The organism is Flavobacterium sp. GNP008, assembly GCF_056428965.1.
This window is the reverse complement of the sequence record NZ_JBWJVL010000001.1, coordinates 863775-921445: the sequence shown is the minus strand read 5'-3', so window position 1 is coordinate 921445 and position 57671 is coordinate 863775. Positions and strand designations below refer to the sequence as shown.

Genomic DNA, 57671 nt, shown 5'->3' with positions numbered 1-57671 from the left:
AATGATAAATTTCCCCTCTAGATCGGAGCGTGTAAATTGGTACAAAACAGAGTCTACCGGAGTTAATAAAGCAACAACTGAATTGCAAATGGGTTTTTTTTCGATTCCAGCGGTTAAAATTCCTGAAAGTTTGTTTTTTTGAGAAAACGCAGAAAGGGAGAAAATCAATACAATTGCAATTGTTACCGTAATTTTTGACATAAATAGCTCGATGTTTTTTGTTAATGGAATATTTCAAAGTATTTCCAAAAAGTTGCACTAACAAATAAACAGTTATATTTGGTATTTACTTCAAGGTCTAAGCTGAACATATCAAATCCAAAAATAGTATTTTTCTCACTATATATTTATGCGTTTCTGTTATTAAAGTGTTAAAATTAGCATTATATGAAAATTATTTCCGCAATAAAAAACAAATAATACAATACGGGATTTAAAATTTATTTCTTGAGTGCCTTAACAATTGCATCAACAGCAATCGTGCGCATGGCATCTTCATAACCTGCAACTTTTTTATTTCCATACACCGAAGTGGGCAATTTTGGAAACTGATTCCTATCCGAAAACAAAGCATTTTCTAAAGGTTGATTAAACGGTGAAAATCCCGCATATGGATGCGTAGCGCCCCAAAGCGTAATGACTTTTACACCCAACATTGCCGCAATATGCGCATTCCCGGAATCCATGGAAAGCATCACATCCAGATTACTAATGAGCTGTAATTCCTGCGGAAATTTGATTTTTCCCGCCATATTGATGACATTTTCTTTGTTGGAAGTAAACACATCCAGAATTTCGATTTCCTTTTTTCCACCGCCAAAAAGCAAAATAGTATGACTTGTATCCAAAGCTAATTTATCAATCACTTCCTGCATTAAATCCAACGGATACACCTTAGAATCGTATTGTGCAAAAGGAGCAATTCCTATTAGTTTGTGATTTTTATCTCCAATTAACCCTATAATTTCTGGGCTCAAAATTGCTTTTTGAGGAAAAACTGCATGCGATAAATCAACAGTAAAACCAAGTTGTTCAAATACTTTGACGTGTCTTTCAAACATCGTTGGCAGTTGCTGGAACACTTTGTTTTCGGACTTCGTCAATTCTTTTTTTTCTGCTCTTCCTTTATCTACCGAAGCTACTTTTTTTCCGCTTAAAGCAAAAAGGTTTCGGATGATTTTAGAGCGCAAAACGTTGTGTAAATCCGCAAAAGCGTCAATGTTTAAACGTTTTAAATCTTGGAACAATCGCAACAATCCTAAAAATCCTTTGTGTCGTTCTTTTTCATCGAAAGCAAAAAAAGCAATAGTAGGAATTCCTTCAAAAAAAGGTTTGAAAAAAGGTCTGGAAATGACCGTGATTTTAACTTGTGGATGCTGGTTTACAAAAGCACGTAAAACAGGAACCGTCATGGCGACATCTCCCATTGCGGAAAGTCTCATGACGGCTATATGTTTAATGGTAGTTGACAATACTGGATTTGTCAAAAATTACTTCTTGTTTTGGTACAAAACAGGATTCAAATCATCATCATTGTACATTTTCATTTGTTTGTACACTTTCATGAATTTATCTCCGTTTTCAATATCTGTCAATAAATCATCAATCGCCAAAGACAAATCTGTTCTTTGTTCCAATAAAATATTCAATTTTACCTGACATTTATCTCTATGTTCTTGTGAAGCCTCTTTACGAGTGGCTTCTTCGTTCATGTGATAAATCTTCAAGGCTAAAATTGACAATCGGTCAAATGCCCAAGCAGGACTTTCTGAGTTGATTTTTGCATTGTCTTTTACTTTTACATGACTGTATTTTTGAAGAAAATAACTGTCTATATATTCCACCATATCCGTGCGTTCTTGATTAGAAGCATCGATTCTCCTTTTCAATGTCACAGCAGCTACAGGATCAATATTTGGATCACGAATGATATCTTCAAAATGCCATTGAACCGTATCAATCCAGTTTTTGTGATACAATAAATGTTCAAATTTATCTTTTGGAAAAGGATTGTTAATGGGTTGGTCAACATTATCAAATTGATGATAATCTTTAATACTTTGTTCGAATACGGAGTACGCTAATTTTGAAAACATATCTTAATATTTTAAAGGACAAAGATACTTTTTTATACTTTTATAGATTAATAAAATTAAGTATAAGTTTAATTACAAAATATAAATATGCAAATTCATTATTTATCAGAAAACAATAGCATCCTAAATCATTTTTTAGGCCAAATTCGGAATGTAAATGTCCATAATGACAGCATGCGTTTCCGACGAAATATTGAACGTATTGGCGAAATAATGGCCTATGAATTGAGTAAAGAATTGCAGTATAAGATTGTAGAGATCCAAACACCATTAGGCATAAAAAAAACTACTGAAATTAAGGATCAATTGGTTTTATGTTCCATTTTACGTGCAGGACTGCCCTTACACATCGGTTTTCTGAATTATTTTGACTATGCAGAGAATGGTTTCGTGTCTGCTTTTAGGCACCACCCTAACAATGACGATTATTTTGATATAGTAGTGCAATACCAAGCCATTGCCGATATGAATAACAAAAACCTCCTTTTAGTAGATCCCATGCTGGCCACCGGACAGTCTATCGTAGCAGTGTTTAACAAACTAATGGAAAGTGGAAACCCTAAAGAAATTCACATTGCCGTTGTGATTGCCGCGCCTGAAGGAATTGCCTATCTGGAGCAACACTTACCTCAAAATTGCCATCTTTGGGTAGCATCATTAGACGAAAAATTAAATGAACACAGTTACATCGTTCCTGGATTGGGAGATGCCGGTGATTTAGCGTACGGTAAAAAATTATAATTGAGAGAAAAAAGCAAACAGACTACACGTAATAAGTACAAATAGAACCATATCCTGCTTCAACCTAAGCTGAGGCATTTCGATATGACTTGTGGCCATTATTGCTAAAGGGGCAAACGTAAACACTAACAAATCATTACTTTTATTAGCCGATATCACATAAATAAGAATTCCAATAAAAAAAGAAGCTATAACTTTTTTAAAGGAAGTGTGCAACAATTGTGGCCTATTTGATAAAGTAGCAAACATAGAAACCACAAAAAACAATGCAATTGTAGCATAAATTGATAAAGCACCATTTTGATAATTATTAGTGAAATAATTAATTTCAAAATTTACTTCTATACTTTTAACAATGTATTCAATGACGTTTAAATTAAAAATTGTTGCGTAAAGCAGGAACATAATTCCCGCAACAAAAAAAGCAATAAAGGGTAATATCCAGTTCCTGTAATCTCTGGAAACATGGAAAATTATAGATATAAAAACCAATACAATAAAGACTATACTCCAGAAATGAAATAGTGCCGCCAGAAAAATCCATAAGGAAGCATCAAATATTTTTTCTTTCGAGGCTTTCAAGGATTGTAACGAAATCAATCGGCGAAGGGCTAGTAAAATAAAAAAATTAGAGACAATGAGATTCGTATTATCTAATACCGAAGGAAAGAAAAGTAAGAACAAAACGTAAAAAAAAACCGTGTAGGTACTGTCTTTACTAAGTCCGTTTTTCTTGGCCACAAAACTTGTAATAAAAATAGATGCCAGTAAAATGCACAACAAACTTCCCTTTTTAAGAATTAAAAAAAAGGACTTTATCCAGGATAAATCTTGAAATTGGAATATTAAAAAGAAAAAAAGCATTAAAATTACGACTAAAGAAAAATTTAATGGTGTAGATTTTCTAAAAACACTTGTTATCATACGGATATTTTATACTTTTGTGTTTGTAAATATAATACTTGTTTAAAAAGTAAACCCTGCAAGTTGAAAAAGATTCTTAGCAAGAAGAACTTTTAATATCCCGAGTTACTCCAAACAATTAATACAATTAATTTTATACATTATGAAAGCATTTTTCGAAGGAATTCAATACTTATTTGTAAATATCTTTTTTGCACCGCTAGATTTTTTACGCTCCCTAGAGCTTACTTCTTGGTTTGCTGCCAACACAATAAACTGGATTTTCATGATCATTTGTGCTTCGGCTATGGTATACTGGATCAAACAATTGAAAATTTTTGAAGATGCAGGTACAGAAAATCAAGATACTACCGCTCACTCTTTCTTAAAGTAACAATTAAAAAAAGTGAACGATAATTGGAAACTATTTTAAATCGTTTCCGATATCTTTTCTAAAATACATCTTATCAAAATTTAGCTTAGCTATGTTTTGGTAAGATTTTTTTATGGCCTCTTCGAAATTATTTCCATACGACGTTACAGTTAAAACCCTTCCTCCATTAGACACTACGTTGCCATTTTCTAGTTTAGTCCCAGCGTGAAAAACAATAGAATCTTCAATGTGCTCTAATCCTGAAATTACTTTTCCTTTTTCAAAATCCTCTGGATATCCGCCAGAAACGAGCATAATAGTAGTCGCACTTCTTTCGTCAACTTCTAGTGTAATTTCATCTAGTTTTTCATTGGCTACAGCCAAAAACAACGCCACTAAATCCGTTTTGAGTCTCGGAATCACTACTTCGGTTTCCGGATCACCCATTCTCACATTGTATTCTATTACTATTGGCTCGTTATTCACATTAATCAGTCCAATAAAAACAAACCCTTTGTATGGAATTCCGTCTTTCTGAAAACCATCAATTGTAGGTTTTACAATACGTGTTTCAATTTTTTCCATCAAAACCGCATCAACATAAGGAACGGGAGAAACAGCACCCATACCACCCGTATTTAATCCGGTATCACCTTCGCCAATGCGTTTATAATCTTTGGCGGTCGGCAGAATTTTATAATTTTTTCCATCGGTAAGAACAAAACAGCTTAACTCAATACCGTCAAGAAATTCTTCAATCACCACTTTTGAACTAGCAACACCAAATTTTTGATGCACCAGCATGTTTCTTAATTCTTCTTTGGCTTCTGCCAAATCCTGAATAATCAAAACACCTTTTCCGGCAGCCAGCCCATCTGCTTTCAAAACATACGGCGGTTGCAGTGTTTCTAGGAATTCACATCCTTTTTCCACCGTTTCAGCAGTAAAACTGTCGTAAGCAGCTGTTGGAATGTTATGTCTGATTAGAAATTCTTTTGCAAATTCTTTACTTCCTTCCAACTGTGCACCCATTTTTGAAGGGCCAATCACTGGAATATACTTTAAGTCCGCATCGTTTAAAAAGAAATCATATATTCCTTTTACTAAAGGATCTTCGGGACCAACTACAACCATTGCTACTTTTTCCTGAATAACAAACGATTTTATAGCTTCAAAATCCGTTGGACTGATAGCAACATTGATAGCTATAGAAGCAGTTCCTGCATTTCCTGGCGCTACAAAAAGTGTGTCACAAAGCGGGCTTTGAATCATTTTCCACGCAAAAGCATGTTCTCTTCCGCCCGAACCCAGTAGTAAAATTGTCATGTGTGTTGTGTTTAGTTGTGTTGCAAAAATAATTGCTTTTAAACTTAAAAAATAATTATTTTTTAAAAAGTTGTTGGTTCTCCTTCATTAGTTGGTGGTAAATATTATTTTTGATGAAATATACCTTTAAAATGGTTCCTCTATTCGACTTATCCTTACGGCTAAATGGCTTTCCTATGAAGGAGGCTAAAGCCGAATTGCACAAAATTGTAGCATTTTCTGAAAAAGAATATGCCTTTTTTATTGAAAATAAAAAGCTAGAGATTGTCAATTTTCATTTGCAAAACAATACTTTTTACAGCGATTTAGCTCGAATGAAAACTTTTACAAACTGGGAAGATTTACCTGTTTTGAATAAGAAAAGCTTACAAAAACCATTACTGAAAAGGCTTTCGAAAGGTTACTCTCTTAAAAACAGTTACATTAATAAAACGTCCGGTTCCAGTGGAACCCCGTTTATTTTTGCCAAAGACAAATATTGCCATGCGTTGACATGGGCTTCAAATATGCTCCGTTTTGGTTGGTACGGCATAGATTTTAATACATCCTTCCAAGCGCGTTTTTATGGCATTCCAATGGATTATATTGGATATAAAAAAGAAAGGTTTAAAGATTTTTTGAGCAATCGGTTTCGCTTCACTATTTTTGATTTATCGGATGACGTTTTAGAAAAGATTCTTAAAAAATTTCAAAACACGAAATTTGATTATATAAACGGTTACACGAGTTCAATTGTTTTGTTTGCCAAATTTTTACAAAAGAAAAACATAATATTAAAAGATATTTGTCCAACTTTAAAAGTAGCCGTGGTGACGTCTGAAATGCTTTTTGAAGAAGACAAATTTCTTTTAGAAAAACAATTCGGAATCCCTATTATCAATGAATACGGTGCTTCGGAACTGGATTTGATTGCCTTCCAGAATCCAAATCAAGAGTGGCAAGTCAATTCTGAAACATTGTTTGTGGAGATCTTAGACGAAAACAACCAACCGGTTCCAAACGGTACTTCAGGCCGAATTGTAATAACTTCCTTGTTCAATAAAGCACATCCTTTTATTCGATATGACATTGGCGATGTTGGAATTCTAGACGATAAAAGTACATTACAGAAACCGATTCTCAAAAAATTAATAGGTCGAACCAATGATGTCGCTCTTTTGCCAAGTGGAAAAAAATCACCTGGATTGACATTTTATTACGTCACAAAAAGCATAATTGAAGACGAGGGTAATGTAAAAGAATTTGTGATAAAACAAACCAAAATAGATACTTTTGAAATTGAATATGTCAGCGAAACGGAATTAAATTTAGCACAAATAAAAAAAATCGAAAAAGCGATCGCTTTATATCTTGAACCAGATTTGAAATTTAGCTTTACCCGAAAAAAAGTACTAGAAAGAAGCAATCGTGGCAAATTAAAGCAATTTAAATCGATGCTTTAATGGTCTTGGAATAATGTGGCTTTAAGATTAACTGGGTACATAAAAAACCAACCATACAAAGCATAGAAACAACTAAATTCAACCGATGAAACGTTCTGTATACGGCAAAATTGTGTTTTAACAACTCATATTTAGAAGCAGATATTGAATTTTCTCTAATTCTATAATAAGCCAAACTTTCAGGAATAGGTTGTGCGGTTCTTATTTTTTTTAGAATGGTAAGCCATAGCATCCAATCCTGTCGTTTTCGAATAGCCGAAATGGGTATTTTGCCAAAGTATTTCACCTCATAGATTCCAGTTAGATTGCCAACGTAATTACAAAAAAATAACTGCCGGAAAGAAAGATTTAAAGGCGCTTCAATTCTTTTGTTAAGCGATTGTCCGGCTTCATTAATACATTCGTAAAAAGAGAACGTAAAAGGAAGATTGTATTGTTTCAGAAATTCCATTTGTCGTTCTAATTTCTGAGGTTTCCACAAATCGTCTGCGTCTAAAAAGGAAATATATTTACCCGTTGCTTTGTCCAGCGCAGTGTTTCTGGCAATTCCAGTTCCAGAGTTTGTCTCGAGTTGAAAAAGTTTTATCCTATTATCTTGCTTAGAAATTTCTTTTATTATGGAAACCGTTTGATCCGTAGAGCAATCGTCTACAATAATCATTTCCCAATTTTTATAGGTTTGATTCAGAATGGATTTCATTGTTTCCAGAATGAATTTTTCAGAATTAAAAGAGGGCGTAATTATCGATACAAGTGGTTTTTCCATTTTTAATACGCTTTTTCTTCTCCCTTAAAAATATTGATAACTGTTTGAGTAATTATTTTTAAATCTAAAATTAAAGACCAATTTTCAATATAGAAAACATCAAATTTTATCCTATTAATCATATCCGCTTCTGTCTCAATTTCGCCACGAAAACCACTCACTTGGGCCAGTCCTGTGATTCCTGGTTTGACACAATGACGTACCATATATTTTTTAACTTTATTACCATAGGCTTTGTTTTGAGCCCAAAGATGCGGACGCGGACCTACAACTGACATGTCACCCAGTAAAACATTTAGAAATTGAGGCATTTCGTCTAAACTTGTTTTTCGCATAAACCGCCCTATTTTGGTAACCCGCGGATCGTTTTTTGAGGCTTCTATTTCTGTTGTCATATTCATTTTCATAGATCTCAGTTTGTAACAGAAAAATTCATTTTCATCAATTCCAGGTCTTCCTTGTTTGAAAAAGACAGGACCTCTAGATTCTAATTTTATTAAAATTGCTAATAATGGAATCAACCATGATAAAAAAATAAAAATAATTACAATGGCAAAAATAATATCAAAAATTCTTTTAAATACCATGGTAACAGGTTCATGCAGCATCGTTTTTTTTAAAGAGAGTACAGGAAAAAATTCGTAATAGTCAATTTTTAAATTTTTTGAAAAAATCTCTTTTGCATCTGGTATAAATTTTATTGTTTTATTGTTTTCATCTGCAAAATCAATTAGATCTTTTAAATCCTCATTGGAAATCTCGTTTAAAGAGCAATAAATTTCATCTACACAATTTTCAAGTACAAAAGGCTTCAAATCTACCAATTTCCCTTTAATGTTTTGATTTGATTTCTTATCCGAAAAATAGCCCAAAAAACGATACCCATAATCACTTCTCGTTTCAAAAAGATTTTTTAATTCTATAGCCTCAGGAGTATATCCAATTATGACTGCGTTTCTATAATTACTTCCTGTTAATATTCTATATTCTTTTAAATAATAAAACAATAAAAATTTCGAAATCGTAATTAATAATATAACCGAGCCTATAAATAGAGCAACCACTATTCCGTTAAAAACGACTTGTTTTGAAAATGGAAAAAAAGCTATGGTTATTAAAAGAAATAAAATGCCCTGTTTGACTATTTTTGAGATTATTTCAAGCGGAGTCGTAAAACGATATATACCATAGAATCTTATAAAAAAAGCAACGATAACCCATCCAGTTACCTGATAAATAAGAAAGTGTTCAATCTTAAAATTAAGCTCTTTAAAAAAGAAAAAACCAAGAATCAAAATAACAATTAGATCTATTGAAATACTAATGGGTCTAATGTACTTTGAATACCTTCCTGTTTGCGATGCAGTCATAATTAACGTATATACCCTTTTGGGTGTGCTACCGGTTTCAAAAAAACCTGTTACTTTATATAACTGGAAAAATCTTTGTGTTCTTCTTTAGAAAGTTCCTCTTTGGACAACGATTTAAAATAGTCATACGTTATTTTCATTCCTTCTGCACGACCTATTTTGGCTTCCCATCCCAGCAATTCTCGTGCCTTGGTAATATCAGGCTGACGCTGCAAAGGGTCATTTACAGGCAATGGATGAAAGACTACCTTTTGATTAGTACCGGTCAGTTTTATAATTTCATCTGCAAAATCCTTAATGGTGATTTCATCTGGATTTCCAATATTTACCGGATAGACATAATCGGAATGTAATAACTTGAAAATACCTTCTACTTGGTCGTCTACATAACAAAACGAACGGGTTTGCATTCCGTCCCCAAAAATAGTTAAGTCTTCCCCACGAATTGCCTGACCAATAAAAGCAGGAATTACTCGGCCATCATTAAGACGCATTCTGGGTCCATACGTATTGAAAATTCGGACAATTCTGGTTTCAACGCCATGAAACGTATGGTACGCCATAGTTATAGATTCCTGAAACCGTTTGGCTTCATCATAAACACCTCTTGGTCCTATGGTATTTACATTTCCATAATAATCTTCTGTTTGAGGATGAACCAATGGATCTCCGTACACTTCAGAAGTAGATGCAATAAGAATTCTGGCTTTTTTAACACGTGCCAATCCTAAAAGATTATGCGTTCCAAGTGAACCCACTTTTAAGGTTTGTATTGGAATTTTCAAATAATCTATGGGACTTGCGGGTGAAGCAAAATGAAGGATATAGTCTAGTTGACCCGGAACATGGACAAATTTGGTGATATCATGATGATAAAATTCAAAATGTTCCAGTTTGAACAAATGCGCTATATTTTTTAAATCCCCGGTTATGAGATTATCCATTCCAATAACAAAATGGCCTTCTTTAATAAAACGGTCACAAAGATGTGATCCTAAAAATCCAGCGGCCCCGGTGATAAGTATTCTTTTCATATCGATTTTATAGTTTGTGTAATATGGAATAATTTATCTGTTAAAAAGCGAATAAATTACTTAAAAGTACGACTCTCTTTGCCCACTCAGAGAGGATGCCGTCAAAAATAAACTTATCATTAGAATTGTGAAAGAAATAAAAGCAAAATATTTTTTTCACAACCTCTTATCTTCAATTATTGGCGAAGTAACTCTTATTATTCTACTTTTTCAAGAAAAAACACATTGTTGAAATAAGCTGTTTTATCAACTGGCAATAAGAGACTGAACACAATACCAAAAAAGTTAATACTGAAGATAAAAGGAATGAGAAAAACCTGCCTTACATATTTATTGCCAGGAAGGATATTCTTTATATAATTTAAATTAAATTGGAAAATCACTTCGATATAATTTCCTGTTTTAAAATGATCAACCACCTTAAAACCATTTTTTTGATACAAATATTTTAAAGCTGGTGTTGTGTATCTTGCAAAATCATAGGGCATTTCGTGTTCTTCCCACATAAAAGGAGTCGTAATTAAAGCCGTACCGTTTTTCTTTAAGACTCTATTGAATTCCTGCAATAACTCCTCAATATTAAAAACATGCTCTAAAACCTCCGTACACAAAAGAGAATCGAACCGTTCATTTTCAAATGGTATTCTTTTGCCATCATAAAACTCATCTACTTCGTTATAATTTTGTTCCCTTCCTTCAATCTTGTAATCTACACCAATATATTCCTTTACGTTTACAAATAGTTTTTTATAGGGTTTGGTTCCACAACCAAAATCCAGCAAAGAACCATTAAGTTTATCCGCATTTTTTTTTATGGCGCTTCGAATTGCTTTTCGGATCAGAAAATTATAATTAATGAAAAAACCAATAACTCCAGGATGAAACTTTTCTTTCTTAATCTTTTGTTTAATAGACTCTTTATACATTAATTTTTTTTCAATATTATTCTAAATAAATAGATTCCAGTTCATAAATATTTTTTTTTATATTATAGCTTTCGGAAAACGAATTCAAAGCATTTTTTGACAATTTATCTAATAATTCTTTATCAGCCAACAATTTTAAAATTTTACTTTTAAAACCCATTACATCCTCATTTTCAACAACAAATCCATTGTAATTATCAATAATCAAATCTTTATTTCCATCACAATTAGTAACAACGCAAGCTTTAGATAACGCCAAACTTTCAATAATAGAATAAGGCATTCCCTCATATCTGGATGTTGAAATATAAAACTTAGATTGACTGATGATATTAAAAACATCGGTTCTTTCGGTCCAGTTTAAAAGTGTTACGTCATTGCACATGTCTAACTCCTGAATCAAATTTTTAACGGACGCTAACTGACCTGACACGGGTCCCACTCCCATTACGATTAAATGAATTTTAGCTTCTTTATTCACTTCGTGCAACACCTGTATCATTAGCTCTATATTTTTTTGATATGATGGGCGTCCCACGGTACAAATATAATCTTCAGGCCACGTTTTAGTAATGGTTAAGGGTTGTATTGTAAGTATGGCTTCAATACAATTGTTGAATACAATTGCATTTTTTGATTTATAACCAACCTCATAAATAGCACGTTCTTTTTCAGATTGTGATGTTGCTAAAAGAACCGTATTTCTATTGGCAAGGATCTTTTCTATGTTCAAAAAAAGATTTCTTTTTAAACAGTTTTGTGTACTTAAATAGGAAAATGCGTGTGGCGTATAAATCACTTTTATCCCTAATACTCTCCCTATAATTCGTCCAACAATTCCTCCTTTAGCACTGTGCGCATGTATTAAATTTGGCTTTTCTTTTTTTAAAATTTTATACGTTTGAAATAATGATTTAATATCATTGACTATTGAAATATCTCTAAAAAGAGAAACTTTATATTCTTTTACTTTATCCCCATTTTTATCAAAAAAAGGTTTTTCGGTGTCTTTAGTTCCATGAATAACAATATTTTCAAATAAACCAGCATTTATATTAGTTAAAGCAAGTTTTAAATGTACCTCGACTCCACCAATAGAATGCAATATATGTGCGATCTTTTTTCTGGCCATTGTATCTGATGCAAAGGAATAATAATCATCCTTAATTTATTAGTGTTTTGTTGAAAAGTCAAATGTATTACTAATTTAATAATTACAAAGTATTGCTCTTGATTTTATCCAAAACACCTTACTTACACCACATCCCTATATACTTCAAGTGCATTTCTTTGAATATAAAAAACATCGATTTTTACAAAAATTATAATTTCTTTTATTTAAAATAAAAAACGTTATTGATTGTGACGCTTGTTGCTTTATTTTTATATTCTTGTGGAAAAAAGGAAATGACACAACAAAATACCATTGAAGAGGTTGCGCCAAAAGTTTTTACTGAAGAGAAAGTTGAGCTAACTGACTTTTTTGTTGCAATCTATAACTGGCGAAGATACAAATCCATAATCCGCTGAAAACAATTCCATCAAAGCGAAGGAGAAAGTCATCTGTAAGATTCGATGTGAAAAACAAGAAAAAGAAAGAAATAATTACTGGATTTTTTGTCTTAATTCCCAGATAAGCAATAAAACCAATATAAAATAAGACAGCAATAGGACCCATTATTCCAAATTTCAATAAATAATCTAAAAATTGATTGTGTGTTGGAAATTCATATTTTGCTAGAAATATCTGATTCGTTTCTTTAAAATACTTGACTAATTCAATCTTACCATCCGATGCTCCCACTCCAAAAGGAAGGTTTTTAACGGACAATTCCCATGTTGCTTTCCAGATGGATACTCTCGTTACAAAAGAACTATAAACCGCTATTTCAGGATGATCTATTTCATCTAATTTCCCTACTTTGTCCATATTCGAAAAAATTTGAGTCGAATACTTTTCTTTCATGTAAGGATTCTTTTGTAGGAACAAAAATAAAACGGAACCAATCAATAGTACCAAAATTACAGCTCGTTTAAAGATAATTTTATACCCATACGTTTTGGACATTTGGAAATATCCTACGGTAATAAAGCCAACCAAACTACCCAATAAAGCCATTCTAGTATTGACATATAAAACAAAAAAGAAAGAGCTGATAAAAAGCGTTAAATCTCTAATTTTGGACCATTTATCATACTTTTTTGAAGTTTGCAACAAAAAATAAAGATTAGAAAAAGCGACAAAAGCCAGGTGCATATTAAGCGCCGGTGCATGAATACCGATACTCTCAGAAAACACATAACCCATTTCCCAAAGGTCAACCCCCTTGAGGTATTTAAAAAAATGCTCGGGATCCAGTATTATGAAACGTACAAAAAAAAAGGTCATAATAAGCGTTGTTCCGATGCTGTAAGCTTTCAAAATTTTAATGAATTGAACTCGCTGATAATTCCCAATTATAAACAGTGGTAAAAACAATAAAGAAAGGCTTTTCTCTACTGATTTTAAACCGAGAGCATATGAGTCATTATTTACAAAGAATATCATTTCCATCAAAAATGGAGCTGCTATTAGCACAATTATTGGTAACTGGCTTTTTGAAATTTTTATTTTTTTAAAAAAAAATAAATTAAAAACTACAAAAATAATCAACAAAACAGTACATAGTTTCCTGAAAATTAAAGTAATGGCAATTAATAATACTAATAAATTAAATACTTTGTTGAATGTCTTTTCTGAAATTTTCATAATACAATGCAAAATATATTAAAGGAAAAAGGCCTATTTTATGTCGGATGGAAGTCCCTAAATCGGGTTCAAATATACCTTGAACAATAAAATAAGCAAACAAAATTAATAAAGTCCACAACTCAAATTGATATTGTTTTCTGTTTTTTAAACATCTAGAAAACCGAACAAATAAAATATAAAAAATCAATAATTGCCAGATTACAAAAGCTAGTACCTGCGGAGCTAAAACATGTTTAACGGCCTCCACTACAGGCACGTTTACTGCCATAAAACCGTATACAATACCAAATGCTTCACCATACCAGGTGTCTTGTGCTATTGGCGATACAATTGCCGTGTTTATATTGTTCTTATTTATGTTGTTTATGACATAATTTTCCCGTGTAAGTTTCGAGATGTATTCACCTCTGATAATTCCATGACTCAGTGATAAAAAAATGGCAATCAGTAAACCGTAAAAGACAGTTGAAAATGTTTTGTTTTTAAATTTGATGTAGGACAATAGATACATTGCTATTGCTAAAATGGGCAGCAATGCATAATAGGGCCTGAAAAACGAAAAACAAGCGATTAAAACCAGTGAGAGAATAATTTTAAATGTTGGTTTCCTATTAGATTGAAATATGAAAGGAATAGTACAAAAAAGTAAAAAAGTAATGAATTCCTTAGTAGGCATAGACATGTATATTCCTGAAAGCAGCAACGCAATATAAACCAATATATTTTTCACGTTTACCTTATGGAAGTTTGAAGGCACTCCAATTTTATACAATAGGTACGTAACTATAGGAAATTGAATCAGCGCTATAGCAAAAAAAGGAAGCAGACGCAGACCTGTAAGTTTATAAAACATAATGGCAAAAGGATAACTCCCAAACCAGCCTATTTCATGGCCTTTGTCAAATACTATTATTATTGTATCATTAAAATATCTTTCCGGTAAAATATAAGGCGTTAATAAGGCCACGATTAAATTACAAAAAAACAACCCTATAAATACCGCTTTGTTTGTCTTTACTACTATTTTCATCGATGCTTTTGGTGTAAAAAAAGTACTTAGTCCATAAATATTATATTAAAAAGATCCTCTTTCTTTCCTTTTATTTTAATGGAATATTATCAGTAATCTATCTTTCCTGTAGACAATTATTGCAGTAACGATATTCCAAAAGAGCAAACTTGAAACAAAAGCAATTGCTGCTCCCGTCATAGAATACATTGGGATTAATACTATATTTAAAATTAAGTTGAGTAGAACCGCAACAACTAGCACCATTTGAAAAATACTTTGTCTTCCAGTCATATTCAAATATATAGCGGATACTCCAAAAAAAGAAGCCAACAATTGTCCCACCATTAATATCAAAAGTGCTTGTTTACTTTGAATGTAATTTTCTCCAAAGAAATATAAAATATTTTCAGAAAACAAACAAACCAATATAACTACCGGTACAGTTAGCCAAACAATCATCCGGGCACTGTGTTTCAATGCTGTTAATAGTTCTTTTTTATTGTTATCCGTATAAAGTTGTGCGATTTTTAATGAAACTGAAATATAGACTGAATTATTGATCATAAACAAAATAGAAACTAACTTCATCGCAATAGCATAATAAGCAACCGTTTCATCACCTTTAAATTTTTTTAAAAACACAATATCAAAAGTCATCATTAAAAAAACAGCTAAACTGCTTATAGCCATAGGGTAGGATTTGTATGCAATAAAAGAATACGTAAAAGGATTTGTGACAGTAGGGTGAACGGAATCGTCTTTTTCTTTTTTGAAAAGGCGAAAAATAATAACCGTTGTTATACTCCCAAGTGCAACAAACCCTATCAAAAAAGTATCTACTAAATAGCTTTCCTGATGATAATAAAACAAAATTACAGCCCCAAAAATAACGGAAACATACTTAAACGTATTTCTAAATAATTCCGCAATATAAATCTCATCCAAGGCTCTAATTGTTTCCGTATTAAACAAGGTTATTGAATAGAAAAACAACGTAATAATTGCTTTTGCTATCAAAACATAACTGCTTTTATCATTAAAGAATAAATTAATCTTATTTTGACCAATGCTAAAAAATACAAGCAATACCAGTAAACATAGCAACAAAATAAGTAAAACAATTTTTTTATAAATCGACTTTAATTTTTCTAGTTCATTTTTGCTTTTTAAAATCCCTGTAAAATATAATATGGATTGATCCGTGCCAAGAACACAAATGCTGCTTAAGACTAATAAAACCATTCGTATAAAGTCAAATTGACCAATGATTTTCGGGTCGTAATTATGGGTTAAAAACAATGAAAAACCAAAAAGAGTAATTACACCTATAATTCGTAACAACATCGTTTTTATACTCTGCAAGACAAATGGATTTTTTTTTATTTTACTGAAACCCATATTTATTTTTTCAAAATTGCAGGAAAAAACAGCAACTGATTAATTAAAATTATACTTGATTCTATTGAGTTTTAAAAGTATTAAACCATTTTTGATTTCATCATTTGATTTTTATAAAAATCTGAAAATAAACGAATTATAATAAAAATAAAAACCAATAAAATTGGTAAAATCAATTTTAGTCTTCCATTAACTGAAGTGGTGTTTTCTATATTTAATGTTGAACTGTTGTCTTTAATGATCTTATTTAAACCCACCAGTTCTACTCTAGAATCTCCTTGTTCATTAATTAAAGCCTCTTTCGTTTTAATAACATCATTCAGTTGCGTGTTCTCATTATAGTACACTAGATTATTGCTTTTAGCTCCTCTTATGGTATTCGAAAAGCCGTTTAAAACAGCATCTATTTGGGCTATAATTGTATCATTCTGAACCGTTTTTAACTGAATATTATTAACCATTTCCTGCTGTACTTTCGAATAGTATTCTGATTCATTTAAAAAATGCAACAACGGCTCAATGGCAGATTTTTCCGTTATTTCTACTTTTGTCTGGAAAAAAATCGTGTGAAATTTATAATTCTTACTTGTCAAATTGTCTTCAAGAATATTTTTTATTTCTCCGCCCTCTGCCATTAACTTGATTAATTCGAAGTTTTCAGTTTTATTTTCAATAAATTTATAAACATCCGTTATGGGTTTGATTTCCATTTTCACTAACTTATTGGGCTCTTTTATCCCTACAATTTCTTTAAGAAAAAGAGTATCGCCTTCTTTGATTTTGGATTCAATTAAGTCTATTTTGGAATATAAATAATCCGTACTCCCAAAATTTGGAGTAACAATGATTTTGTGATTATAGATTTTTTTTGTCGCATCTAAATAAGACCCTAATCCTACTCCTACTACCAACAAAATCAAAATTACAACCGCACTTTTCACAAAAAACCGAATGCATCTGAACAAAAATGTATTAAAATCTTGGAATAAAACCCGTATTTTTCTAGAAATTTGCATCAAATCAATTTCTTGATCGTCTTGAATATTGGGTACGTTTGTACTCATTTATATCTTTATTTTACGTTGAAAATTTGTTCTAATATTTTAATCGTAATCAAATAGGTGGGTTTTACACCTGAAGTTCCCAAACCGCCTGAAGCCAATGTGCTTCCGGTTTCCAAAGGATTGTCTGAGGCATAATACGCATACCTTACCTTTACATCATGAGGAACGCTCTTTCTAATTTTTGATGCGGATTGAATGGCTTTCTGATAATAGGAACCTTCCATTTCTAACCCAATAATTCCCCAAGTCGATTCATGGAAAAACTTTAATAAATCTCGATTTTGCAAGGAAGTTCCCAAAACCGTGACCATTGGCCCTGCAAAAACTGCAATATCATTTCCTTCAAACATTTCAGCCGTTAATTCATTTTTAAAAAAATAATTATCAGCGGTTCCTTCGTTAATGTGAGCATTTGGAATCATAATATCTCCTTTCCCGCCCTCTAGAATTCCCGCTTTACCCATTATAGAAACTGATTCTACATTCAATAAGGTGTCTTTTTTAAACGGTTTCAATAACTCATCAATGGTTTCGTAAGCCTGTTCCCCAAATGCATAATCCATGACAATTAGTACCGGTTTTTTAGCTCCCGTATTGGCTTTAGGAAATGCAGTTTTGGCCCATTCAATTTTGGCTGTATCAAAAATCTGAACATCAATATTTGTACCTGAGGTATCCGGCAAGGAGATCATTCCATATTTCAAGGCCATGTCTTCTACTTGATTTCTGACCTCATGAGCCCCTGACTTACTCAATTCCTCATAAATATAGAAATCCGATTTGTCTTTGAACTTGGTTTTTAGGACTTCAGTAGCAAAAATAGAATTCATCACACTGTGCATATTCGCACTAATTACGTGGATTGGACGGTCCAAAAGTTGGTTTTCTTTTAAAACCTCCTTGATGTTAGTCGCCCATATTTCTCCGTGAATGTGGTGTCCCAATCGTTCTCGTAGTATGGGACTAAAGGTAATTGTTCTTTTATTATCATCTACAATTTCTTCAATGGCGAGTTTCCCCAACCAAAATATAACATGCAAAAAGCGATCTGGTGCAGCTGCTGACCCAAAAGCGTCATAAATATCCAGCACTTCTTCAAATGTTCGTCCCAGAATATTCGCAGCATGGGAAATGGCTTTCTCTTTTTCTACCAGAGTCAGTTTTTTCTTTTGAGAAACAGCCTGCTCTAGTTTAAACCAGTCGCGGGAAACTTCACCGGCATCATCCAATAAAACCCTGTTTCTAATTTTGTGGGATTCAATAAATATAAAGGTCAAATGCGTCAAAATATCATAAATATCCGAGCGTCCGCGAGTAATCTCCACATTCATTTGTTCCTCATCAATTCGGTAACAATTACGGCGTCTTTTTGGCGGTACAATCGCTTGAAAATGCGATTTAGAATAGCCTTCTTCCGAAGTCAAATTTATAAAACGGCATTCTTCGATTCCTACCGGAAGACGCTCAATAACATATAAAAGTCCGTTCAGTTCTACTTTTTCCTCGGCAATATTTCCATAAATTTCTGGTCGTAATGCTAATAATGCTTCCCGCAATGTATCCCCAGAAATTCCCATCGGTTTGTAAAATCCTCTGTTAAAAAGGTGCCGCATGGTGATGTACATTTTTTCAATTGCTGCCGATGATTCTTGTGCTCTGGAGCGTGATATATTTTTGGTTTCTTTCATTTTCTATTTATTTCCTAACCTTCAAAGGTAGGGTATTTATTTACTTCTTAATAAATCTACTATGTTTCTGTCATTAGAGAGCCTTGGAATTTTATTTTGACCACCCAGCTTGCCGATGGATTTCATATACTCCTGAAAACCATTTTTGGCTACTTTGGTGACTACCACTTTTTGGAGCACTTTGCCCACAATTAGATCATCATAATACATATTCTGTTTTCGCATCGCATTGTCGAGTGCTTCCGCAAAAGATAGGCTATCTTCGGGTTCGTTCTCAAATTCTATATACCATTCATGATACGGCAACCCTTTAGATGGATTAATTTGTGGCGCCACTGTAAATTCATTAATTCGAATTGTAGTCCCTACAATAGCTTCCTGCAACGCACTTTCTACCTCTTTGCCAATCACATGTTCCCCAAAAGCCGAAATATAATGTTTGATTCTTCCCGAAACAATTATTCGGTATGGTTTTAAACTGGTAAATTGTACCGTATCCCCAATATTATACCCCCAAAGTCCCGCATTAGTGGAAATAATTAAAACATAATTCACGCCTAGTTCCACTTCTCCAATTGTATACCGTTTAGGGTTTTCGGTGTGAAATTCATCGCTTTTTATAAATTCATAAAAAATTCCGGAGTTCAACAACAATAACATCCCTTTCTCTTTTTGGGAATCCTGGTACGCAAAAAATCCTTCGGAAGCTGGAAATAATTCAATACTATCAACTTTTCTACCTATCAAATTTTCAAATTTAGCGCGATAGGGCTCGTAATTGACACCGCCGTAAATAAACAAATTGAAATTTTTAAAGATGTCCCCAACTGGCTTTCCTCCTTTTTGATGCAATTTTTCAAAATACATTTGTACCCAAGATGGAATCCCGGAAATTACTGCCATATTTTCGTTGAATGTCTCTTCAACAATGGCATTCACTTTGGTTTCCCAATCTTCAATACAATTGGTTTTCCAGGAAGGCATTCTATTTTTTTGAAGGTATTTTGGAACAAAATGGGCTACAATACCTGACAATCTTCCTAGTTTAACTCCGTTTTTTTCTTCTAAGATTGGACTCCCTTGTAAAAAAATCATTTTGCCGTCAACAAAATCTGCGTTTCCAGTTTCATGAATATAATGTAGAATTGCATTTCGGGCTGCCTCAATATGAAAAGGCATGGATTCCTTGGTCAACGGAATGTATTTAGCCCCAGAAGTAGTCCCGGAAGTCTTAGCAAAATAAAGAGGTTTTCCTTTCCAAAGAACATTTTCTACACCTTGTACAGCTTGATCAACATAAGGTTTCAGTGCTTCATAATCCCGAATAGGAACTTGTTTTGCAAAATCCTTTACCGTTTTTATTTGGTCAAAATGATGATCAATCCCAAATTGCGTTTTCTTCGCTTCTTTGATTAATTTTTGCAAAACCTTCTTTTGAGTTTCGATTGGATTATTGGCCCAAAGTTGTGTTTTCTTGTATATTTTTTGTGCAAATAATTTTGCAGCAATTGCTTTTATTGACATTTTAATTTTTGTTCTTATAAAATTGAAAGATGCTTTTTATTCTGTTTTTCTACTCCTTCCTAGCCGAGGTTGGGACGTAATTTTTTCTTCTTTCGCTACTTGTTCTCTCAATTCCAATTCCTGCTTTGATGCAGATAATTCAGTTTTAGAAGGTACGTCATCTGCTGCCGAAAGTATCGAATCTTTATTGAATTTTGTATATTCTAACTCGCCTGTCAATACTTTTTGAATCGACTGGATATATACTTCGTTTTTCTTTAAGGCTCGGGATAAAGAATCTGATTTCAAAGCCAGTTCCATGGCATCCTTCTTCAATTTTGAGGAAGAGTAACCGGGTATAAATTCTCGTAAAGGAGTAAAAGCAATAATTAAAGTTGTAACAAATATAATAATTATTGCTCCTAAAGTCGCTACCACAAAAACATTCATTAAGGTAAGCTTCAATGAAAAAGTTTCTTCAAATGTGTCTTCGTTTAGAATTATTAAACGGAGTTTATTGAATAGTTTTTCCTTTATTTTACGCCGTTTTAGCCTTTTTTTAGACATGTATTTTTATTATTTAACAAATATAAACAATTATTGTCATTGATTGTATTCGGTTATTACAGGCAACTATTCTAAACCATAATATATTTTTAATAAATTTTTAACGCTTTTGAAACCAAATAAATGCAACAAAATGAGTTAGTGTTAACTTATTCTATATACCTTTGCTCTTAGGTTTATTACAAATTTGCTTCGGCAATAAATTATTCTATCATGGGAAGATTAGGTGTTACAGAAATCCTTGTTATATTGGCCATTGTTTTATTACTTTTTGGAGGTAAAAAAATCCCAGAATTAATGAAAGGTTTAGGAAGCGGAATAAAAGAATTCAAAAACGCAGCCAAAGACCCACAACCAGCTGATAAAAAAGAAGAAGAAGAAACAAAATAAAAAAAATGCTTTTCAATCGAAAAGCATTTTTTTTGTTCTAAATAATCATACTCAACTGAATTCTCTTTCTGTCCTCATCGACTTCCGTTACTTTTACCTCAACGTGTTGATGCAATTTCACCACTTCATTCACATCACTTACAAAACCTGCTTTGAGTTGTGAGATATGAACCAAACCGCTTTCTTTGACTCCAACATCTACAAAACAACCAAAATTGGTAATGTTATTAACTATTCCAGGCAAAATCATTCCTGTTTTTAAGTCCTTAATCGTTTTTACATTGGGGTCAAATTCAAATACTTTGGCTGATTTTCTGGGGTCTAATCCCGGTTTTTCGAGTTCTTTGATGATATCTTTCAAACCCAATACCCCAATCTCAGGCGTAATGTAATTTTCTGTTTTTATTAAAGCGGTTTTTTCTTTATTAGCAATCAAATCATGCACTGTTAATTTCAAATCTTTTGCCATTTTCTCCACAATTGCATACGCTTCCGGATGCACTGCTGAATTATCCAATGGGTTTTTTGCATTCGAAATTCGGATAAAAGCAACACCCTGTTGATACGCTTTTTCGCCCAAACGCGGTACTTTTTTCAATTGTTTTCGATCTGTAAAAGGGCCATTTTCTGAACGGTAGTGTACAATATTTTCAGCTAGCTTCTCTCCTATTCCACTCACATAACTCAACAAATGCTTGCTTGCCGTATTGATATTTATTCCAACCGAATTCACACAACGAATCACCGTATTATCTAATTCTTCTTTTAATTTATTTTGATCTACGTCATGTTGGTATTGCCCTACGCCAATGGCTTTTGGGTCAATTTTTACCAACTCTGCCAAAGGATCTGAGAGTCTTCGTCCGATTGAAATCGAACCACGAACTGTCACATCATAATTCGGAAATTCTTCTCGAGCGATTTTTGAAGCGGAATACACCGATGCTCCAGCCTCAGAAACGATAAAAACCTGAACTGGTTTATCAAAAGCTATTTTCTTGATGAAGAATTCAGTTTCTCTTGAAGCCGTTCCGTTTCCTATTGAAATCGCATCAATTTTATACGAATTTACTATCGAACGGATTTTTTTCATTGCCATTCCCTCCTCTTTTTGAGGCGCATGCGGATAAATAGTTTCGTTATACAACAAATCCCCTTTTTCGTCCAAGCAAACAATTTTACAACCACTTCTAAATCCGGGATCAATTGCTAGAATTCGTTTTTCACCCAAAGGCGGAGCCAGTAATAATTGACTCAAATTATTCGCGAAAACCTGAATAGAATTGGCATCAGCCTTAGCTTTCGCTTCTTGCAATGCTTCATTTGAAATTGCCGGATTCAGCAATCTTTTGTAACTATCCGCTATAGCTAATTGTATGTGAGGTGTTGTGTTATTTTGACTTTTTAGGATTAATGCATCAATACTATCATAGGCTTCATCCGTATCAACTTCTACTTTACACTTGATAAAACCTTCGTTTTCGGCACGAAGCATGGCTAATAATCGGTGTGAAGGCGCTTTAGCTAATTGTTCTGACCAATCGAAATACTGACTGAATTTCTGACCTGCTTCATCATCTTTTTTAGCTTTTACTACTTTGGTGGTAATGGTGGCTTTGCGTTCGTACAATCTTCGGAGTTGCTTACGAACATAAATATTTTCATTAATCCACTCGGCAATAATGTCTCTTGCTCCTTGCAGCGCAGCTTCTTCATTAATGATATTTTCATTCAAATATTGGGTGGATATAAAATCGACATCGTCATTATTTTGCGCCATAATGATTTTTGCTAACGGTTCCAATCCGTTTTCACGGGCAACATCAGCTTTGGTTTTTTTCTTCTTTTTAAAAGGCAGGTAAAAATCTTCTAATTCTTTCAAATCAAAACTTTGCTGGATTTTTTTTTCTACTTCTGTACTAAGCGCATTTTGTTCCTGAATCGATTTTAAAATCGCTTCTTTACGTTTTACGATAACTTCGTATTCTTTTTGGAGCTTTGCAATTTGCTCAATAAAAACCTCGTCTAGATTTCCTGTGGTATCTTTTCGATACCGCGAAATGAATGGAATCGTACAATCCTCTTGTAATAATTGAACGGTATTTTGAATGTTTATCGCTGCTGTAGCAACGGACTTCGAGATAAATTGTATGTTGGTCATTTTAAATGTCGGATTATAAAATCATGTTGCTAAAATACTACCTTTGAGTCAAAACTCCTTATTCATGTCTTTTTTATTCTGGTATTTTCCGCTGATTAATGTAGTTGCTTTTTCAATAACAGTACTAGATAAATGGCTCGCTATACAACAAAAATGGCGGGTTTCAGAATGTAATTTATTGTTTACGAGTGTAATTGGCGGAACAATTGGTGCTGGATTAGCGATGCTTTTTTTCCGACATAAAATTTCAAAAATATCTTTTTTATGGAAGTTTTTTTTAATTGTTGTACTGCAGTTTTTTACAGCGTATTTCTATGTTATAAAATCTAAATAATTACTCTTGTTGATTGCTTCAAAAGTAGCATCTGGTTAGGCTTTGGCGAAAGTAGCAGGAATTTTAACTTTTTTGGTTTCACTCCACTTAAACTCAAATCCAGCCAGTTCTTCTCCCTTTTCTTCAAGCCAATCTAGTTCTTGCCAATCTTAAGTACGCCAGAAATAATTATCCTTTATTTTTAGATAATTTTGTTATTTAACGCATTCTGCTGCCAAGTAATTTTCCTATAAATCGCCTACATCTGTTCTGGAATTCAATCGATTAAAAATAATGATAATGCCGTTTCTAATGCCATATCTATAAAATACCAACGGCTGAATTTAACAATATCGTTTCTAAGATTGCGACTAAATTATTCTACTTGATAGGCTATCAAACGCAGCAAGTCATAAATTTTATCGGTTTGTTTAATTCCTTCAAATATTAAAATATTGTTCAGTAAATACTAATTGATAATTTCATATAAATACTTTATTTTATTCTCCCAATCAGGATATTGAATTAGCTCTGGATAACCGCCAAACAATACTCTTTCCTCTAATTTACTGTAGTGATTTTGTGATTTTCTTGCATTGAAAACTCCATTTATGCCAATGGAAAAATATACAAAGTGTTTTTTCGTCCTACTAATGTTTCGAAAAGAGTATTGTTTAAATCAAAAATGGAAGATTTAGTGGCAATGATTTTGATTCGTTTAATAGAACCCATAATTAATTTTAGAATCAAACCAATGTTTGGAATCATTTGGGCCTTGTCTATAACCAGCAAATCAATATTGAGTATAACTGCTTGTAATTTGCTACAGAACTTTATTTGAGTAAATTAGCATCATTCAGATCTTCTCGTTCAGTTGCCAATAGCTTCCCGTAGGAATAGTTTCAAGGTACTTTTTAATTGGTTTCGTTTTTTCAACTTGACGAGAACCAGTAAAATCAATACTTTATTAGGAAGTACTTTTTTATAAAAATCTTGAAATAGTGTTCTTTTTAAATATTTTTCTATTGTATTTGGTTTAGAAATCTAAAGCAAATACAATAAAAAAATAGTAACTCAGTCAATGCGTTAACTAAATTTATATAAATCCAGTCAATAAAAATTTTAATAAGAAATTTTATCGACTCTATTTTGGTGTCTTCCACCTTCGAATTCGGTGTTCAAGAACACCTCAACCATTTCTACTGCTTGTGGAATTGAAGTGTAACGAGCGGGAATACTAATAATATTTGCATCATTGTGTTGGCGAGCCAAAACCGCAATTTCTTTCATCCAACATAAAGCCGCACGTACTTTAGACTGCTTATTAACGGTCATAGAAATACCGTTACCACTACCGCAAATAACAATTCCAAAATCAGCTATTCCTTCTGAAACATCCATAGCAACGGGACGCCCAAAATCAGGGTAATCCACACTGTCTAGTGAATCTGTTCCGTAATTAATTACTTCATGTCCTTTTGCTTTAAGCATTTCAACAATTGCCTTTTTATAATCTGGGCCTGCATGATCGTTTCCTATTGAGATTTTCATAGTATATGTATAAGTTGTGTGGTGCAAATTTAATAAAGTAATCTATTTTGATTCATTTAAATCTCTATTCTTTATTAGATTATTTGTTTTTAAATAAACCTTTAAAATTAAATGTATATAATGGTTTATAACAACCACATTATTATTTAATTAGTAGTAGCGATCTATTTTTATTAAATCTATAAATACCTGTAAATCAATAGGTAATATTTAGACTAAATGTTAAAAATTTACATTGTTAATAGCAAAATGCAATTGCTTGATATTCAGTTAACTTTAAATTAACAGTGAGTGTTCATAACTTTAGATAGATTCTGAGAAGTATTTTTGTGTTATAAATAAAAAATAAGTAATCCAAAACCCAACTTTTATATCCTAGTTTATTTACTTGAATTTTTAGAATAGTTATTAATATTAAAAAGTAGGTTATCAACAAAAAAAGGTAAACCAAGTTATTTACAAAATCAATAGCTTTTAGGTTATCAACCATTGTTAATTAAAATATAAAAAGGGTTTAAAACGAATACATTAAACTATAATAACTATGTTGATAAGTACCAATAAATTCTTTTTTCTTGATTATAATACAAATTAAAATAAATTTATTGCCACTATTAACAAGCTATAATAACAACCAAAAAATAATTTAAATTTAATTTTTCTTTTTGTTTATATTAATATATGTTGACAACTTTCAAAAAAATAAGATTTTCAAAAATTAGATTTTAATCGGATTATTCATTTAAACAATTGTCAAATTATTATTTAAGTTATCTAATAATTGTTGAACTGTAACAAAATCATTGAAGTGAATTTTAAGTTTGATTCCACCGTATGCAAAACTGCCAAACGGATCGATTGAGACTAATGTTTCGTTTTCAAAAAAATAATTTATGTTCTCTTGCTCTAATAAATGCTTTAAAACTATAATTTCATGAGAATAATTAAAAATAGCAATTGTTTCAAATTCTTCCATTTTAGATTCTTTTTATAAAGATACAACTATTCTTTAAAGTTATATTTTCTTTAAAACTAGGTAGGGAGTACTGAAAACAGTTTAGTATTTTGTAATTTTAGACTTTTAAGAACAGATTTATGAGTAAAAGATTAAGAAAGCCGATAAAAAAAGAGAAAGACTTCTCTGATAAAATACTAAAAATATTATCGCAAAGTGCTAATAAAGCATTCAATTATAAACAAATAGGAGCAAAGCTGGAGTTGGACGACACCGAAAGCAGAAATCAAATTATCAAAGATTTGAAGATTTTAGCTTCGCAAAATAAAATTATAGAATCAGAACCAGGTAAATACCTGGTGAAAGCGGTAAGTAAGGATTATTACGAAGGTAAAATAGATATGACCGGACGTAAAACGGCTTATTTTGTGTGTCCGGAAATGGAAGAAGATGTATTTATTCCAACCAATAATCTGAACCACGCTTTAGATAAAGATATTGTAAAAGTGTATGTTTACAACCGTAGAAAAGGAAAAAGACCTGAAGGTGAAGTCATTGAAGTTGTTGAAAGAAATAAAACTGACTTTGTTGGGGTAATTGACATTCAGGCTAATTTTGCTTTTGTTTCTACGGCAAACCCAAAAATGTATACTGATATTTTTATTCCAAAGGATAAAATAGGTGAAGCCGAGCAAGGTGATGTGGTTTTGGTTCATATAGAAGATTGGCCCGCTAAGGCAGATAGTCCTTTTGGTTCCGTAATAAAAGTATTAGGAAAACCAGGAGAACACGATACAGAGATTCACGCGATTCTAGCGGAATACGGTTTACCATCAGAGTTTCCTATAGAAGTAGAAACCTTTGCTCAAAAAATTGATACCTCGATAGAAGAAAGTGAAATTGCCAAACGCCGTGATATGCGCGATACGCTGACTTTTACCATTGATCCAAAGGATGCGAAGGATTTTGATGATGCCTTATCTTTTAAAAAATTAGAAAATGGAAATTTTGAAATTGGTATTCACATTGCCGATGTTTCCCATTATTTGCAAGAAGGAACAATTCTAGATGATGAAGCGTATCAAAGAGCAACTTCGGTTTATTTAGTAGATAGAGTAGTGCCAATGTTACCTGAAGTACTATCAAATTTTGCATGTTCTTTGCGCCCAAATGAAGAAAAATATACCTTTTCAGCAATATTCGAAATTACTGAAAAGTCACAGGTAGTGAATCAATGGTTTGGTAGAACTGTAATTTATTCGGATCAACGATTTTCTTATGAGGAAGCACAGTACATCATAGAAACGAAAGACGATGTGATTCCGGAAGAAATTTCTATAACTGGAAGTTCCTATCAAGTATCGGAAGCAATCGTTGCTGCGACACTAAAAATGGATGAATTAGCTAAAATATTTAGAAAAAGAAGAATGGCTGATGGTGCGATTTCTTTTGATAAAGTAGAAGTAAAATTCAATTTAGATGAAGCTGGTGAACCAAAAGGCGTGTATTTTAAAGTTTCTAAGGATGCCAATCATTTAATTGAAGAATTTATGCTTTTGGCTAATAAAAAAGTTGCTGAGTATATTGGTAAACAGACAAAAACTTTTATCTACAGGATTCATGATGAACCTAATGAAGACAAATTAATTGCTATGCAAACGGTAATTGCTAAGTTTGGCTATAAAATCGATTTTAGAAATAAAGGCGATATTTCAAAATCTCTGAATGCATTAATGGAAGAAGTGAATGGTAAAAAAGAGCAAAATTTAATTGATACTCTTGCGATTAGAAGCATGAGTAAAGCTAAATATTCTACGGATAATATTGGCCATTATGGTTTAGCTTTCGATTATTATTCGCATTTTACCTCACCAATTCGTCGCTATCCTGATGTGATGGTACACCGATTGTTGCAGCATTATCTTGATGGTGGTAAATCGGTAGATGAAGAAACCTATGAAACAAAATGTTTACATTCGTCCACTATGGAAGGTTTAGCCACTAATGCAGAACGTGATTCTATCAAATACATGCAGGTAAAATACATGCAAGATCATCAGGATCAGGAATTTTTGGGCGTAATTTCAGGTGTAACGGAGTGGGGGATTTATGTAGAAATCATAGAGAATAAATGTGAGGGTATGTGTAGAATACGAGATATTAAAGATGATTATTACACATTTGATGAGAAACAATATGCACTAACAGGCGCAACTTCTGGTAAATTATTGCAATTAGGAGACGAAATTTACGTTAAAGTTAAAAATGCCGATTTAGTTAAAAAACAATTGGATTTTAATTTTTTAAGAAGAATTGAAGAACCATCAAAATAAAATGAAATGAAAAAAGTACTTTTTTTTGCATGTGTGTTGGTATGCCAAATAACATTTGCACAAGTGTCAAGAAATTTAGGAGATTTTAATGAATTGAAAGTATTTGATAAAATCAATGTAAAACTAATTGCTGCCTCAGAAAATAAAATAGTTATATCCGGAGCTCGAGCTGACGAAGTTGAAACAGTAAATAAAAATGGGGAATTAAAAATCAGAATGCCATTTCCACAACTCCTATCAGGTGACGACATTTCTGTAAAATTATATTTTAAAGCGCTTGAAAGTATTGCTGTCAGTGAAGGAAGTTATGTTTCAAGTGAAACTATTGTAAAGCAAACAATTTTAGATTTGAATGCTAAATCAGGAGGAGAAATAAAGTTAGAAATAGCAGTTGATAAAGTAAATGTAAAAGCAAACGCAGGGGGAATAATTGATTTGTCAGGCAAAGCTGTTAACCAAAATGTAGGGATCACTTCAGGTGGAATTCTAAAAGCAATGGATTTACACACATCTCAAACCACAATAAGCGTTGCTGCAGGAGGAAAATCAGAAATCTATGCTACTACATTAGTGGATGCAAAAGTAAAAGCTGGGGGCTCTATTTTTATCTACGGCAAACCAAAACAAATTAACAAGGAAGTTTTCATTGGTGGTACTATTTTAGAAAAAAATTAGTACTTTAGTTTAGATACTATAGAAATAAATTTAAATTATTAATGATAAACGATATTTTATCCGGTATTCCTTGGGGAATTTTTTTGAGTTTTATGATTGGACCTGTCTTTTTTATTTTATTGGAAACAAGTATTATAAAAGGATTTAGAGCCGCTTTAGTGTTTGATTTAGGCGTTATTTTAGGAGATATTATTTTTATAGGTATAGCTTATTTAGGAAGTTATAGATTAATTCAAAGTTTAAAAGATCAACCTGCACTTTTTATTTTTGGAGGAGTATTAATGGTAGTTTATGGCATAATTTCTTTCATTCAATTAAAAAAAGAAGAAAAAATTAACACCGATATTATCGACAGAGAAATAGTCAAAAAAAATTATTTAAGCCTTTTTATAAAAGGATTTTTATTAAATATTATCAATATTGGTGTCCTTGGTTTTTGGTTGGCAATCATTATTTCTGTAGGACCTAAATTAGATATGCAAACACCAAGAATGGTCACGTTCTTCATTACTGTAATTAGTACTTATTTATTTATTGATTGTATTAAAATACTATTGGCAAAGCAATTAAAAACAAAATTAACACCAGTAAATATTCTCAAAATAAAAAAAGGAATCAGTATTGTAATGATGGTATTTGGTATAGTACTAATCACCCAAGGCTGGTTCCCGGAAGAAAAAGAATTAGTTAAAAAAGCATTTGAAAAAATTGATTAAATAAAAAGGAAGCACTCTTTTTTAAAGTAATAAAGCCTTACTTATAGGCATCATAAGTAAGGCTTTATTATTTTATAATTTTCCAAAAAACACCTATTATTTTAAGTCTTCTCTTGAAGCCTTTGGACTTGCTTGTCTAAAGATATAATTACATAATTTTTCTTTAAAGCTTAGACAAAAAAAAACCTCCAAATTGCTTTGAAGGTTTTTGAGGCATCGTCCGGATTCGAACCGGAGTAGGAGCTTTTGCAGAGCCCAGCCTAGCCACTCGGCCACGACGCCATTATTGAATGGACGGCAAAAGTACTTAAAAAGTTTAGAGTTTAAAAATTTAAAGTTTAAAAGTTTAAAAAAATATTTAAAAAATAGTTATTTTTTTTTTAAAACTAACTTCTGTATTCTTCCATTTCAATAGTAACTGCTTCAACATCACCGCCAATAGGAGGATTTAGTTTAGAAACAGCTACAATAATTCTGGAAATTTCAGGAATTTCTTCAAAAATCCGAGTGATGATTCGGTGCGCCACATGTTCTAGTAAATCGGAACGTATGGCCATTTCTTCCACTACAATTTGATTTAAAAGTACATAATCCACCGTATCTTTCAAATCATCTGTACTACAGGATTTTCTAAGATCAGTCTTAACTTCTAAATTTACGGTATAATCAGACCCAATTTTTCCTTCTTCGATTAAACAACCGTGGTAGGAGTAGATTCTGATATTTTTTAGTTTTATAATTCCCATGTATCTTTTTGTTTATTATTTAAAATTTAAGATTAGCGGCACTTTCTTCTAACTTTTAATAGGTTTCTAGTGAACTTTAAACCTTAAACCTCAAACTTTTTTTATCTTTGCTAAAATAAAACAAAAAAATGTCAACTGAAGAAAAATCACTCCATTTTATAGAACAAATCATTGAAGACAGTTTATCAAACGGTTTTCCTCAAGATCAATTACGTTTCCGATTTCCACCAGAGCCTAATGGGTATTTGCATATAGGTCATGCTAAATCGATTTGTTTGAATTTTGGTTTAGGGTTAAAGTACAATGCGCCTGTTAACTTGCGTTTTGACGATACAAATCCTGCTAAAGAAGAGCAAGAATATGTAGATGCTATTAAGGAAGATTTGCAATGGTTGGGTTTTAATTGGACAGAAGAATTGTATTCTTCTGATTATTTTCAGCAGTTATATGAATGGGCCGTTGCCATGATTAAAAATGGAAAAGCATACATAGACAGTCAATCCTCCGAAGACATGGCGATTCAAAAAGGAACGCCAACGCAACCTGGAGTTGATGGACCTTTCAGAAACCGTTCTATTGATGAAAACCTTACGTTATTTGAAGGTATGAAAAACGGCGATTTTGAGGAAGGAAGTCATGTTTTACGGGCCAAAATTGATATGACCTCGACTAATATGTTGATGCGGGATCCCTTAATGTATCGTGTTTTACACCGGCATCATCATAGAACTGGAAACGATTGGAAAATTTATCCCATGTATGATTATGCACACGGGGAAAGTGATTACATAGAACAAATTTCACATTCTATCTGTACGTTAGAATTTGTAATGCACCGTGAATTGTATAATTGGTTTTTGGACCAAATTTATGATGACTCAAAAGTAAGACCACATCAATATGAATTTGCTCGTTTGAACTTGAATTACACGGTAATGAGCAAGCGAAAACTATTGCAACTGGTTCAGGAAAATATAGTAAATGGCTGGGATGATCCTAGAATGCCAACTATTTCAGGATTGAGAAGAAGAGGTTATACAGCAAATTCTATTCGTAAATTTTGTGATATTATTGGTGTTGCCAAAAGAGAAAATATAATTGATTTTTCACTTTTAGAATTTTGCTTGCGCGAAGATTTGAATAAAACAGCTCCAAGAGTTATGGCGGTTTTAGATCCAATAAAATTGGTGATCATTAATTATCCTGAAGATAAAGAAGAATGGTTGGAAGCCGAAAACAATCAGGAAGATGAAAGTGCAGGATTTAGAAAAGTTCCTTTTTCAAAAGAATTATACATCGAAAGAGAAGACTTTCTGGAAGATGCTCCAGCGAAGTTTTTTCGATTGAGTTTAGGCAGAGAAGTACGCCTTAAAAATGCCTATATCATTAAAGGAGAAAGTATTATAAAAGATGCTGCTGGAACTATTACAGAGATTCATGTGAGGTATGATGAAGACAGCAGAAGCGGTAGTGGGAGTGAAGCGAGTCAAAGGAAAGTAGCTGGAACGTTGCACTGGGTTTCTATACTACATGCTTTAGAAGTGGAGGTTCGTCTCTACGATCGCTTGTTTATCGATGAAGCACCTGACAGTCATAAAGAGAAAAATTTCTTGGAATTTATGAATCCTAGTTCGTTACAAATTGTGAAAGGATTTGTAGAACCAAGTTTGGTAACAGTTCAATCTGGAGATAAATTTCAGTTTCAACGGTTGGGTTATTTCAATGTGGATAAAGAAACTACCGAAGGTAAAATTGTCTTTAATAAAACCGTTGGATTAAAAGATGCTTGGGAAGAAAAAGGGAAAAAAGAAGAAAACTTATTGATGAATACCCAAAAAGAAATCAATAAATATGTAAAAGAAAAAGAGGAAACCAATGCCATTTTGATTCTAAATAGTATTGTTGCAACTATTAAGAGTATCGATAATTACAGTTTAATTATTCAGACGATTATAAAAAACTGTAAGAATGACAATAACGCGTTGTTGTTTTCTAATTTAATTTTACATCATTCCGACAAGGTAACAGTAAAGGATATTGAAGAAGAGTCTTTGATAAAATTATACACGATGTCTTTGAAAAGTCAGATGACTGCCGTTAGAATTCTGGCGCTTGAAAATTTACAAAACGACTTGGATAATTTTAGTGCTTTCCAAGAACAACTTTCAGAAATGAAAAATAATGAAAAAAACGAAAAAGTGTTGCAATTATTAAATGATCTTAAAGTTTAAGAACTACTTTTTAAAATAGATTTTAGCAATCAAAAGCACTCTTTTTAGAGTGCTTTTCTTATTATAGTAATTTCTTATAAAAATACTTTTTTTAATATTTTTATCCAATCAAAAACGACTTCCATACGTTGATTTTAAGATTGTTTTTTAGAATATATGACACACAACATAAAATTGAAATAAACACGGCACAGCGCGTTTTTATTTGCTTTTTGTCTTGTATAATTACACTTTAACGAGTTGTTAACGGGATTTTATTAATAATTTTGTAACTTTATAAAACTAACTTTTAAAATTTACAATTATGTCGAATAATGCAGGAAATACATTGGTGGCTGTCTTAACCGGAGTAGTTATTGGGGCTGGAGTAGGAATTTTATTTGCGCCTGATAAAGGATCTAAAACCAGAGAAAAATTAAAAGATGGTTTTGATGGTGCCAAACATGATTTACAAAATAAATTGGAAAGTGTCTCTTTACAACTAAGTGATCAATTAACAACAGCTAAATTTGATTTAGAAGGAACTTATCAAGAGTTGGTTTCAAACATGAGTCACAAGACCGAAGAGGTAATTTCTTTTTTAGAAGAAAAATTAGCAGAGTTAAAAAGACAAAACGCCAAACTTCAAAAATAATCTCGATTTATCGAATTAATAAATCTTAAATCTAAATACATGGCTTTTGAAGAATTAAAAGAAAATACGGAAGATATACAGGACCAAATACAAGCCTATATCCAAAGCAATGTGTCTTATTATAAATTATGGGGTTTCAAAGTAGCAATGAAGTCTACTACTATGATTCTTAAGTTCTCATTGATTTTTTTGTGTTTAAGTATGGTTTTGTTATTTTGTTCAATTGCAGGAGCTATGGCTATTGGTAAATATTTAGATAATTATCCAATGGGGTTTTTAACAATAGGGGGAATTTACCTTGTGGTAACAAGTCTTTTGTTTTTAATAAAAGATAAAATTATTGAGGGACCGATACTAGAGAAATTTTCTGAAATATTTTTTAACGATTAAATTATGGAAACAAAAAAATATTCTTCTTACGCTCAAATCGATAGAGAACTTGAAATTTTAAAAATTGAAAAAGAAATTAGTTATCAAAAACTAATTTTTGGAGTAAATAAAACAAAAGAAAGTTTTTCACCTCAAAATATTGTAAGTGATTTGGTAGGATCGTTTAGCACTGCTATTCCTTATGGAGCAATAGTTTCAACAGCGGTTCCTTTTATATTGAATAAAGCAGTTCCTTTTATTAAAAATTGGATATCAAAAAGAAAAAGAGGCTTGTAAAAGCCTCTTTTTTTATGGATTTAAAAAAATTATTCTTCTGTTTCCGGAGCTTCTGGTTTTTCAGGTAATTGATAATCCGTTTTATCTTCTTTTTTAGCACTCCCTTTTCCATTTTTCTTTCGCATCATTTCACCCACTTGGTTTGAAGCGCTGAAAGAAGCGATCATATTATTAAGCATGTCACTTCCGGCTTGTGGTGAATTAGGCAACAAAATTAAGTTAGAATTCGCATCAGCACCAATAGCTTGCAGTGTATCATAATGTTGTGTGACCACAATCAATGCAGAAGCTTCCTGGGAATTTATTCCAACTCTATTTAAAACATCTACACTTTCTACTAAACCTTTGGCAATTTCTCTTCTTTGGTTAGCAATACCTAGACCTTGTAATCGTTTGCTTTCAGCCTCAGCTTCGGCTTTGGCTACAATTCTTATTCTGGAGGCTTCCGCTTCAAATTCGGCCACTGTTTTTTCTCTATCAGCCGCATTAATTCTGTTCATAGCATTTTTTACTTGAATATCTGGATCAATATCCGTTACCAAAGTATTGATAATGGTATATCCATACGTAGTCATAGCCTCATTTAATTCCCCTTTTACTGCAATGGCAATGTCGTCTTTTCTTTCAAAAACATCATCCAATTTTAATTTTGGAACTTCAGCACGAACCACATCAAAAACATAGGAAGTAATTTGATCGTGGGGATATTCCAGTTTATAGAAAGCATCGTAAACGGTTTCTTGAATTACCATAAATTGAACTGAAACTTTAAGTTTAACAAAAACGTTGTCTTTCGTTTTTGTTTCAATGATAACGTCTAATTGTTGAATTTTAAGATTCACACGTCCTGCGATTCTATCTATTAAAGGAATTTTTAAATGCAAACCAGATTGTCTGATGCTTAAAAATTTTCCAAATCGTTCTACAACAACAGCAGTTTGTTGTTTTACTGTAAAAAATGAAGATAATAAAATGAAAAACCCAAAGACTAATAGGATGATTAAAGCAATGTTCATAATATTTTTATTTAGTTAAAAATTATCTCACAATTTACAAAAAAACTTTAGGTTTGTCTTTGTAATTTCCAATTATATGAGAAAGATAGTACTTTGTTCAGTTTTTACTGTTGTTTAAACAACAACTTTCTCCCAGTATAAACAATTGGATTCTAACAGGATGGGTATCATTTTTGGAGTCAATCAATTCACTTTAAAAACAAATAACTTTGAGACTAAACAAGGACTGTGTTGGAATACAGGATTTACTATGAGAAAAAATTTCTATACTAATTGGGATAGTGTATAACATTTAATTTAGTTTGAATAATTTTTCTGCTGCAACAACCATATTGACCTTGATATAGGAAGATATCAACTATAAATTTGTGTCGTCACAAGGGTTTTACAAGTAAGTTATAAACTTGTCTAAAATCATTTTAGTATTGGTTTTGGACCTGTGAACAGGTAAATGGAAAATTAAGTAAGATAGTACGGATGAAAATAAAGGTACTTCTGGTACAACGTTGTTAGCCAAAGATAGTAGGGAGATTTCTAATTTTAATTTTTATCCAAAGGTTGAATTGCTTTTGGCGTTCGTCATTTTAGAGCAAATGTTTCCTATCAATTTACAGTCAATACGATGCTTGAATACTTATACAACAAGAATTTAGGTGTCAATTTCAAATTAAATTCAGGAATAGTAACTGAGAATTTCTGTTTATATATAGCTAATCTCACTAGTTAATAAGAAGAAGGCTCAATGTTTACTAAATAATATGTAGTAAATATTGAGCCTTCATGGTGATTATATGTTTGAAAAATTACAAAGTAGCTATTGCTTTTTGAATTCTGTTAATCGTTTCGTCTTTTCCAATTATTGCAACGATATCAAATAGGTGAGGACCTTTCAGCGCACCAACCAAACCCAAACGAAAAGGTTGCATTACTTTTCCCATTCCAATTTCATTTTTCGTCATCCAGTCTTTTACAATGGTTTCGATATTCATAGAAGTAAAATCGGTAATTTCTTCCAGGACAGAGATTAATTCCTGCATTAATGCCGGTGTTTCTGCCTTCCAGTTTTTGCTGGCTTTTTCATCATACGTTGTTGGAGCCATAAAAAAGAAATCACTCATTTCCCAAAATTCAGAAACAAAATGCGCGCGTTCTTTGATTAAAGAAACTATTTTGGTCAACTTTGTCATTTCGAGCGCAGACGAGAAACCTTTTTCAGCCAAAATAGGAGCATAGGCTTTGGCCAAAGTTGCATCTTCCCGCTTGATTAAATACTGGTGATTGAACCATTTGTTTTTTTCAGGATCAAATTTAGCCCCAGCTTTATGAACTCTGTTCAAGTCAAATGCTGCAACTAATTCTTCCAGCGAGAATAATTCTTTATCGGTTCCATCGTTCCAACCTAATAATGCTAAAAAGTTGATGACTGCTTCCGGGAAAAATCCTTTTTCTCTGTAACCAGATGAAACGCCTTCTGCTGTTTTCCAATCTAATGGAAATACAGGAAATCCCATCTTGTCACCATCACGTTTGGATAATTTTCCGTTCCCGACAGGTTTCATAATCAATGGTAAATGTGCAAATAGCGGTGCTTCCCAACCAAATGCTCTGTACAATAAAACGTGTAAAGGCATTGATGGCAACCATTCCTCACCACGAATTACGTGAGACGTTTTCATTAAATGATCATCCACAATATTAGCCAAATGATAGGTTGGCATTCCGTCGCTTTTAAACAATACTTTATCGTCTAAAAGATTCGTTTCAAATTTCACCTCGCCACGAATGATGTCATGTAAATGCAATGTTTCATTCACCGGTGTTTTAAAACGGATTACATAATGCTCTCTATCAGCAATTCTTCTGGCAGTTTCATCTGCAGAAATCACCAATGAAGTGTCCAGTTTTTCTCGATTATGGTGATTGTATATAAAGGTTTTTCCTTGTTCTTCCTCTAATTTTCTTGCTGCGTCCAAAGCTTCTGCCGTATCAAAAGCATAATAGGCATTCCCAGAATTGATTAATTCAGCAGCATATTGTTGGTACAAATCTTTTCTTTCGCTTTGACGATAAGGGCCAAATTTTTCGTTTTTACCAATAGTCTCATCGGGTGCAATTCCTAACCATTCCAGTGCTTCCATAATATATTCTTCAGCACCTGGAACAAAACGATTTTGATCCGTATCTTCAATTCTCAGGAAGAAAACACCATTGTTTTTTTTGGCAAACAAATAATTGAATAATGCGGTACGAACGCCGCCAATATGTAAAGGTCCAGTTGGACTTGGTGCAAAACGCACCCGAACTTGTTTAGACATTGCTGTAATTTTTTTGCGAAGATACAAATTCGATTACTCAATTGGATTATCTGAAAATGAGATAATGTAAGATTAGTGAGTTTGTTGATTTTAACATTTCTTTGTTCATATAAATTAGTACTTTTATTGGTTGTAATAAACAAAGCATACATTTTGGAAACGCAACAATTTATTTATCAAAAATTAGAAGCTTTCATCAGAAAGTTTTATACCAACGAATTGATACGGGGAACTATTTTCTTTATCGGTTTAGGATTGTTATATTTCCTTTTTACGCTTTTTGTCGAATATTTTCTTTGGCTTAAGCCAATGGGAAGAACCATTTTATTTTGGACTTTCATTGGAGTTGAAGTGTATTTGTTGTTCCGTTTTATTTTGTTCCCCATTTTTAAATTATTCAAAGTCCAAAAAGGAATCGATTACAATCAGGCTTCGGCAATTATTGGAAATCATTTTACAGAAGTGAGCGACAAGCTGACTAACTTTTTGCAATTATCAAATCCGAATGAACATCAAATCAAATCGGAACTATTAGCCGCATCAATTGAACAAAAAGCCAATGCGTTGCAACCAATTCCTTTTGGGAATGCCATAAATTACAACCGAAATAGAAAGTATTTTCCTTTGGCTTTAATTCCTATAGTATTATTTGCTTTCTTTTATTTTTCTAGAAACAGCAGCATGATTTCTCAAAGTTTGAATAGAGTAGTGCATTTCAATTCGGCTTTTCTGCCACCTGCTCCTTTTAAATTCGTGGTTCTAAATTCGAATTTGCAAACGGAGCAAGGAAAGGATTTTATTCTTCGAATAAAAACCCAAGGAAAAATTGTTCCTGAAAATGCGATGATTTTTATTGATGATGAAAGTTATTTTATGGAATCGACTAAAGCGGGTGAATTTCAATTTAAGTTAGCAAAGCCTTTGGAAAATATTTTGTTTCACGTGGAGGGAAATGCTATTACTTCACCGGATTATGAATTGAAAGTGATTACTGTTCCTTCGATTGCTAATTTTGAAATGCAGTTGAACTTTCCTTTGTATTTGAATAAAAAATCAGAAACAATCAAAGGGACAGGAAATGCGGTTATTCCGGAAGGAACGCGAGTGACTTGGAAAATGAATACGCAAGCGACAGAAAGTGTAGCATGGATGGATGGAATTTCTAAAGCTTCTTTTTCGAAAACAGAAAACACCTTTTTTTTATCTAAAAAGATAGTTCAAAACACAGATTATCAAATATTTACCTCAAACGATAAGGTAAAAAACTATGAAAAACTTAATTATCAGCTTACTATTGTCAAAGATCAGTTTCCAACGATCAATGTGAGCAATGCGCCGGATAGTTTGAAGGTTGCTAAGAACTATGTTTTAGGTCAGATTTCGGATGATTATGGTTTGTCTAGACTTCAGATTGTTTATTATGAAAGAGAGAAACCACAAACTGCTAAACGTGGAACAATTGCTATTGAGAAAAGTTCTTTTGATCAATTCGTATTTTCGTTTCCAAGTAATCTTCCGGTGGAGCAAGGCGTTTCTTATGATTATTATTTTGAAGTTTTTGATAATGATCCTCTCCATAATTTTAAAAGCACGAAGTCTTCCGTTTTCTCTAATCGTGTTTCCACAGATGAAGAAAAGGAAGATCAAATTTTGCAGCAGCAAAATGACAATATCAACAGTTTAGAGAAGTCTTTAAAAAATCAGGATAAGCAGATTTCTGAAATGGAGAAATTGCAGAAAACTGGAAAAGAGAAAGAAAATCTGGATTTTAAAGATCAGCAAAAAGTAAATGATTTCATCAAGCGTCAGATGAAACAGGATGAGATGATGAAAGAATTTACCAAAAAAATGAATGATAATTTAGAGCAATTAAAAACCGATAAAAAGGATGAGTTGAAAGAGGAGCTTCAAAAACGAATGGACAAAGCCGAAAAGGAAATGGAAAAAAACCAGAAGCTTTTAGATGAATTGAAAGAACTGAACGATAAAATTCAGAATGAAGAGTTGTTGACTAAGTTGGATAAATTTAAACAAAACAGTAAAAACCAAACTAAGAATTTAGAACAGTTGGTGGAATTGACGAAAAGGTTTTATGTAGAAAAGAAAGCAGAACAATTAGGAGACAAACTGGACAAACTATCGGATAAACAAGATAAATTATCTGATAATGAAAAGGATAATAAACTGGACAAGCAGGAAGACATCAATGCTGAGTTTGACAAAATTCAAGAAGATTTAAATGATTTAGAAAAAGAAAACAATGAATTAAAATCACCTTTGGATTTACCAAAAGACGATGCAAAAGAAAAAAGCATTGACGAGCATTTAAAGAAAGCTTCCGAGGAATTGAAGAAAGACAAAAAGGACAAAGCCAAGCCAAATCAAAAAAGTGCTTCTAAAAAGATGAAAGAGATGTCGCAGAAAATGGAACAAACTTTGGAGGAAGGGGAAATGGAACAGTTGCAGGAAGATGTTGCTATGTTGCGACAAATCTTGGATAATTTATTAGCGTTTTCTTTGTCACAGGAAGACTTGATGAATCAGTTTAAAAAACATAAATCAGGATCACCGGCGTTTAATAAAAATATTAAAATTCAACAGGATTTAAAACAACAGTTCAAGCATGTTGATGACAGTTTATTTGCGATGTCGTTACGTAATCCAAAAATTGCTGAAGACATTACCAAAGAAATTGGTAATGTAATTTACAACGTCGATAAATCGTTGTCCAGTTTAACTGATGCTCAAGTTCCAAAAGGTTTGTCGCACCAACAATACACCATTTCGGCGGCTAATAAACTTGCAGATTTCCTGAGTGACATGCTTAACAATATGCAAATGCAAATGTCAGGAATGGGTTCCGGAAAGCCGAAGCCGGGTCAAGGACAAGGAATGCAATTGCCGGATATTATTAAAAAGCAAGAAGGTCTTGGCGAGAAAATGAAAGAGGGAATTAAAAAAGGAGAGAAACCGGGTGACGGTCAAAAAGGGAAAAATGGTAAACAAGGCACTTCTGGCGAATCAGGTCAAGAAGGCGAGGGAGGCGAAGGTGATGCACAAGCTATAATGGAAATTTATAAAGAGCAAAAGCAATTGCGCGAAGCATTGCAAAACGAATTGAATAAACAAGGATTGGGTGGTAATGGACAAAGTGCTTTGGATCAAATGAAGCAAATAGAAAAGCAATTATTGAATAAAGGTTTTAAGAATGAAACGCTTCAAAAGATACTGAATGTAAAACAGGAATTATTGAAATTAAATTCCGCCATTCAGCAACAAGGAGAGGAAAACAAACGCCAATCGGAAACTAATAAAAAGGAGTTTAATAATCAATCTAATGCGCTGCCAGCTCCTTTATTAGATTATTTAAATAGCATAGAAATATTAAATAGACAATCGTTACCTTTGCGCTCGAATTTTAATCAAAAGGTTCAAGAATATTTTAATAAAATATGATCAATTTTAATTACGAAACCGATTTTAATTTAGACAATGAAGAAGCTGTTGCTGCTTGGTTGGGAAATGTTATTACTTCGGAAAACAAGAAAGAAGGAGAGATAAATTACATTTTTTGTGATGATGAGTATCTTCATAAAATCAATGTTGAATATCTGGATCACGATACGCTTACGGACATTATCAGTTTTGATTATTCCATAGGTAATGAATTGCACGGAGACATCTTTGTTTCTATCGAAAGAGTAAAAGACAATGCCGCTGATTTCAATGTTTCTTTTGAGGAAGAATTAAAGCGTGTTTTGGTTCATGGAATTTTGCACTACTGTGGTTACAAAGACAAGGGTGAGGCTGAAGAGCTTTTAATGAGAAGTAAAGAAGATGAAAAAATCGCCATGTTTCACGTGGAACAATAGTGGTGTTTTGAGCTTCGAATCGAAAGTGTTTCACGTGGAACATAGAGTTTGGATTTGAAGAACAAGTGTGTAATGTTTCACGTGGAACAAAATATAGATTTCAAAATTACAATCCTGAGTACGGATTAAATTATAAAAGAAGATGTTTCTAGACGAATATGATGTGATTGTTGTGGGTGCAGGGCACGCCGGTTCTGAGGCGGCCGCCGCCGCTGCAAATTTGGGTTCTAAAACCTTATTGGTTACAATGAGCTTGCAGAATATTGCACAGATGTCATGCAACCCAGCGATGGGCGGAATTGCCAAAGGACAAATTGTGCGTGAGATTGATGCGCTTGGAGGATATTCTGGAATTGTTTCAGACAGAACCGCGATTCAATTCAAAATGCTGAACAAGTCAAAAGGTCCCGCAATGTGGTCTCCACGTGTTCAAAGTGACCGTATGCGTTTTGCTGAGGAATGGAGAATGATGTTGGAAGGAACTCCAAATCTTGATTTTTATCAAGAAATGGTAAAAGGTTTGATCATTGAAAAAGGAAAAATAAAAGGAATTCGTACGTCACTTGGAGTAGAGATTCGTTCTAAATCGGTTGTGTTGACCAACGGAACTTTTCTGAATGGTTTGATTCATATTGGTGAAAAACAATTTGGTGGCGGAAGAGCAGGCGAGAGTGCTGCGTATGGAATTACCGAAGATTTAGTTGCTGCAGGTTTTCAATCTGGACGTATGAAAACAGGAACGCCTCCAAGAGTCGATGGACGTTCTTTGGATTATTCGAAAATGAACGAAGAAAAAGGCGATGCTAAGCCGGATAAGTTTTCCTATTCGGATGTGACTTCTCCGTTGATTCATCAAAAGTCATGTCACATGACCTATACTTCTTTAGAAGTTCATGATATTTTGAGAGAAGGTTTTGATCGTTCCCCAATGTTCAACGGTAGAATAAAAAGCCTTGGGCCGAGATATTGTCCGTCAATTGAAGATAAAATTAATCGTTTTGCTGACAAGGAAAGGCATCAATTGTTTGTGGAGCCGGAAGGATGGAATACGTGTGAAGTGTATGTAAATGGATTTTCTACCTCGCTCCCTGAGGATATTCAATTCAAAGCGTTGAGTTCTGTTGTGGGATTTGAAAAAGTAAAATTCTTTCGTCCGGGGTATGCAATTGAATATGATTATTTCCCCCCGACACAATTGAAGCACACTTTGGAAACAAAACTGGTAGAAGGATTGTATTTCGCTGGACAAATAAATGGAACAACGGGATATGAAGAAGCAGCATCTCAAGGATTGATGGCTGGAATAAATGCGCATTTAAAAGTGCATGAAAAAGCGCCTTTAATTTTAAAAAGAGACGAAGCCTATATTGGAGTTCTTATTGATGATCTAATTACCAAAGGAACAGAAGAGCCTTACAGAATGTTTACGTCTCGTGCGGAATATAGAACGTTGCTTCGTCAAGATAATGCTGATTTCAGATTAACGCCAATGTCTCATGAAATAGGTTTGGCTTCTGAAGCGCGTTTGCGTAGAATGGAACACAAACTAAATGAATCTGAAAAAATGGTCGCCTTCTTCAAAGTAACAAGTGTTTCGGTTGCGGAAGCAAATCCTATTTTAGAATCAAAAGATACGGCCTTGATTACACAAGGCGATAAAATGTTCAAAGTATTCTCTCGTCCGCAAATTGATTTAGACGACATGATGAAATTTGATAAGGTAGCGGCTTATGTTGCGGAAAATGATGTAGACCAAGAAATTTTAGAACAGGCCGAAATCCAAGTGAAGTATTCTGGTTATATCGAAAAAGAAAGAAATAATGCGGATAAATTGCTTCGATTGGAAGATGTAAAGATTCCTGAAAATTTCGATTATGATAAAATCAAATCGATGTCAATCGAAGCCAAACAAAAATTAAGCAAGATTCGTCCGGTAACCATTTCTCAAGCGTCAAGAATCAGTGGTGTGTCGCCTAGTGATGTTTCGGTGTTGTTGATTTATATGGGACGATAAGATTTGTGGTTGCAGATTTAAGATTAACGATTTTTGATTTTAAATCTGCAATCACAAATGGTTAATCTTAAATCTACAGTCAATTGTTCCACGTGAAACCACGTTGTGAAGCATTACAATCATTGAAGAATCAGAAAAATAAATTATTCAACCTTGAAAGCATCCGTTGGTTTTTTCAGGGTTTCGTTTTAAATTAAAATATAAAAGCACTATTAATTAATGGACATTTCAAACCAACAGCCTTTTTTAACCGTTAAAGATTATTCTGTTTCTCAAGAGATTTTCGACTTGTATCATGATGAAAAATTTGACATGCTGATTACGTCTCCACAACCCAGCTTAGAAAATTTAGGCAAGTATTACGAAAGCGTGGATTATATTTCACACACGGATAGTAAAAGATCTTTGTTTGAAAAAGCATATCATTTTGTAAAAACCATTGCGCTTAAAAATAAATTGAATTTAATCAATTCTCTACAATCTAATAAAGGAAGCATTTTAGACATTGGTGCCGGAACAGGAGATTTTTTATCAGTGGCCAAAGATAATGGTTGGCACACGATAGGAGTGGAACCAAGTGAAAAAGCAAAAGCGATTGCAAAAAAGAAAGGTGTTTCATTTGTTGGAGAAACCAGCGAATTAGACAATCATTCTTTTGATTTGATTTCAATGTGGCATGTTTTGGAACACGTTCCTAATTTGGAAAACCAAATCAAAGAATTGAAACGATTATTAAAACCAAATGGAACTTTAATAATTGCGGTTCCAAATTTCAAATCTTTCGATGCAAAACATTACGGAACGTTTTGGGCTGCTTATGATGTGCCCATTCATTTTTGGCATTTTTCTAAAACGGCTATAAAAATGCTTTTTGAAAAAGAAGAAATGAAATTGGTAAAAGTGCTTCCTATGAAATTTGATTCTTTTTATGTAAGCTTACTTTCGGAAAAATACAAAACCGGTAAAATGAATTATATAAAAGCCTTTTTTGTTGGATTGCAATCAAATTGGAAGGCTAAGAAGAATTTAGAGTATTCGTCACACATTTATATCCTAAAAAACAACCAAGAATCATTTTAAGCTCATATAAAGGGCTTTTTTGAAGAGAGGTAATGTATTTGTTGGATTTTCGAACTAATTCATTTGTTTGGCAAATATAGAACCCGTTTTTAATAACTATAAATTATATTTTTACTAATTACAATAAGAAAATCTTATATCATAAAAATGTAGCATTTTTTAAACTTTATGTCAATGCTATCAAATTTTTTATATTTTTGTCAACAATACTCAAAACTAGAAATTCATCAAAATGAAAAAAGCATTAGTAATTATCGCATTATCAATTTCACTTGTAGGTTGCAATAAAACTGCAGAAAAAGTTAAAGAAGTAAAAACAGCTTACGTAGATACTTCTGAATTAATGAAAGAATATACAGAGGCAAAAGACCTAGAAGCAAAATATAAAGCGAAAGCAGAGGAAAAAGGAAAACAATTAGAAGCTGAAATTGCTCGATTTAAACAAGAAGCCGCCGGTTTTCAAGCGCAAGCACAAGCAAACGGTCAGGCGTGGGCACAACAAAAAGGAGCTGAATTGCAAAAAAAAGAACAACAATTGGGTTATGCGCAACAAGCCTTATCACAAGAATTGCAACAAGAAAGCGGTAAAGAAATGGATTCTTTAGTAAGCGGAGTAAAAAAATTCATCAAAACGTACGGAAAAGAAAAAGGATATGCATACATCTACGGTACAGGCGATGCAGCTTCAATTTTATACGCTGAAGATAAATTTGATATTACAAAAGAAATCATCAAAGCCTTGAACGACAAATACAAAGCACCTGCGAAAACGGAAGAAAAAGCAGCTGCCAAAAAATAATTTTTTTATATTAATTCAAAAATTGCCTTCGTCTACCCTTAGATTGAAGGCTTTTTTTTTGAAGCTGTTTGCCGCTATCCACTATCATCTCTCGTTTATCAAGTCTTTTTTCTGGCCGTAAAAGGAGTTTCTTTGAGGCGCTATTTTCGGCCAGAAAAAATCATTTTCTAAATTTTGAGTATTTCCGTTGCTGTCGGGGCTAAAAAATAGTTTTATTACAATCCTAAAATGTTTCGCGAAAATTAAAATAGTTTTACTAATTTCAATACTTTAGCTTTATATATACGCCTAATGCAAACCATTTCTGAAGCCGCCGCTTATACTTTACGATTCATCAATCAAACCCATCGCTCCGTTTTCCTTACCGGGAAAGCAGGTACAGGGAAAACAACTCTTTTACGGGAAATTATCCAAACTACACACAAGAACACTGTTGTGGTGGCGCCAACGGGAATTGCCGCTTTAAATGCGGGCGGGGTAACGATTCATTCGATGTTTCAGTTGCCGTTTGGAGGATTTATTCCAGACAATTCCTCCCCTCAATTTTCTGAAAACACTAAATTTGAAACCAAAGCTACCTTGCGCAGGCATTTCAAAATGAGTGGTTTGAAGAAATCAGTAATCCGTAATATGGAATTGTTGATTATCGATGAAGTCAGTATGCTTCGTGCGGATCTATTGGATGCGATGGATTATATGATGCAAACCGTACGCAAAAAAAGTACTGCTTTTGGCGGAGTTCAAGTCTTGTATATTGGCGATTTATTGCAGTTGCCTCCGGTAATTCGGGACGAAGAATGGCGTACACTGAAAACGTATTACAAAGGAAAATTCTTCTTCCATTCGCATGTCGTGCAGCAAAACCCACCCTTATACATTGAATTGTCCAAGATTTTTCGCCAAACCGATGATACGTTTATATCGGTTTTGAATAATCTGCGGAACAATGAGATTTCCCAGCAAGACATTCAAACTTTAAACCAATATGTAAAACCAGATTTTGATTTAAAAGCAAATAAAGGGTACATTACATTAACCACACACAACAACAAAGCCGATTTAATGAATGCGCAGGCTTTGGAAGATTTAGAAGGAAAGTCAGTGGTCTATAAACCGGAGATAACCGGAGATTTTCCGGAGAAGATATTTCCCGTGGAACAACAATTGCAATTGAAAGTAGGCGCGCAAATCATGTTCGTAAAAAACGATTTGTCCTTTGATAAAAACTATTTCAACGGAAAAATGGGCGTTATTAAATCGCTTTCGAGTCAGGAAATCCTGGTTCATTTTCCGGAAGAAAACAAAACTATAGAAGTCGAAAAATACGAATGGCAAAACATTCGGTACAAAGTAGATGAAACCACCAAGGAAATTGAAGAAGAGGTTTTAGGTACTTTTGTGCATTATCCCATCAAATTAGCGTGGGCGATTACGGTTCATAAAAGCCAGGGATTGACCTTTGATAAAGCGGCGCTTGATGTTTCGCAAGTTTTTCTTCCGGGACAGGCGTATGTCGCATTATCGCGTTTGCGCTCGTTAGAAGGACTTATTTTACTTTCTCCGCTACGCATGAATGGCATTTCAAACGATCAGGATGTGATGGATTATTCGTTAAACAAAGCGTCGGATTCTTTTTTAGAGAATGCCTTGCATTTTGAAACTAAAAATTTTATCCATAACTATTTGATAAACACGTTCGAGTGGAATGATTTGGCTCAAGAATGGCGCAATCATAAATTCAGTTACAACGAAAAATCAGAAATTTCAGAGAAATCGAAACATGCCGTTTGGGCCAGAAAGCAAACGGAAATTATCGAACAGCTTTTGGATCCCTCCAGAAAATTCATATCCCAATTGAATAAACTTTTTGCTCAGGAAACCGTCGATTTGAATCATGTTTCCGAAAGAATTCAAGCTGCTTTCAGTTATTTCCTGAAACCAATGGACGATTTGGTTTTTGAGATCCTTTGGAAAATTGAAGAAGTAAAACGCATCAAGAAAGTCAAAGCGTTTTACGATGAATTAATCGTGTTGGAAGAATTGCAGACCAAGGCCGTTTTGCGCTTAATGAAAGCCAAATTATTGATAGAAACCGTTGTTGCAGGAGAAACCATTTCGAAAGAGAAATTGACATCCTCAGAAATAAAAAAATACATCATCCGAAAAACGGAAGCCATACAAAATCAATTCAAGGAACTAAATATCACGTTGATTGAAGACGATAGGGACGTGGAACGTTATGCTTCGAAAAAATCTAAAACTGTAGCACCTAAAAAATCAACGGTGCAGGAAACCTACGAATTGTGGGTGGAAAAGAAATCAATTGAAGATATTGCAACAATCAGAGTCTTGACCAAACAAACGATTTACTCCCATTTTGTAAAACTGATACAAACTAAAGCGGTATCCATTTCAGAGGTTTTACCGGAGGATAAAATGCAGGATTTAGCAACTGCTTTTGCCGGATACAAAGAAGAATCACTAAATGCTTTGATGGAAAAATACGGTCATAAATTCTCTTGGGAAGAAGCGAGGATGTACAAAGCGAGTTTGAATTAAATACAACAAAGTGCTAAAACTAAAAAACCCTATTCGGTTGTGGAATAGGGTTTTTGTTTTATAGTGATTGAATCAATATCCAAGCCTCTGGATTGTGCTTTTCATTGATTTCTTTTTTTGCTTTTTCTGCTTCAGCAAATGTGGCGTAACTACCATACAAAACCGGAAAATAACCGTTTTTGTTAGGAGCAATACGTTTGGCATCATATCCTAAGCGATTTAAAATTCGCAACGTTTTGTTGGCATTTTTTTCTTCTCTATAGACTCCAGCCATAATGTGATACGGCATTTTTGTTTCGGTAGTCGATTTTACAGAAAGTGTAACAGCCGGAACTGGACTTTCGATGAAGAAAGTGGCTTGCTGAATTTTATTTTGAACTTGTTTTTGAACAGCAGTTTCAACAAGAATCGTTTCTGAGGCGATTTGGTTTTGATACATTGGATAACCCACACTTCCTGCAAGTCCTAATCCTAATACAAAAATAGCAGCGTATTTTAAATACGGATTTGCTGTTTTGGTTTGTTCAGGAACCATTGTGATGGTTGCTTTTTCTTCAATTGCTTCTACTTCTTTTTCGAAAATTGCTCTTTTTACAAGTGGTGAAACAAAAGGGGCCAACCCAAAAGAACTGGTTAAATAATTCGTTTGATCGTAAGGCGTGAAAACGATATTGTGATCCGCGTTCAAACGAAGGTCCCCAACATTTTTAATAGAAAAAAGTTGGTTTTCTTCTAATGCTTTTTTCCAATTAAAAACTTCATATTGAATGGCGCTTACGGCATATTCGTAAGACGTTTTCTCTGCTAAAGCAATATGATTGGCTAGTAAACCATCATTGTTTTTCAAATTAGCATTGAAAGCAATCATTTTTTTGGGTGGAGAAAATGAATTTGTACTTTCGTTTAGTTTAGCCGATTGAATTTCGGTCAAAAAAGCTCCAAAACCAGGAACGGTAACACATTGATAACGGTATAAAAGCTGCGCGATGTATAGTTCGATTTTCATACTTACAAAGTTATACAACCAAAATAGTTATCAAAATTTTATTCACAATTTTTATTAACAATCCGCATAAAAATTTATACATTTCACTCTCAAATAATTAGCATGAAAGAGCAGGATTTATTTTATTTATTGGCATTGCAAAGAATAGAAGGAGTTGGTGACATAATGGCCAAAAAATTGCTTACCCATTTTGGAACTGCAGAAGCGGTTTTTAACACAAAAGCTTCGCAACTCGCTGCTATTGATGGAGTAGGATCTGTTTTGATGAAAAATTTAAAAGATAAATCCGTTTTCGAAAAAGCAACTCAGGAACTTGAGTTTATAAAAGCGAATGAAATCAACGCGGTTTATTTTCAGGATGAAGATTATCCGGAACGGTTGAAACATTGTATTGACGGACCACTTTTATTATTCACTTCTGGAAATATTAATTTAAAAAACAGAAGAATAATCAGTATTGTAGGAACGCGCCAAATTACCTCGTACGGAACTGAATTTTGTAGAAAATTGATCGAAGATCTGGCTCCGTTGGACCCTATAATTGTCAGTGGTTTTGCCTATGGCGTCGATATTGTCGCACACCAACTGGCAATGGAACATAATTTACAGACTATAGGTGTGGTGGCGCATGGTTTGAACCAAATTTACCCGAAAATCCATAAAAAATATGTTGCCAAAGTGGAGCAGAACGGTGGTTTCATGACCGAGTTTTGGAGTTCCTCCAATCCGGATAAAGAAAATTTCGTTCGAAGAAACCGCATTGTTGCAGGAATGTCTGAAGCCACCATCGTAATTGAATCAGCGGATAGAGGCGGATCGTTAATCACGGCAAATATGGCTAATGATTACAACCGTGATGTTTTTGCGGTTCCGGGACGAGTTACGGATAAGTTTAGCCAGGGTTGCAACAACCTGATAAAAACCCAAAAAGCAAATGTCTTGACGAGTGCTGCCGATTTGATTTATATTTTGAATTGGGATATTCAGAAGGAATCCAAACCCATACAGAAACAACTCTTTGTTTCTCTCGATGAAGACGAACAAAAAGTATACGATTACCTGTTAAAAACTGGAAAAGAACTGATGGATATTATTGCTTTGCGCTGTGATTTTCCTATTTATAAAATCTCAGGAATGCTATTGAATATGGAATTGAAAGGCGTGATTCGACCCTTGCCGGGGAAATTATTTGAGGCGATTTAGCAATTAAATGAAAAGAAAGAACCGCAGATTCACAGATTTTAAATAATCTATGAATCTGCGGTCAATCATTTTATAAACTTAAGAATTGAAATCAAAGTTTTAATTAACCTCAAATCCTAATTTTTCTCTCACTCTTGCCAGAACGCCATTGGCAACAGCCGAAGCTTTTTGAGCACCAATCTTCAATAAAGCATCTATTTCGGGAAGATTGTCCATGTAGTAATTGTATTTTTCTCTTTCGGTTTTGAAGGTTTCTGTGATCAATTCAAACAAGGCTTGTTTGGCGTGACCGTAGCCATAATTTCCACCAAGGTAATTAGCAGTCATTGTGGCAATTTGTTCTTCATTTGCTAATAAAGAATAAATAGCAAAAGCATTACATGTTTCTGGATTTTTTGGGTCTTCCAGCGGTGTGCTATCGGTTTCAATACCCATCACTTGTTTGCGTAGCGCTTTGTCATCCAGAAATATATTGATAATATTATTGGCTGATTTACTCATTTTTCCCCCGTTGGTTCCTGGAATCAACATGCTGTCTTCCTGAATTTTTGCTTCAGGAATCACAAACGTTTCTCCCATTTGGTGGTTAAATCGGGAGGCTACATCACGCGTGATTTCAAGGTGTTGCAATTGGTCTTTTCCTACCGGGACAAGCTGGGCATCGTATAATAAAATATCGGCAGCCATCAACATTGGATAGGAGAACAAACCGGCGTTTACATCTTCTAGTCTATCGGATTTGTCTTTGAAGGAATGTGCTAATGTCAAACGTTGAAAAGGGAAAAAACAACTCAAATACCACGATAATTCCGCTGTTTGTGGCACATCCGATTGCCTGTAGAAAACTACTTTGTCCACATTCAAACCACAAGCAAGCCAAGCTGCTGCAGTACTGTAGGTATTAGTTCTTAAGGTTTCACCGTTTTTTATTTGTGTTATCGAGTGTAAATCGGCAATGAAAAGAAAGGATTCGTTTTCCGGTTTATTTGATAACGCGATCGCTGGAATGATTGCGCCAAGTAAGTTGCCTAAATGAGGTGTTCCGGTACTTTGAACGCCTGTAAGTATTTTTGCCATTATGATTTTTTCTGAAGCGCAAAGTTCGCAAAGTTTTTTATTTTTTACCGCAAATTCGCAAATTATAAAAATTAACTTGTTCGAAGTTGGATTAGCAAAATTTTATTTTAGCCATATCAGTCATTTATATTAATAAAACGGTGATGATTAAAAGAATGGGGTATAATTGCGTGGTAGTATAAAAATGCAGATGACATATATATTGAAAAACACAAGAATGTTTTTTGAGCATCATAACGTCTGATTTCTTAATTTTGAACTCATGAGAGGATTAAAAATTATTTTTTGGGCGCTATGGCGCGTATGGTTTTATATTTTGATGACTATTCCCATAGTGGTGATGTTTCCTTTTTTGATCTTGTCTATTTTGACGGAAAGCGGCTATCCTTATTTTTTTAAGATGGCGCGTATTTGGGCAAAATTTATTCTTTTCGGGATGGGGTTCTATTATAAAATAGACAAAAGTCAAGATATGGAATACCAAAAAAGTTATATGATTGTTGCCAATCATACTTCCATGGCCGATATTATGCTGATGCTAGCCTTAACTAAAAATCCGTTTGTTTTTGTGGGTAAAAAAGAGCTTTCAAAAATTCCGTTGTTTGGTTTTTTTTATAAAAGAACCTGTATTTTGGTGGATAGGAATTGTTCTAAAAGTAAAATGGAAGTCTTTAATCGAGCCCAGAAAAGAATCAATCAAGGATTGAGTATCTGTATTTTTCCTGAAGGTGGCGTTCCAGATGATGAATCAATTTTATTAGACACGTTTAAGGATGGTGCTTTCCGTTTGGCCATAGAGCATGAAATTCCTATTGTTCCGATCACTTTTGCCGATAATAAGAAGAGATTTCCATATACTTTTTTCAGCGGTAGCCCTGGAATTATGCGCGTAAAAATGCATTCTCACATAGAAACATTGGGAAAAACGGGTGTTCATCGAAAAGAAATTCGGGAAGAAGTTCGCGGGATAATATACAATCAGTTAATAGCGTACGATTCAATCCCCATTAAAAGCTATAGCTAATGCCAGAATACAAACCAATAAACAGAGGTTTAAAATCACCCGAGTTGTTTGAAAATGTATTCAATTGATATTTAACCATTGGTTCAAAATTAATTTGGAATGATTTCATGATTTGGTATTTGAATCCTAAACCTACATTCGTGCTAAAATGAATTTGATTCAAATTTCTTGCTTCGCCTAATTTTAGATTAGTTTCATCTGAAACTAATGATATTTTGTTTTGGTTGAGAAACAAAGTACTTACTCCGCCAATAATATTAATCCCTAATTTACTGTCCAAAACGGTATAGGAAAGTTCTAACGGCACTTCATAATACCCCATTTTTTGATTTAATGCACCCGTATTTGTTTTTTGCAGGTCTTTTTCTAAAGACGTTAATACATTTAAAGCGGCCTCATTTTTAATCTCAATCAAAGCATTAGTGGTATAGTTAATGTTTGCCAGGTTATTATTCGCTAAGCCTGTTGAATAAATAACGTTATTTGTATTGTATCCGATCGAGAGCTTATTAATCCCGGAGCGTATGGCTATTTTTTTAGACATGGCATAATTGACTCCAATCCCAAAACTTAAACTGTTATCAGCTGATTTCTGGTTTTCGGAGAATTGTGTATCAATAGGAGATCCTCCCGAATTTGAGTTTAGATACACAGCTCCGATATTTGGCGTAATTTGCCACTTATTTTTTTGATTAAGAACTAAAATTTGTTTTTCGGAAGCTTTATTTTTTAGAATTTCCTCTAATTCATTGGGCGTTTCGGTACTAGTCGAAATTTGGTTGTTAGGCTCTACCTGGGCAATTAGAGTACTTTCATTTTCTTTAAAAGTACTTTTTTCTACAACTTGACCCTGAATATTCTTAAACGGATGGGATGTTGTCGTGCTATTTTTTTCGGGGATAGCCATGTGAGATTGGTGGACTTTATTGTTTGATTTTTGTTTTATCGAAGGATGATTTTTTTGTAAATAAACAATAGGATTAGTTGCAGTAGTCTCTTTGTTCGAATTGATTTCAGATTCGTTAGCGGTTGTGAATTCTTTCCCATTTTTTTCGCCTGTATTAACTTTGTTTACGAGGAATGGAGCTCCTTTTTCAATTTTCAAGGAATTGATCTTTTTCTCTGTATTATTAAGAATAGAATCGTTATTTCGAGAAGGTTTTTTCAACATTTTTGGTTCTAAAACTATGCTATTCTCCTTGCAGGTATTGGTGTTCAAAAGAGTATTCAACGCAAATACACCCAGAAGAAAGGCTGCTGCAATTCCTGGGAATTTTATCCAGAACGGAATCGTTCTTCGTTCTTTTTTCTTTTTTTTCAATTTGGTTTGAATATTGATCCAAACTTGCTCATTTGGATCCATTTCAAAATCTTTGAATTGCTCTTGAAAAAAGCGGTCGATATTTTTTTTGTCGTTCATTTTGCCGATGACTTTGTTTTAATTCTGGAATAAACTTCGATTTTTTCTTTCAAAATCAATCTTGCTCTAGCAAGATTAGATTTTGTTGTTCCGGTGGTGATTTTGAGCATTTCTGCTACTTCTTTATGGGAATATCCGTCTAGTACGTAGAGGCTGAAAACGAATCGATATTGATCTGGTAATTCCTGAATAATCTGCATTAAAAAGGCAATAGATATGTGCTCGTCGTCAATTTCAATTTCTTCATCAGCAATAGTATCATCTAAAACCTCCATAAACCGAACCTCTCTAAACTTTTGCAGGGCATTGTTGATTAGTATTCTCTTTGCCCAGCCCTCAAAAGAGCCTTTGAAATTGAACTGTTTTATTTTTTCGAAAATTATCAAAAAACCATCTTGTAAGTTGTCTTCTGCATCGGCATAATTGCTGGAATATTTTAAACAAACACCAAATAATTTTTTAGAAAAAATTTGATATACTTGCTGCTGAGCTTTTGGGCAGTTTTTTTTACAATCAATAATTAATTGGTCCAAGCCCACAATTTCATTCAAGAATTAATTAGTAACGGGAACTTCTACTTCCTCAAAAATATTAGCTCCATTAGCATCTTCTCCCTTATAAAATTTAAAAATATACGAACCGGTGTTTGTTACGTAAAAGTTGAACGAAACCGCAATAGGTTCCGTAGTCAATGGTTTGCATTCGGCATTTTCCAAAACGCCCGTTTGAATTCCAATGGTCCTGATATTTAATTCCTTGCTGTAATATATGCCTTGGAAATAATGGCAGTCGGAAGGTTTTTTGTACTTCAACTTTATCTCATAGGTTTGTCCCAAAGTAAATGTTTGGGGTAATATATAACTGTCTATAGGAAGTACTTCATAACTGTAATTTGATTGATCATCATCCATACTGCAAGACATCAGTATCAATAAAAACAGGGTAAGTAAAATAATTTTTTTCATCTTCTATTGTTTAAAAGTTAATAAACACCATCGAGAAATATTCTTAAGACGGTTTCTTCTTAAGATGATTTTTTTATAAAAAGGTTGCGTCAACAAGGATTCTTTTTTTAATTAAATTAGTTAGTGTACTAAACTACTCTTTTTTGGCTTTAGAGTATTCATAAAATCAATAGTATATCCTTTTAGAAAACAAGAAGCTGTCGTTTGAGACAGCTTCTTATTGAAATTTTAGCTTGCGGAGCTTACAACGATCGTTTGTGTTATAAATTCAGTAGCCGATTTCTTAAATTTAAAAAGATATGTTCCAGCCGCTGTTGCTTTAAATTTGTAGGTAGTGATTTTAGACACAGGTATAGTACCACAATCAACTCCTTCTAGTTTTGTTTCTACTTCAATAACTTTTGTGTTATCAGTAGCTGTTTCAATAAATTTATTAAAAACGCTACACTTATTTTCAACATCAAAAGTAACACTTAAGACCAGTTCTTGATTTACAGTTCCAGTTGTTGGTCCGGTTACGGCACTAACAAAGGACTTTTTGGTTATAACTCCTTGTTGGTCATCATCATTACTGCAGGAAGCAAATCCTGATGCTACTACTAATACTAAAGCAATCACTTGTAATTTAATTTTTTTCATCTCTTTAAAAGTTATTAAGTTATTAATTTTATAAAAGATGGTTTAAAGTTAAAAAGGTTGCTTCGGGAGAATCTTTTTTTATTTAATAGAAATCATAATTAGCATTTTTTCCAGAATATCTGACCTGTATTGTATTATTATTTTCCCAAAAGGAGTACATCGTTTACCACGACTTCAGTCACATAGCGTTTTTCGCCATTTTTATCCTCATAGCTTCGATGAGCCAATTTACCTTCAATCGCAATTTCTTTTCCTTTGGCAACATATTTTTCTATAATATCAGCGGTTTTACCCCAAGCGATGAGTTTGTGCCATTGTGTCTCTTCTATCTTTTCTCCTTTGTCGTTTTTGTAGCTTTCGTTAGTAGCTAAAGTGAAATTGGCTAATTTTTTTCCTCCGTCAAAAGTTTTGATTTCCGGATCATTCCCAACGTGTCCAATTAACTGAACTTTGTTTCTTAATGTGCTCATGGCGTATATTATTTATAGGTTAGTGTATGTTGTGTTGAATTGGTGTTTCAAATCAACAGGGCAAAGATGCGATGACTTAAAAAAAGTATTCGGTTGGTAACTATTTACTTTCGGTTGTAACTATTTGTAAGCGTTTGTAAATGGAAAAATTTAATTATATTTGATTAAAATCAAATTCTTATGCAAGCCAAAATAAACAAAGTAGAATTACGAAATTTGAAATTTGAAGACTACAAAGAACTGAAAAAATCAATGGTAGAATCGTATCCAGAGATGGTAGGCTCTTACTGGAGAGAACATCATATTGAAAAACTATTAAGTATTTTTCCTGAAGGACAGTTAGTGATCCTAGTAGATGGAAAAGTGGTAGGTTCTGCACTATCATTGCGAGTGGACGAAAGTTTAGTCGATAAAAACCACAATTATTCTCAAATAACCGGTGGATATACTTTTTCGACTCACAACCCTCTAGGAGATGTCTTATATGGTATTGATATTTTCATTCACCCAAGTTATAGAGGATTGCGTCTAGGAAGACGATTGTATGACGCCCGAAAGGAGTTGTGCGAACAATTGAATTTGAAAGCAATTGTTTTTGCAGGAAGAATTCCTAATTATGGACAGCATGCTAAGAAACTCACCCCCAAAAATTACATTGAGAAAGTAAAAAGAAAAGAATTACACGATCCGGTACTTTCTTTTCAGTTGAGTAATGATTTTCATGTAATCCGAATAATGAAAAATTATCTTGAAGGTGATGCCGATTCTAAAGAATTTGCTGTTTTACTGGAATGGAATAATATTTATTATGATGAAAGCCCAAAATTAATCAATCTCGAGAAAAGTGTCATCCGATTGGGATTGGTTCAATGGCAGATGCGTCAATTGAATAATCTGGAAGCGCTATTCGAACAGTGTGAGTTTTTTATAGACGTAGTTTCTGGTTATGCCAGTGATTTTGCACTATTTCCAGAATTATTCACAGCACCACTAATGGCTGATTACAATCATTTATCAGAAGCCGAAGCCATTCGGGAATTGGCCAAACACTCTGAACCCATTCGGAAACGTTTTCAAGAATTTGCTATTTCCTACAACATCAACATCATTACAGGAAGCATGCCTTATTTAGAAAATGGGACTCTTTACAATGTAGGTTTTCTTTGTAAAAGAGATGGTACATCAGAGATGTATGCTAAAATTCATGTGACACCAAATGAAGTTCAGCACTGGGGAATGACCGGGGGATCACAAATCAAGACTTTTGATACGGATTGCGGAAAAATAGGCATCATGATATGTTATGATGTAGAATTTCCAGAATTATCCAGATTAATGGCTGATGAAGGAATGAATATTTTATTTGTACCGTTCTTGACGGATACCCAAAACGCGTATACCAGAGTCAAACATTGTGCTCAAGCAAGAGCTATTGAAAACGAATGTTATGTTGCTATAGCAGGATGTGTTGGGAATCTCCCAAAGGTGAACAACATGGATATTCAATATGCGCAATCCGCGGTGTTTACACCTTCTGATTTTGCGTTTCCTAGTAATGGGATTAAAGCCGAAGCGACTCCAAATACGGAGATGACGCTTATCGTTGATGTGGATCTAAATTTATTGAAAGAACTTCACGAACACGGAAGTGTACGCATCCTCAAAGATCGGAGAACAGATTTGTATGACATTAAAAAAATCAATCCATGAATAAAACCTGTTTAGAATGTGGAGAGAAAATTGTAGGCCGAGAGGATAAAAAATTCTGTAGTGATGGTTGCCGCAATGCTTATAACAATAAAATAAACAAAGACAGCACTAATTTTATGCGCAACATCAACAATAAGTTGCGCAAGAATTACCGTATTTTATCCGAGCTG

53 protein-coding genes and 1 tRNA gene (2 of these 54 cut by a window edge) are annotated in these 57671 nt (G+C 33.3%); 22 read left to right on the top strand and 32 right to left on the bottom strand.

Features of this window, described 5'->3' with window-relative positions:
* The 3 genes from AC0608_RS04145 to AC0608_RS04135 all read right to left on the bottom strand — a co-directional run.
* Nucleotides 1-201, bottom strand: the 5' end (the start) of a protein-coding gene (locus tag AC0608_RS04145; protein WP_478288218.1) for an outer membrane beta-barrel protein. Its footprint begins 2583 nt before the window's first position; 201 of the gene's 2784 nt are visible here — the first part of the coding sequence; its start codon is at nt 199-201; its stop codon lies beyond the left edge, outside the window.
* Between the two features lie 239 nt (nt 202-440).
* A complete protein-coding gene (locus tag AC0608_RS04140; protein WP_478288217.1) occupies nt 441-1442 on the bottom strand; it encodes a glycosyltransferase family 9 protein in 1002 nt (333 codons plus the stop codon).
* Between the two features lie 48 nt (nt 1443-1490).
* Nucleotides 1491-2096 (bottom strand): DUF4254 domain-containing protein, encoded by a 606-nt coding sequence (locus tag AC0608_RS04135; protein WP_478288216.1) that lies wholly within the window; start codon nt 2094-2096, stop codon nt 1491-1493.
* An 87-nt stretch (nt 2097-2183) separates the two neighbouring features.
* Between AC0608_RS04135 and upp the strand changes: the two genes are divergently transcribed.
* Nucleotides 2184-2837, top strand: a complete 654-nt coding sequence (gene upp, locus AC0608_RS04130; RefSeq protein WP_478288215.1) for a uracil phosphoribosyltransferase — start codon at nt 2184-2186, stop codon at nt 2835-2837.
* On the opposite strand, the gene AC0608_RS04125 is transcribed toward upp, so the two are convergent.
* Nucleotides 2832-3761 (bottom strand): DUF6427 family protein, encoded by a 930-nt coding sequence (locus AC0608_RS04125; protein ID WP_478288214.1) that lies wholly within the window; start codon nt 3759-3761, stop codon nt 2832-2834. The genes upp and AC0608_RS04125 overlap by 6 nt on opposite strands.
* 142 nt (nt 3762-3903) lie before the next feature.
* Between AC0608_RS04125 and AC0608_RS04120 the strand changes: the two genes are divergently transcribed.
* The gene (locus tag AC0608_RS04120; protein WP_417959045.1) at nt 3904-4134 is read left to right on the top strand and encodes a DUF6341 family protein; all 231 of its coding nucleotides are present in this window, start codon (nt 3904-3906) and stop codon (nt 4132-4134) included.
* A 30-nt stretch (nt 4135-4164) separates the two neighbouring features.
* On the opposite strand, the gene purD is transcribed toward AC0608_RS04120, so the two are convergent.
* The gene (gene purD, locus AC0608_RS04115) at nt 4165-5439 is read right to left on the bottom strand and encodes a phosphoribosylamine--glycine ligase (RefSeq protein ID WP_417959044.1); all 1275 of its coding nucleotides are present in this window, start codon (nt 5437-5439) and stop codon (nt 4165-4167) included.
* A 131-nt stretch (nt 5440-5570) separates the two neighbouring features.
* On the opposite strand from purD, the gene AC0608_RS04110 reads away from it, so the two are divergent.
* Complete coding sequence (locus AC0608_RS04110; protein WP_478288509.1) at nt 5571-6881, top strand: phenylacetate--CoA ligase family protein; 1311 nt, start codon at nt 5571-5573, stop codon at nt 6879-6881.
* On the opposite strand, the gene AC0608_RS04105 is transcribed toward AC0608_RS04110, so the two are convergent.
* The 12 genes from AC0608_RS04105 to AC0608_RS04050 form a co-directional block, all read right to left on the bottom strand.
* Nucleotides 6865-7647 carry a glycosyltransferase family 2 protein gene (locus AC0608_RS04105; RefSeq protein WP_478288213.1) on the bottom strand — a complete coding sequence of 261 codons (783 nt, stop codon included), beginning with the start codon at nt 7645-7647 and terminating at the stop codon, nt 6865-6867. The two genes, AC0608_RS04110 and AC0608_RS04105, sit on opposite strands and share 17 nt — an antisense overlap.
* 2 nt (nt 7648-7649) lie before the next feature.
* Nucleotides 7650-9017, bottom strand: coding sequence for an exopolysaccharide biosynthesis polyprenyl glycosylphosphotransferase (locus AC0608_RS04100; RefSeq protein ID WP_478288212.1), 1368 nt, complete (start codon nt 9015-9017; stop codon nt 7650-7652).
* 50 nt (nt 9018-9067) lie between these two features.
* Nucleotides 9068-10051 carry a UDP-glucuronic acid decarboxylase family protein gene (locus AC0608_RS04095; RefSeq protein WP_478288211.1) on the bottom strand — a complete coding sequence of 328 codons (984 nt, stop codon included), beginning with the start codon at nt 10049-10051 and terminating at the stop codon, nt 9068-9070.
* Nucleotides 10052-10248: 197 nt separating this feature from the next.
* A complete protein-coding gene (locus AC0608_RS04090) occupies nt 10249-10977 on the bottom strand; it encodes a class I SAM-dependent methyltransferase (RefSeq protein WP_478288210.1) in 729 nt (242 codons plus the stop codon).
* A 16-nt stretch (nt 10978-10993) separates the two neighbouring features.
* On the bottom strand, nt 10994-12109 hold the full coding sequence (locus tag AC0608_RS04085; RefSeq protein WP_478288209.1) for a glycosyltransferase: 1116 nt from the start codon (nt 12107-12109) through the stop codon (nt 10994-10996).
* A 318-nt stretch (nt 12110-12427) separates the two neighbouring features.
* Nucleotides 12428-13366, bottom strand: coding sequence for an O-antigen ligase family protein (locus tag AC0608_RS04080; RefSeq protein WP_478288208.1), 939 nt, complete (start codon nt 13364-13366; stop codon nt 12428-12430).
* Nucleotides 13367-13688: 322 nt separating this feature from the next.
* On the bottom strand, nt 13689-14759 hold the full coding sequence (locus AC0608_RS04075) for a hypothetical protein (RefSeq protein WP_417959037.1): 1071 nt from the start codon (nt 14757-14759) through the stop codon (nt 13689-13691).
* A gap of 75 nt (nt 14760-14834) precedes the next feature.
* The gene (locus AC0608_RS04070) at nt 14835-16085 is read right to left on the bottom strand and encodes an MATE family efflux transporter (RefSeq protein ID WP_478288207.1); all 1251 of its coding nucleotides are present in this window, start codon (nt 16083-16085) and stop codon (nt 14835-14837) included.
* A gap of 134 nt (nt 16086-16219) precedes the next feature.
* Entirely contained in the window at nt 16220-17203 is a 984-nt protein-coding gene (locus AC0608_RS04065) for a hypothetical protein (protein WP_478288206.1), read from the bottom strand.
* Between the two features lie 8 nt (nt 17204-17211).
* The gene (locus AC0608_RS04060) at nt 17212-18891 is read right to left on the bottom strand and encodes a DUF6909 family protein (protein WP_417959034.1); all 1680 of its coding nucleotides are present in this window, start codon (nt 18889-18891) and stop codon (nt 17212-17214) included.
* Between the two features lie 36 nt (nt 18892-18927).
* Entirely contained in the window at nt 18928-20415 is a 1488-nt protein-coding gene (locus tag AC0608_RS04055) for a GH3 auxin-responsive promoter family protein (RefSeq protein WP_478288205.1), read from the bottom strand.
* A 36-nt stretch (nt 20416-20451) separates the two neighbouring features.
* On the bottom strand, nt 20452-20961 hold the full coding sequence (locus AC0608_RS04050) for a peptidase (protein ID WP_478288204.1): 510 nt from the start codon (nt 20959-20961) through the stop codon (nt 20452-20454).
* 213 nt (nt 20962-21174) lie between these two features.
* Between AC0608_RS04050 and tatA the strand changes: the two genes are divergently transcribed.
* The gene (gene tatA, locus AC0608_RS04045; RefSeq protein ID WP_417959031.1) at nt 21175-21351 is read left to right on the top strand and encodes a twin-arginine translocase TatA/TatE family subunit; all 177 of its coding nucleotides are present in this window, start codon (nt 21175-21177) and stop codon (nt 21349-21351) included.
* Between the two features lie 37 nt (nt 21352-21388).
* Here the strand turns inward: tatA and AC0608_RS04040 are convergent, their stop codons facing one another.
* Nucleotides 21389-23512 (bottom strand): Tex family protein, encoded by a 2124-nt coding sequence (locus tag AC0608_RS04040; RefSeq protein WP_478288203.1) that lies wholly within the window; start codon nt 23510-23512, stop codon nt 21389-21391.
* Nucleotides 23513-23576: 64 nt separating this feature from the next.
* On the opposite strand from AC0608_RS04040, the gene AC0608_RS04035 reads away from it, so the two are divergent.
* Complete coding sequence (locus tag AC0608_RS04035) at nt 23577-23846, top strand: DUF1294 domain-containing protein (protein ID WP_478288202.1); 270 nt, start codon at nt 23577-23579, stop codon at nt 23844-23846.
* 588 nt (nt 23847-24434) lie between these two features.
* Here the strand turns inward: AC0608_RS04035 and AC0608_RS04030 are convergent.
* From AC0608_RS04030 to AC0608_RS04020, 3 genes are all read right to left on the bottom strand, one after another.
* Nucleotides 24435-24593, bottom strand: a complete 159-nt coding sequence (locus AC0608_RS04030) for a hypothetical protein (RefSeq protein WP_478288201.1) — start codon at nt 24591-24593, stop codon at nt 24435-24437.
* Between the two features lie 354 nt (nt 24594-24947).
* A complete protein-coding gene (gene rpiB, locus AC0608_RS04025) occupies nt 24948-25376 on the bottom strand; it encodes a ribose 5-phosphate isomerase B (RefSeq protein WP_478288200.1) in 429 nt (142 codons plus the stop codon).
* A gap of 742 nt (nt 25377-26118) precedes the next feature.
* The gene (locus AC0608_RS04020) at nt 26119-26352 is read right to left on the bottom strand and encodes a DUF2007 domain-containing protein (RefSeq protein ID WP_417959026.1); all 234 of its coding nucleotides are present in this window, start codon (nt 26350-26352) and stop codon (nt 26119-26121) included.
* A 119-nt stretch (nt 26353-26471) separates the two neighbouring features.
* On the opposite strand from AC0608_RS04020, the gene rnr reads away from it, so the two are divergent.
* Genes rnr through AC0608_RS04005 form a run of 3 tightly spaced genes read left to right on the top strand, consistent with a single transcriptional unit; the run spans nt 26472 to nt 30055 of the window.
* Nucleotides 26472-28664, top strand: a complete 2193-nt coding sequence (rnr, locus tag AC0608_RS04015; protein WP_478288199.1) for a ribonuclease R — start codon at nt 26472-26474, stop codon at nt 28662-28664.
* A gap of 6 nt (nt 28665-28670) precedes the next feature.
* A complete protein-coding gene (locus tag AC0608_RS04010) occupies nt 28671-29339 on the top strand; it encodes a head GIN domain-containing protein (RefSeq protein ID WP_478288198.1) in 669 nt (222 codons plus the stop codon).
* 41 nt (nt 29340-29380) lie between these two features.
* Nucleotides 29381-30055: a LysE family translocator gene (locus AC0608_RS04005; RefSeq protein WP_417959023.1), complete on the top strand. Its 675-nt coding sequence runs from the start codon at nt 29381-29383 to the stop codon at nt 30053-30055.
* A 211-nt stretch (nt 30056-30266) separates the two neighbouring features.
* On the opposite strand, the gene AC0608_RS04000 is transcribed toward AC0608_RS04005, so the two are convergent.
* Together AC0608_RS04000 and folB are read right to left on the bottom strand one after the other, a co-directional pair.
* Nucleotides 30267-30337: transfer RNA gene (locus AC0608_RS04000), tRNA-Cys, on the bottom strand.
* Between the two features lie 104 nt (nt 30338-30441).
* Nucleotides 30442-30801: a dihydroneopterin aldolase gene (gene folB / locus AC0608_RS03995; protein WP_478288197.1), complete on the bottom strand. Its 360-nt coding sequence runs from the start codon at nt 30799-30801 to the stop codon at nt 30442-30444.
* Nucleotides 30802-30929: 128 nt separating this feature from the next.
* Between folB and AC0608_RS03990 the strand changes: the two genes are divergently transcribed.
* From AC0608_RS03990 to AC0608_RS03975, 4 genes are all read left to right on the top strand, one after another.
* On the top strand, nt 30930-33032 hold the full coding sequence (locus AC0608_RS03990; protein WP_478288196.1) for a glutamine--tRNA ligase/YqeY domain fusion protein: 2103 nt from the start codon (nt 30930-30932) through the stop codon (nt 33030-33032).
* A gap of 304 nt (nt 33033-33336) precedes the next feature.
* Complete coding sequence (locus tag AC0608_RS03985; RefSeq protein ID WP_417959020.1) at nt 33337-33666, top strand: YtxH domain-containing protein; 330 nt, start codon at nt 33337-33339, stop codon at nt 33664-33666.
* Nucleotides 33667-33705: 39 nt separating this feature from the next.
* A complete protein-coding gene (locus AC0608_RS03980) occupies nt 33706-34056 on the top strand; it encodes a competence protein (protein WP_417959019.1) in 351 nt (116 codons plus the stop codon).
* Nucleotides 34057-34059: 3 nt separating this feature from the next.
* Nucleotides 34060-34332 carry a DUF6327 family protein gene (locus AC0608_RS03975; RefSeq protein ID WP_478288195.1) on the top strand — a complete coding sequence of 91 codons (273 nt, stop codon included), beginning with the start codon at nt 34060-34062 and terminating at the stop codon, nt 34330-34332.
* Nucleotides 34333-34361: 29 nt separating this feature from the next.
* Here AC0608_RS03975 and AC0608_RS03970 read toward each other — a convergent pair whose 3' ends face one another.
* Both AC0608_RS03970 and gltX read right to left on the bottom strand, forming a co-directional pair.
* Nucleotides 34362-35348, bottom strand: a complete 987-nt coding sequence (locus AC0608_RS03970; RefSeq protein ID WP_478288194.1) for an SPFH domain-containing protein — start codon at nt 35346-35348, stop codon at nt 34362-34364.
* Between the two features lie 803 nt (nt 35349-36151).
* On the bottom strand, nt 36152-37663 hold the full coding sequence (gene gltX, locus AC0608_RS03965; protein WP_478288193.1) for a glutamate--tRNA ligase: 1512 nt from the start codon (nt 37661-37663) through the stop codon (nt 36152-36154).
* 153 nt (nt 37664-37816) lie between these two features.
* Between gltX and AC0608_RS03960 the strand changes: the two genes are divergently transcribed.
* The 6 genes from AC0608_RS03960 to AC0608_RS03935 all read left to right on the top strand — a co-directional run bounded on the left by AC0608_RS03960 (nt 37817) and on the right by AC0608_RS03935 (nt 47987).
* Nucleotides 37817-41119, top strand: a complete 3303-nt coding sequence (locus AC0608_RS03960) for a coiled-coil domain-containing protein (RefSeq protein WP_478288192.1) — start codon at nt 37817-37819, stop codon at nt 41117-41119.
* Nucleotides 41116-41535 carry an rRNA maturation RNase YbeY gene (gene ybeY / locus AC0608_RS03955; RefSeq protein WP_478288191.1) on the top strand — a complete coding sequence of 140 codons (420 nt, stop codon included), beginning with the start codon at nt 41116-41118 and terminating at the stop codon, nt 41533-41535. The genes AC0608_RS03960 and ybeY overlap by 4 nt, the downstream gene beginning before the upstream one ends.
* Before the next feature lie 142 nt (nt 41536-41677).
* Nucleotides 41678-43549 (top strand): tRNA uridine-5-carboxymethylaminomethyl(34) synthesis enzyme MnmG, encoded by a 1872-nt coding sequence (gene mnmG, locus AC0608_RS03950; protein ID WP_478288190.1) that lies wholly within the window; start codon nt 41678-41680, stop codon nt 43547-43549.
* Nucleotides 43550-43768: 219 nt separating this feature from the next.
* Nucleotides 43769-44629, top strand: coding sequence for a class I SAM-dependent methyltransferase (locus AC0608_RS03945; protein ID WP_478288189.1), 861 nt, complete (start codon nt 43769-43771; stop codon nt 44627-44629).
* A 232-nt stretch (nt 44630-44861) separates the two neighbouring features.
* Nucleotides 44862-45428 carry an OmpH/Skp family outer membrane protein gene (locus tag AC0608_RS03940; protein ID WP_478288188.1) on the top strand — a complete coding sequence of 189 codons (567 nt, stop codon included), beginning with the start codon at nt 44862-44864 and terminating at the stop codon, nt 45426-45428.
* A 291-nt stretch (nt 45429-45719) separates the two neighbouring features.
* On the top strand, nt 45720-47987 hold the full coding sequence (locus tag AC0608_RS03935; RefSeq protein WP_478288187.1) for a helix-turn-helix domain-containing protein: 2268 nt from the start codon (nt 45720-45722) through the stop codon (nt 47985-47987).
* 58 nt (nt 47988-48045) lie between these two features.
* On the opposite strand, the gene AC0608_RS03930 is transcribed toward AC0608_RS03935, so the two are convergent.
* Nucleotides 48046-48993, bottom strand: coding sequence for an HU domain-containing protein (locus tag AC0608_RS03930; RefSeq protein ID WP_478288186.1), 948 nt, complete (start codon nt 48991-48993; stop codon nt 48046-48048).
* 102 nt (nt 48994-49095) lie between these two features.
* On the opposite strand from AC0608_RS03930, the gene dprA reads away from it, so the two are divergent.
* Nucleotides 49096-50196 carry a DNA-processing protein DprA gene (gene dprA / locus AC0608_RS03925; RefSeq protein WP_478288185.1) on the top strand — a complete coding sequence of 367 codons (1101 nt, stop codon included), beginning with the start codon at nt 49096-49098 and terminating at the stop codon, nt 50194-50196.
* A gap of 99 nt (nt 50197-50295) precedes the next feature.
* Here the strand turns inward: dprA and trpS are convergent, their stop codons facing one another.
* Nucleotides 50296-51273, bottom strand: a complete 978-nt coding sequence (gene trpS / locus AC0608_RS03920; protein ID WP_478288184.1) for a tryptophan--tRNA ligase — start codon at nt 51271-51273, stop codon at nt 50296-50298.
* Nucleotides 51274-51535: 262 nt separating this feature from the next.
* On the opposite strand from trpS, the gene AC0608_RS03915 reads away from it, so the two are divergent.
* On the top strand, nt 51536-52297 hold the full coding sequence (locus AC0608_RS03915) for a lysophospholipid acyltransferase family protein (RefSeq protein ID WP_478288183.1): 762 nt from the start codon (nt 51536-51538) through the stop codon (nt 52295-52297).
* Here the strand turns inward: AC0608_RS03915 and AC0608_RS03910 are convergent.
* The 5 genes from AC0608_RS03910 to AC0608_RS03890 form a co-directional block, all read right to left on the bottom strand.
* Nucleotides 52281-53717, bottom strand: coding sequence for a hypothetical protein (locus AC0608_RS03910; protein ID WP_478288182.1), 1437 nt, complete (start codon nt 53715-53717; stop codon nt 52281-52283). The two genes, AC0608_RS03915 and AC0608_RS03910, sit on opposite strands and share 17 nt — an antisense overlap.
* On the bottom strand, nt 53714-54256 hold the full coding sequence (locus AC0608_RS03905; RefSeq protein WP_417959403.1) for an RNA polymerase sigma factor: 543 nt from the start codon (nt 54254-54256) through the stop codon (nt 53714-53716). The genes AC0608_RS03910 and AC0608_RS03905 overlap by 4 nt, the downstream gene beginning before the upstream one ends.
* A gap of 15 nt (nt 54257-54271) precedes the next feature.
* Nucleotides 54272-54682 carry a hypothetical protein gene (locus AC0608_RS03900; protein WP_478288181.1) on the bottom strand — a complete coding sequence of 137 codons (411 nt, stop codon included), beginning with the start codon at nt 54680-54682 and terminating at the stop codon, nt 54272-54274.
* 228 nt (nt 54683-54910) lie between these two features.
* The gene (locus tag AC0608_RS03895) at nt 54911-55321 is read right to left on the bottom strand and encodes a hypothetical protein (RefSeq protein WP_478288180.1); all 411 of its coding nucleotides are present in this window, start codon (nt 55319-55321) and stop codon (nt 54911-54913) included.
* A 137-nt stretch (nt 55322-55458) separates the two neighbouring features.
* Nucleotides 55459-55791 (bottom strand): single-stranded DNA-binding protein, encoded by a 333-nt coding sequence (locus AC0608_RS03890; RefSeq protein ID WP_417989695.1) that lies wholly within the window; start codon nt 55789-55791, stop codon nt 55459-55461.
* A 180-nt stretch (nt 55792-55971) separates the two neighbouring features.
* Here AC0608_RS03890 and AC0608_RS03885 point away from each other — a divergent pair, with 180 nt between their 5' ends.
* Together AC0608_RS03885 and AC0608_RS03880 are read left to right on the top strand one after the other, a co-directional pair.
* Entirely contained in the window at nt 55972-57501 is a 1530-nt protein-coding gene (locus AC0608_RS03885; RefSeq protein WP_417959001.1) for a GNAT family N-acetyltransferase, read from the top strand.
* Nucleotides 57498-57671, top strand: the 5' portion of a protein-coding gene (locus AC0608_RS03880; RefSeq protein ID WP_417959000.1) for a hypothetical protein. 177 nt of this gene lie beyond the right edge of the window; the window shows 174 of its 351 coding nt (coding positions 1-174); the start codon lies at nt 57498-57500; its stop codon lies beyond the right edge, outside the window. The genes AC0608_RS03885 and AC0608_RS03880 overlap by 4 nt, the downstream gene beginning before the upstream one ends.

Bases quoted from the DNA above. Each gene is read 5' to 3' on its own strand.
- AC0608_RS04140 (WP_478288217.1), bottom strand. From the start codon at position 1,442: ATGAGACTTTCCGCAATGGGAGATGTCGCCATGACGGTTCCTGTTTTA.
- AC0608_RS04135 (WP_478288216.1), bottom strand. From the start codon at position 2,096: ATGTTTTCAAAATTAGCGTACTCCGTATTCGAACAAAGTATTAAAGAT.
- upp (WP_478288215.1), top strand. From the start codon at position 2,184: ATGCAAATTCATTATTTATCAGAAAACAATAGCATCCTAAATCATTTT.
- AC0608_RS04125 (WP_478288214.1), bottom strand. From the start codon at position 3,761: ATGATAACAAGTGTTTTTAGAAAATCTACACCATTAAATTTTTCTTTA.
- AC0608_RS04120 (WP_417959045.1), top strand. From the start codon at position 3,904: ATGAAAGCATTTTTCGAAGGAATTCAATACTTATTTGTAAATATCTTT.
- purD (WP_417959044.1), bottom strand. From the start codon at position 5,439: ATGACAATTTTACTACTGGGTTCGGGCGGAAGAGAACATGCTTTTGCG.
- AC0608_RS04110 (WP_478288509.1), top strand. From the start codon at position 5,571: ATGGTTCCTCTATTCGACTTATCCTTACGGCTAAATGGCTTTCCTATG.
- AC0608_RS04105 (WP_478288213.1), bottom strand. From the start codon at position 7,647: ATGGAAAAACCACTTGTATCGATAATTACGCCCTCTTTTAATTCTGAA.
- AC0608_RS04100 (WP_478288212.1), bottom strand. From the start codon at position 9,017: ATGACTGCATCGCAAACAGGAAGGTATTCAAAGTACATTAGACCCATT.
- AC0608_RS04095 (WP_478288211.1), bottom strand. From the start codon at position 10,051: ATGAAAAGAATACTTATCACCGGGGCCGCTGGATTTTTAGGATCACAT.
- AC0608_RS04090 (WP_478288210.1), bottom strand. From the start codon at position 10,977: ATGTATAAAGAGTCTATTAAACAAAAGATTAAGAAAGAAAAGTTTCAT.
- AC0608_RS04085 (WP_478288209.1), bottom strand. From the start codon at position 12,109: ATGGCCAGAAAAAAGATCGCACATATATTGCATTCTATTGGTGGAGTC.
- AC0608_RS04080 (WP_478288208.1), bottom strand. From the start codon at position 13,366: ATGACCTTTTTTTTTGTACGTTTCATAATACTGGATCCCGAGCATTTT.
- AC0608_RS04075 (WP_417959037.1), bottom strand. From the start codon at position 14,759: ATGAAAATAGTAGTAAAGACAAACAAAGCGGTATTTATAGGGTTGTTT.
- AC0608_RS04070 (WP_478288207.1), bottom strand. From the start codon at position 16,085: ATGTTGTTACGAATTATAGGTGTAATTACTCTTTTTGGTTTTTCATTG.
- AC0608_RS04065 (WP_478288206.1), bottom strand. From the start codon at position 17,203: ATGAGTACAAACGTACCCAATATTCAAGACGATCAAGAAATTGATTTG.
- AC0608_RS04060 (WP_417959034.1), bottom strand. From the start codon at position 18,891: ATGAAAGAAACCAAAAATATATCACGCTCCAGAGCACAAGAATCATCG.
- AC0608_RS04055 (WP_478288205.1), bottom strand. From the start codon at position 20,415: ATGTCAATAAAAGCAATTGCTGCAAAATTATTTGCACAAAAAATATAC.
- AC0608_RS04050 (WP_478288204.1), bottom strand. From the start codon at position 20,961: ATGTCTAAAAAAAGGCTAAAACGGCGTAAAATAAAGGAAAAACTATTC.
- tatA (WP_417959031.1), top strand. From the start codon at position 21,175: ATGGGAAGATTAGGTGTTACAGAAATCCTTGTTATATTGGCCATTGTT.
- AC0608_RS04040 (WP_478288203.1), bottom strand. From the start codon at position 23,512: ATGACCAACATACAATTTATCTCGAAGTCCGTTGCTACAGCAGCGATA.
- AC0608_RS04035 (WP_478288202.1), top strand. From the start codon at position 23,577: ATGTCTTTTTTATTCTGGTATTTTCCGCTGATTAATGTAGTTGCTTTT.
- AC0608_RS04030 (WP_478288201.1), bottom strand. From the start codon at position 24,593: ATGATTCCAAACATTGGTTTGATTCTAAAATTAATTATGGGTTCTATT.
- rpiB (WP_478288200.1), bottom strand. From the start codon at position 25,376: ATGAAAATCTCAATAGGAAACGATCATGCAGGCCCAGATTATAAAAAG.
- AC0608_RS04020 (WP_417959026.1), bottom strand. From the start codon at position 26,352: ATGGAAGAATTTGAAACAATTGCTATTTTTAATTATTCTCATGAAATT.
- rnr (WP_478288199.1), top strand. From the start codon at position 26,472: ATGAGTAAAAGATTAAGAAAGCCGATAAAAAAAGAGAAAGACTTCTCT.
- AC0608_RS04010 (WP_478288198.1), top strand. From the start codon at position 28,671: ATGAAAAAAGTACTTTTTTTTGCATGTGTGTTGGTATGCCAAATAACA.
- AC0608_RS04005 (WP_417959023.1), top strand. From the start codon at position 29,381: ATGATAAACGATATTTTATCCGGTATTCCTTGGGGAATTTTTTTGAGT.
- folB (WP_478288197.1), bottom strand. From the start codon at position 30,801: ATGGGAATTATAAAACTAAAAAATATCAGAATCTACTCCTACCACGGT.
- AC0608_RS03990 (WP_478288196.1), top strand. From the start codon at position 30,930: ATGTCAACTGAAGAAAAATCACTCCATTTTATAGAACAAATCATTGAA.
- AC0608_RS03985 (WP_417959020.1), top strand. From the start codon at position 33,337: ATGTCGAATAATGCAGGAAATACATTGGTGGCTGTCTTAACCGGAGTA.
- AC0608_RS03980 (WP_417959019.1), top strand. From the start codon at position 33,706: ATGGCTTTTGAAGAATTAAAAGAAAATACGGAAGATATACAGGACCAA.
- AC0608_RS03975 (WP_478288195.1), top strand. From the start codon at position 34,060: ATGGAAACAAAAAAATATTCTTCTTACGCTCAAATCGATAGAGAACTT.
- AC0608_RS03970 (WP_478288194.1), bottom strand. From the start codon at position 35,348: ATGAACATTGCTTTAATCATCCTATTAGTCTTTGGGTTTTTCATTTTA.
- gltX (WP_478288193.1), bottom strand. From the start codon at position 37,663: ATGTCTAAACAAGTTCGGGTGCGTTTTGCACCAAGTCCAACTGGACCT.
- ybeY (WP_478288191.1), top strand. From the start codon at position 41,116: ATGATCAATTTTAATTACGAAACCGATTTTAATTTAGACAATGAAGAA.
- mnmG (WP_478288190.1), top strand. From the start codon at position 41,678: ATGTTTCTAGACGAATATGATGTGATTGTTGTGGGTGCAGGGCACGCC.
- AC0608_RS03945 (WP_478288189.1), top strand. From the start codon at position 43,769: ATGGACATTTCAAACCAACAGCCTTTTTTAACCGTTAAAGATTATTCT.
- AC0608_RS03940 (WP_478288188.1), top strand. From the start codon at position 44,862: ATGAAAAAAGCATTAGTAATTATCGCATTATCAATTTCACTTGTAGGT.
- AC0608_RS03935 (WP_478288187.1), top strand. From the start codon at position 45,720: ATGCAAACCATTTCTGAAGCCGCCGCTTATACTTTACGATTCATCAAT.
- AC0608_RS03930 (WP_478288186.1), bottom strand. From the start codon at position 48,993: ATGAAAATCGAACTATACATCGCGCAGCTTTTATACCGTTATCAATGT.
- dprA (WP_478288185.1), top strand. From the start codon at position 49,096: ATGAAAGAGCAGGATTTATTTTATTTATTGGCATTGCAAAGAATAGAA.
- trpS (WP_478288184.1), bottom strand. From the start codon at position 51,273: ATGGCAAAAATACTTACAGGCGTTCAAAGTACCGGAACACCTCATTTA.
- AC0608_RS03915 (WP_478288183.1), top strand. From the start codon at position 51,536: ATGAGAGGATTAAAAATTATTTTTTGGGCGCTATGGCGCGTATGGTTT.
- AC0608_RS03910 (WP_478288182.1), bottom strand. From the start codon at position 53,717: ATGAACGACAAAAAAAATATCGACCGCTTTTTTCAAGAGCAATTCAAA.
- AC0608_RS03900 (WP_478288181.1), bottom strand. From the start codon at position 54,682: ATGAAAAAAATTATTTTACTTACCCTGTTTTTATTGATACTGATGTCT.
- AC0608_RS03895 (WP_478288180.1), bottom strand. From the start codon at position 55,321: ATGAAAAAAATTAAATTACAAGTGATTGCTTTAGTATTAGTAGTAGCA.
- AC0608_RS03890 (WP_417989695.1), bottom strand. From the start codon at position 55,791: ATGAGCACATTAAGAAACAAAGTTCAGTTAATTGGACACGTTGGGAAT.
- AC0608_RS03885 (WP_417959001.1), top strand. From the start codon at position 55,972: ATGCAAGCCAAAATAAACAAAGTAGAATTACGAAATTTGAAATTTGAA.